Annotated in this window: 47 protein-coding genes and 3 pseudogenes (1 of these 50 running past the window's edge); 19 read left to right on the top strand and 31 right to left on the bottom strand. The window is 69.4% G+C overall.

Annotated elements, in window-relative coordinates; genetic code table 11:
• The 3 genes from AB0L60_RS37325 to AB0L60_RS37315 form a co-directional block, all read right to left on the bottom strand.
• Positions 1-1539, bottom strand: the 5' portion of a protein-coding gene (locus AB0L60_RS37325) for a molybdopterin-dependent oxidoreductase (protein WP_364624255.1). It extends 714 nt beyond the left edge of the window; the window shows 1539 of its 2253 coding nt (coding positions 1-1539); the start codon lies at positions 1537-1539; its stop codon lies off the left edge, out of view.
• A gap of 64 nt (positions 1540-1603) precedes the next feature.
• On the bottom strand, positions 1604-2248 hold the full coding sequence (locus AB0L60_RS37320) for a pentapeptide repeat-containing protein (protein ID WP_364624253.1): 645 nt from the start codon (positions 2246-2248) through the stop codon (positions 1604-1606).
• A gap of 115 nt (positions 2249-2363) precedes the next feature.
• A complete protein-coding gene (locus AB0L60_RS37315; RefSeq protein WP_364624251.1) occupies positions 2364-2888 on the bottom strand; it encodes a MarR family transcriptional regulator in 525 nt (174 codons plus the stop codon).
• An 85-nt stretch (positions 2889-2973) separates the two neighbouring features.
• Between AB0L60_RS37315 and AB0L60_RS37310 the strand changes: the two genes are divergently transcribed.
• From AB0L60_RS37310 to AB0L60_RS37300, 3 genes are all read left to right on the top strand, one after another.
• A complete protein-coding gene (locus AB0L60_RS37310) occupies positions 2974-4761 on the top strand; it encodes an ABC transporter ATP-binding protein (protein WP_364624249.1) in 1788 nt (595 codons plus the stop codon).
• A gap of 164 nt (positions 4762-4925) precedes the next feature.
• Complete coding sequence (locus AB0L60_RS37305; protein WP_364624247.1) at positions 4926-5717, top strand: SDR family oxidoreductase; 792 nt, start codon at positions 4926-4928, stop codon at positions 5715-5717.
• A 167-nt stretch (positions 5718-5884) separates the two neighbouring features.
• Entirely contained in the window at positions 5885-6667 is a 783-nt protein-coding gene (locus AB0L60_RS37300) for a VOC family protein (protein ID WP_364624245.1), read from the top strand.
• A gap of 52 nt (positions 6668-6719) precedes the next feature.
• Here the strand turns inward: AB0L60_RS37300 and AB0L60_RS37295 are convergent, their stop codons facing one another.
• The gene (locus AB0L60_RS37295) at positions 6720-7859 is read right to left on the bottom strand and encodes a lipase family protein (RefSeq protein WP_364624243.1); all 1140 of its coding nucleotides are present in this window, start codon (positions 7857-7859) and stop codon (positions 6720-6722) included.
• 119 nt (positions 7860-7978) lie between these two features.
• Between AB0L60_RS37295 and AB0L60_RS37290 the strand changes: the two genes are divergently transcribed.
• On the top strand, positions 7979-8617 hold the full coding sequence (locus tag AB0L60_RS37290; protein ID WP_364624241.1) for a TetR family transcriptional regulator: 639 nt from the start codon (positions 7979-7981) through the stop codon (positions 8615-8617).
• A 3-nt stretch (positions 8618-8620) separates the two neighbouring features.
• Here AB0L60_RS37290 and car read toward each other — a convergent pair whose 3' ends face one another.
• From car to AB0L60_RS37275, 3 genes and pseudogenes are all read right to left on the bottom strand, one after another.
• The gene (gene car / locus AB0L60_RS37285) at positions 8621-12151 is read right to left on the bottom strand and encodes a carboxylic acid reductase (RefSeq protein ID WP_364624239.1); all 3531 of its coding nucleotides are present in this window, start codon (positions 12149-12151) and stop codon (positions 8621-8623) included.
• A gap of 172 nt (positions 12152-12323) precedes the next feature.
• Positions 12324-12497, bottom strand: a pseudogene (locus AB0L60_RS37280) (alpha/beta hydrolase); the annotation flags it as partial.
• 25 nt (positions 12498-12522) lie between these two features.
• Positions 12523-13233, bottom strand: a complete 711-nt coding sequence (locus AB0L60_RS37275) for an MFS transporter (RefSeq protein ID WP_364624237.1) — start codon at positions 13231-13233, stop codon at positions 12523-12525.
• Between the two features lie 183 nt (positions 13234-13416).
• On the opposite strand from AB0L60_RS37275, the gene AB0L60_RS37270 reads away from it, so the two are divergent.
• The gene (locus tag AB0L60_RS37270; protein WP_364624235.1) at positions 13417-14721 is read left to right on the top strand and encodes an MFS transporter; all 1305 of its coding nucleotides are present in this window, start codon (positions 13417-13419) and stop codon (positions 14719-14721) included.
• Positions 14722-14895: 174 nt separating this feature from the next.
• Positions 14896-15948 (top strand): tryptophan--tRNA ligase, encoded by a 1053-nt coding sequence (trpS, locus tag AB0L60_RS37265; protein ID WP_364624233.1) that lies wholly within the window; start codon positions 14896-14898, stop codon positions 15946-15948.
• On the opposite strand, the gene AB0L60_RS37260 is transcribed toward trpS, so the two are convergent.
• The 4 genes from AB0L60_RS37260 to AB0L60_RS37245 all read right to left on the bottom strand — a co-directional run bounded on the left by AB0L60_RS37260 (position 15945) and on the right by AB0L60_RS37245 (position 20532).
• A complete protein-coding gene (locus tag AB0L60_RS37260; protein WP_364624231.1) occupies positions 15945-17156 on the bottom strand; it encodes a serine hydrolase domain-containing protein in 1212 nt (403 codons plus the stop codon). The two genes, trpS and AB0L60_RS37260, sit on opposite strands and share 4 nt — an antisense overlap.
• Positions 17157-17233: 77 nt before the next feature.
• Positions 17234-19615 carry an excinuclease ABC subunit UvrA gene (locus AB0L60_RS37255; RefSeq protein WP_364624229.1) on the bottom strand — a complete coding sequence of 794 codons (2382 nt, stop codon included), beginning with the start codon at positions 19613-19615 and terminating at the stop codon, positions 17234-17236.
• A gap of 48 nt (positions 19616-19663) precedes the next feature.
• Positions 19664-20077, bottom strand: a complete 414-nt coding sequence (locus tag AB0L60_RS37250) for a VOC family protein (RefSeq protein WP_364624227.1) — start codon at positions 20075-20077, stop codon at positions 19664-19666.
• A 5-nt stretch (positions 20078-20082) separates the two neighbouring features.
• Positions 20083-20532: a helix-turn-helix transcriptional regulator gene (locus AB0L60_RS37245; protein WP_357000421.1), complete on the bottom strand. Its 450-nt coding sequence runs from the start codon at positions 20530-20532 to the stop codon at positions 20083-20085.
• Between the two features lie 199 nt (positions 20533-20731).
• Between AB0L60_RS37245 and AB0L60_RS37240 the strand changes: the two genes are divergently transcribed.
• Positions 20732-21751, top strand: a complete 1020-nt coding sequence (locus tag AB0L60_RS37240; RefSeq protein ID WP_364624224.1) for an alpha/beta hydrolase family protein — start codon at positions 20732-20734, stop codon at positions 21749-21751.
• 63 nt (positions 21752-21814) lie between these two features.
• Here the strand turns inward: AB0L60_RS37240 and AB0L60_RS37235 are convergent, their stop codons facing one another.
• From AB0L60_RS37235 to AB0L60_RS37215, 5 genes are all read right to left on the bottom strand, one after another.
• Positions 21815-22714, bottom strand: coding sequence for a GNAT family N-acetyltransferase (locus tag AB0L60_RS37235; protein ID WP_364624222.1), 900 nt, complete (start codon positions 22712-22714; stop codon positions 21815-21817).
• A 59-nt stretch (positions 22715-22773) separates the two neighbouring features.
• Complete coding sequence (locus AB0L60_RS37230; RefSeq protein WP_364624220.1) at positions 22774-23883, bottom strand: PrsW family intramembrane metalloprotease; 1110 nt, start codon at positions 23881-23883, stop codon at positions 22774-22776.
• Positions 23884-23971: 88 nt separating this feature from the next.
• Complete coding sequence (locus tag AB0L60_RS37225; RefSeq protein ID WP_364624218.1) at positions 23972-24541, bottom strand: hypothetical protein; 570 nt, start codon at positions 24539-24541, stop codon at positions 23972-23974.
• A gap of 175 nt (positions 24542-24716) precedes the next feature.
• On the bottom strand, positions 24717-25361 hold the full coding sequence (locus AB0L60_RS37220) for a polyprenyl synthetase family protein (protein WP_364624216.1): 645 nt from the start codon (positions 25359-25361) through the stop codon (positions 24717-24719).
• Positions 25362-25478: 117 nt separating this feature from the next.
• Positions 25479-26327: a lysophospholipid acyltransferase family protein gene (locus AB0L60_RS37215; protein ID WP_364624214.1), complete on the bottom strand. Its 849-nt coding sequence runs from the start codon at positions 26325-26327 to the stop codon at positions 25479-25481.
• A 396-nt stretch (positions 26328-26723) separates the two neighbouring features.
• Between AB0L60_RS37215 and AB0L60_RS37210 the strand changes: the two genes are divergently transcribed.
• On the top strand, positions 26724-26891 hold the full coding sequence (locus AB0L60_RS37210; RefSeq protein WP_364624212.1) for a hypothetical protein: 168 nt from the start codon (positions 26724-26726) through the stop codon (positions 26889-26891).
• Positions 26892-27033: 142 nt separating this feature from the next.
• Here AB0L60_RS37210 and AB0L60_RS37205 read toward each other — a convergent pair whose 3' ends face one another.
• Both AB0L60_RS37205 and AB0L60_RS37200 read right to left on the bottom strand, forming a co-directional pair.
• A complete protein-coding gene (locus tag AB0L60_RS37205) occupies positions 27034-27798 on the bottom strand; it encodes an ABC transporter permease (RefSeq protein WP_364624210.1) in 765 nt (254 codons plus the stop codon).
• Entirely contained in the window at positions 27798-28748 is a 951-nt protein-coding gene (locus AB0L60_RS37200; RefSeq protein ID WP_364624208.1) for an ATP-binding cassette domain-containing protein, read from the bottom strand. Before AB0L60_RS37200 ends, AB0L60_RS37205 begins: the two co-directional genes overlap by 1 nt.
• A 104-nt stretch (positions 28749-28852) precedes the next feature.
• Between AB0L60_RS37200 and AB0L60_RS37195 the strand changes: the two genes are divergently transcribed.
• On the top strand, positions 28853-29584 hold the full coding sequence (locus AB0L60_RS37195) for a TetR/AcrR family transcriptional regulator (RefSeq protein WP_364624206.1): 732 nt from the start codon (positions 28853-28855) through the stop codon (positions 29582-29584).
• Positions 29585-29799: 215 nt separating this feature from the next.
• On the top strand, positions 29800-30087 hold the full coding sequence (locus AB0L60_RS37190) for a hypothetical protein (RefSeq protein ID WP_364624204.1): 288 nt from the start codon (positions 29800-29802) through the stop codon (positions 30085-30087).
• Here the strand turns inward: AB0L60_RS37190 and AB0L60_RS37185 are convergent.
• Positions 30053-31375, bottom strand: coding sequence for an MFS transporter (locus AB0L60_RS37185; RefSeq protein WP_364624202.1), 1323 nt, complete (start codon positions 31373-31375; stop codon positions 30053-30055). The genes AB0L60_RS37190 and AB0L60_RS37185 overlap by 35 nt on opposite strands.
• A gap of 111 nt (positions 31376-31486) precedes the next feature.
• Here AB0L60_RS37185 and AB0L60_RS37180 point away from each other — a divergent pair, with 111 nt between their 5' ends.
• Both AB0L60_RS37180 and AB0L60_RS37175 read left to right on the top strand, forming a co-directional pair.
• On the top strand, positions 31487-32392 hold the full coding sequence (locus AB0L60_RS37180; protein WP_364624200.1) for a LysR family transcriptional regulator: 906 nt from the start codon (positions 31487-31489) through the stop codon (positions 32390-32392).
• Positions 32393-32457: 65 nt separating this feature from the next.
• On the top strand, positions 32458-33735 hold the full coding sequence (locus AB0L60_RS37175; protein WP_364624198.1) for a hypothetical protein: 1278 nt from the start codon (positions 32458-32460) through the stop codon (positions 33733-33735).
• Here the strand turns inward: AB0L60_RS37175 and AB0L60_RS37170 are convergent.
• The gene (locus AB0L60_RS37170) at positions 33729-36002 is read right to left on the bottom strand and encodes a bifunctional serine/threonine-protein kinase/ABC transporter substrate-binding protein (RefSeq protein ID WP_364624196.1); all 2274 of its coding nucleotides are present in this window, start codon (positions 36000-36002) and stop codon (positions 33729-33731) included. The genes AB0L60_RS37175 and AB0L60_RS37170 overlap by 7 nt on opposite strands.
• Positions 36003-36709: 707 nt before the next feature.
• Between AB0L60_RS37170 and AB0L60_RS37165 the strand changes: the two genes are divergently transcribed.
• The 6 genes and pseudogenes from AB0L60_RS37165 (at position 36710) to der (ending at position 43382) form a co-directional block, all read left to right on the top strand.
• Complete coding sequence (locus AB0L60_RS37165) at positions 36710-37585, top strand: ParA family protein (protein ID WP_364624308.1); 876 nt, start codon at positions 36710-36712, stop codon at positions 37583-37585.
• Positions 37586-37674: 89 nt separating this feature from the next.
• On the top strand, positions 37675-38544 hold the full coding sequence (locus AB0L60_RS37160) for a segregation/condensation protein A (protein WP_364624306.1): 870 nt from the start codon (positions 37675-37677) through the stop codon (positions 38542-38544).
• Between the two features lie 245 nt (positions 38545-38789).
• Positions 38790-39608 (top strand): SMC-Scp complex subunit ScpB, encoded by an 819-nt coding sequence (gene scpB / locus AB0L60_RS37155; RefSeq protein WP_364624304.1) that lies wholly within the window; start codon positions 38790-38792, stop codon positions 39606-39608.
• A 770-nt stretch (positions 39609-40378) separates the two neighbouring features.
• Positions 40379-41236 (top strand): annotated as a pseudogene (locus AB0L60_RS37150) (pseudouridine synthase); the annotation flags it as partial.
• Positions 41237-41301: 65 nt separating this feature from the next.
• Positions 41302-41970, top strand: a complete 669-nt coding sequence (gene cmk / locus AB0L60_RS37145) for a (d)CMP kinase (RefSeq protein ID WP_364624302.1) — start codon at positions 41302-41304, stop codon at positions 41968-41970.
• On the top strand, positions 41967-43382 hold the full coding sequence (gene der, locus AB0L60_RS37140; protein ID WP_364624194.1) for a ribosome biogenesis GTPase Der: 1416 nt from the start codon (positions 41967-41969) through the stop codon (positions 43380-43382). The genes cmk and der overlap by 4 nt, the downstream gene beginning before the upstream one ends.
• 66 nt (positions 43383-43448) lie before the next feature.
• On the opposite strand, the gene xerD is transcribed toward der, so the two are convergent.
• The 5 genes from xerD to steA all read right to left on the bottom strand — a co-directional run bounded on the left by xerD (position 43449) and on the right by steA (position 49237).
• A complete protein-coding gene (gene xerD, locus AB0L60_RS37135) occupies positions 43449-44369 on the bottom strand; it encodes a site-specific tyrosine recombinase XerD (RefSeq protein ID WP_364624192.1) in 921 nt (306 codons plus the stop codon).
• Between the two features lie 100 nt (positions 44370-44469).
• Entirely contained in the window at positions 44470-45123 is a 654-nt protein-coding gene (locus tag AB0L60_RS37130) for an NUDIX hydrolase (RefSeq protein ID WP_364624190.1), read from the bottom strand.
• A gap of 94 nt (positions 45124-45217) precedes the next feature.
• Positions 45218-46945, bottom strand: a complete 1728-nt coding sequence (locus AB0L60_RS37125; protein ID WP_364624188.1) for a CTP synthase — start codon at positions 46943-46945, stop codon at positions 45218-45220.
• A 152-nt stretch (positions 46946-47097) separates the two neighbouring features.
• Positions 47098-48018, bottom strand: a complete 921-nt coding sequence (locus AB0L60_RS37120) for a copper transporter (protein WP_364624186.1) — start codon at positions 48016-48018, stop codon at positions 47098-47100.
• Between the two features lie 7 nt (positions 48019-48025).
• The gene (gene steA, locus AB0L60_RS37115) at positions 48026-49237 is read right to left on the bottom strand and encodes a putative cytokinetic ring protein SteA (protein WP_364624184.1); all 1212 of its coding nucleotides are present in this window, start codon (positions 49235-49237) and stop codon (positions 48026-48028) included.
• A gap of 271 nt (positions 49238-49508) precedes the next feature.
• On the opposite strand from steA, the gene AB0L60_RS37110 reads away from it, so the two are divergent.
• Positions 49509-49928, top strand: a complete 420-nt coding sequence (locus tag AB0L60_RS37110) for an SRPBCC family protein (RefSeq protein WP_354844850.1) — start codon at positions 49509-49511, stop codon at positions 49926-49928.
• 97 nt (positions 49929-50025) lie between these two features.
• Here the strand turns inward: AB0L60_RS37110 and recN are convergent, their stop codons facing one another.
• From recN to AB0L60_RS37080, 6 genes and pseudogenes are all read right to left on the bottom strand, one after another.
• A complete protein-coding gene (gene recN, locus AB0L60_RS37105) occupies positions 50026-51807 on the bottom strand; it encodes a DNA repair protein RecN (protein WP_364624181.1) in 1782 nt (593 codons plus the stop codon).
• The gene (locus AB0L60_RS37100; RefSeq protein WP_364624179.1) at positions 51785-52750 is read right to left on the bottom strand and encodes an NAD kinase; all 966 of its coding nucleotides are present in this window, start codon (positions 52748-52750) and stop codon (positions 51785-51787) included. The genes recN and AB0L60_RS37100 overlap by 23 nt, the downstream gene beginning before the upstream one ends.
• The gene (locus AB0L60_RS37095; RefSeq protein ID WP_364624177.1) at positions 52747-53637 is read right to left on the bottom strand and encodes a TlyA family RNA methyltransferase; all 891 of its coding nucleotides are present in this window, start codon (positions 53635-53637) and stop codon (positions 52747-52749) included. The genes AB0L60_RS37100 and AB0L60_RS37095 overlap by 4 nt, the downstream gene beginning before the upstream one ends.
• Position 53638: 1 nt before the next feature.
• The gene (locus AB0L60_RS37090; protein WP_364624175.1) at positions 53639-53869 is read right to left on the bottom strand and encodes a hypothetical protein; all 231 of its coding nucleotides are present in this window, start codon (positions 53867-53869) and stop codon (positions 53639-53641) included.
• A 528-nt stretch (positions 53870-54397) separates the two neighbouring features.
• On the bottom strand, positions 54398-55300 hold the full coding sequence (locus AB0L60_RS37085; protein ID WP_364624173.1) for an HAD-IIA family hydrolase: 903 nt from the start codon (positions 55298-55300) through the stop codon (positions 54398-54400).
• Positions 55301-55573: 273 nt separating this feature from the next.
• Positions 55574-56302, bottom strand: a pseudogene (locus AB0L60_RS37080) (hypothetical protein); the annotation flags it as partial.
• Between the last annotated feature and the right edge of the window lie 1369 nt (positions 56303-57671).

Here is a 57671-nt window from a genome sequence, read left to right as displayed (position 1 = left end):
TTTCGACCGCGCCGGATCGCCGAGGATTCCCAGGAAGGCCATGGCGAACGCCTCCCGCCCCTGCGCGAGCGCGGCACGCAGGGGCACGTAGTCCGCCTCGCTCAGCACGCCCGCGGCCTCGACCAGACGGGCGTGGATCTCGGGCTCGGGCAGCACGCCCGCCGGTGCGGGCAGCACCGGGTGGCGCAGGTGGAAGATATTGCGCGGGAAATCGAAGTTGAAGAACGTGGCCTCGTACTTCTCGAACTGGGTGGGCGCGGGCAGCACATAGTCGGCCAGGCGCGCGGTCTCGGTCATGGCGACGTCGATGACCACCACCAGTTCCAGCGCCGCCAGGGCCTCGCGCATGCGGGCCGAATCCGCCAGGGAGTGCGCCGGATTCGCGCTCTCGATGAACATGGCGCGGTACCGCGCCGGGTGGTCGGTGAGGATCTCCTCGCTGATCACATTGCACGGCACCAGACCGCTCACGATCTGCGCGCCGGCCACCGGGCTCTTGGGGCCCTCGCCCGCCGGATGCCCGCGGTCGTGGCCGAGATTGCTCAGGCCGGTGAAAGCGTATTGGGTGCCCGGCTTTCCGACATTGCCGGTGAGCAGCCAGACCAGCTTCTCGACATAGCTGACCACCGTCGAATACCGGTTCATCTGCACACCGAGGTCCTCGAGCGCGGCGACCGAGTTCGCGCGGGCCAGCCGGTGTGTCGCGGCGGTCACCAGGTCCAGGTCGACATCGGCGATGGCGCAGTACCTTTCGATCGGCACCGCTCGCAGCACCGGCAGCACCGCGTCCAGGCCGCTGGTGTGCTCGGCCAGCCATTCCTCGTCGATCAGGTTGTCGCGCACCAGGATCGCGGCCATGGCCGTCAGCAGGTACACGTCGGTGCCCGGCCGCAGCTGCAGGTGGAAGTCCGCCAGCTCGGCGGTCTCGGTGCGCACCGGGTCGAGCACGATCATCGACCGCGCCGGATCCTTGGCGATCTCCTTCAGCACCGTGCGCGCCCGCGGAAACCCGTGCGACTGATACGGATTCTTGCCGATGAAGAACGCCACCTCGGCATGCTCGACGTCGGCGCGCATCGGGTAGCCGGTCATCCGCGCGCCCACCCAGAAGTCACCGGTCTTCTCCTGCGCCAGCGCGCTGGACCGATACTTCATGCCGAACGCGGCCATGGTCGCCGGGGCGTACGCGCCGCCCAGGTGATTGCCCTGCCCGCCACCGCCGTAATAGAAGATCGATTCACCGCCGAAGTGGCGCCCGACCTCCAGCAGCTTGGCCGACACCTCGGAAATCGCGGTCTCCCAATCGATTTCCTCGAAGCTGCCGTCCGCACGCCGCCGCAGCGGCGAGGTCAGCCGGCCGGTGTGCCCGTTCTGGTAGCGGTCCAGCTGCAGGGCCTTGTTGCAGGTGTAGCCCTCCGACGCCGGATGCAGCTTGTCGCCGCGAATCTTCTCGAAGGACCGGCCGTCCGGCCCGAGCAGCACCTGGATGCCGCAGTTGCACTCACACAGGATGCACGCCGTAGGCCGCCACTCCGTCATGGGAGGAGCGTAACCCGAGTCAGTTCACTAGCGCTACTAACTGGAGATCCTTGGCCGCTTTCGTCTACAGGTCCTTGACCAGGATTCCGAAGGAGTGGGCGAAGACCGGAGCCAGCTCGAGCAGCTGCGTATTGGTGACCAGCGCACCCGACAGCGACTCGACCCCGCTGGAGATGCCGATCGTCCGGGCCTCACGCAGGTCGACCTTCTTCAACTTGGCATTGCGCAGCGACAGCCCGGAGATCTCCGAGCCGGGGAAGGTCACCGAGGTCAGCTTCGCCTCGCTGATATCCACGTCCCGCAGCACGCAATCCACGAACGAGACATCGGTGAGCACCGCACCACGCAGATTCACCGAATCGAACTTGCAGTTGTGGAAACTCACCCGCCGCAGCGCCGACCCGAACGCCTCCACCCCCGACATGGCCGCGAGCACGAATTCCGCATCCATCCAATTGGTTTCGGACAGATCGGTCCGAATCCAGCGGGTACTGCCCAGCCATACATCGTTGAATCGCGAATACCGGAAGAAACCTCCGGTCACCGTGGTGGCCGAGATGGCGCACTCGGTGAACGTCACCCCGCGCAGTTGCGGATCGTCGAGTGAGAGGCCGTCGAAATGGGCACAGTCGTATGCGCCCTCATCGAGCAGCGTCTCCTGCCGTTCCAGGAAACGCGCGAAAGGCAGGTCGGCCAGCTCCCGTGGCATATCGGTTCCTTACCGGGTCGAGGTGAAGATCGGATCGGCACAACGCTCCCGACCGTACTCGAGGCGCACGACACCCCAGCCACCCATCCGCGCGACCGACCGGATCTTCGACCTGCTACTCCGGGCCGGTTCGCGGGGTCGGCGCGGCATTCGGCGGTGCGCAGTCGTCGGCCGCCAAGGTGGCGAGGAGCTCGCGCAGGGTGTGGCGCTGGCCTGGCGAGAGGGCGGCGAAGATCTCTTCGGCGGCGTCACGGCGAGCGTCGGACATCCGAGCCAGTACCCGGCGACCCCCGGCGGTCGGGGTCACCAGGGTGGCGCGACGGTTGGCCGGATCCGGTTCGCGGGCAACCAGCCCGGCGGCGACCAGCGCATCGACGACGGTCGTGGCCGAGCGCGGCACGATGCCGAGGTGCTCCGCGAGGGCGGACATGCGCAGCGGTTGGTCGCCGTGCTCGTCGGCGCGGCCGATGATGCGCAGCGCGCGGGCCTGGGCCGGGGTGAGGCCCAGCGGGGACAGCCGCGCCGACTGCGTGCGGCGCAGCCGTTTGGTGGTGCGCAGGAAGAGTTCGGCGAGGTCATCGTCGGGAACGACACGCCTCTCGCCCGTCGCGCGCGGCTCGTCTGCAGGACTGCTCGACATGATCCAGAGCATAGCTCATTGTCCTCGGAACAATTATGAGCCAAACTCAGTTATAGCGCGTGACTCCCTGCGAAAGGAGGCGCTGATGGCTTCACAACCTGAACTTCGCCGGATCGTCCGGCTCTTTCATCCATATCGCGGGCGCTTGGCCCTGGTCGCGGCCCTGGTGGGTTTGGCCTCGCTGGCCGGTCTGGCTTCCCCGTTCCTGCTGCGCGGCATCATCGACGACGCCCTGCCGCACGGTCGCACCGGACTGCTGACCCTGCTGGCCGTGGGCATGATCGCGGTCGCGGCGCTGAACAGTGTGTTCGGCGTCTTCCAGACCTATATCTCGACCGCGGTCGGCCAGGACGTGATGCACGATCTGCGGTCGGCGGTCTACGCGCGGCTGCAGTCCATGCCGCTGTCCTTCTTCACCACCACCCGCACCGGCGAGGTGCAGTCGCGAATCGCCAATGACATCGGCGGCATGCAGTCCACGGTCACCTCGACCATCACCTCGCTGGTCTCCAACTTCACCTCCGTCGTCGCGGCGGTCATCGCCATGTTCGCGCTGGACTGGCGACTCACACTGGTATCGCTGGTCATGCTGCCGCTGTTCGTGTGGATCAGCCGCCGGGTCGGCTCCGAGCGCCGGCGCATCACCGCGGAGAAGCAGCGCAAGCTGGCCGGCATGTCGGCGATCGTGGAGGAATCGCTGTCGGTGAGCGGAATCCTGTTGTCGCGCACCATGGGTCGCTCACCCGCGCTGGTCGAGGATTTCACCCGGGAATCACGGGGGCTGGTGGATCTCGAGATCCGCTCCAGCATGGCCGGGCGGTGGCGGCAGTCGACCATCTCGATCGTGATGGCGGCCATGCCGGCGGTCATCTACTGGGCGGCGGGCATGACCGTGGCCCAGGGGCATCCGCTGGTGTCGATCGGCACGCTGGTCGCGTTCACCACGCTGCAGAGCGGCCTGCTGCGGCCGACCGTCATGCTGCTGTCGACCGGCGTCGATATTCAGAGCTCGCTGGCGCTGTTCGGGCGGATCTTCGAATACCTGGATCTGCGACCGGACATCGAGGAGCCCGAGCGGCCCATGCCCCTGCCGGAGCAGGTGACGGGCGCGGTGCGGTTCGAGCGCGTCGGGTTCGCCTACGACGCGGATCGGAACGTGCTGAGCGACATCGATCTCGAGGTGCCCGCCGGGTCGAGTCTGGCGATCGTCGGCGAAACCGGCTCGGGGAAGACGACTCTCGGGTATCTAGTGGCGCGGCTGTACGACGTGACGTCCGGCCGGGTGACGGTCGACGGCGTGGACGTGCGAGAACTGTCCTTCACCGACCTGTCCGCGGCGGTGGGTGTGGTGTCGCAGGAGACCTACCTGTTCCACTCCTCGGTCGCCGACAACCTGCGCTTCGCGAAACCCGATGCGACAGAGTCGGAATTGCATGCCGCGGCCCGGGCCGCGCAGATCCACGACCACATCATGAGGCTGCCCGACGGGTACGACACCCTGGTCGGCGAGCGCGGCTACCGCTTCTCCGGCGGGGAGAAGCAGCGGCTGGCGGTGGCGCGGGCCATTCTGCGCAATCCGCCCATCATGGTGCTCGATGAGGCGACCAGCGCGCTGGACACCAGGACCGAGCGCGACGTGCAGGCGGCGATCGACGCGCTGTCCGCGAATCGCACCACCATCACGATCGCGCACCGGCTGTCCACGATCCGGGACGCCGATCAGATCGTGGTGCTCGACCAGGGTCGCGTGGTGGAACGCGGTACGCACCGGGAACTGGTGGAGCGCAACGGTTTCTACGCCGACCTGCTGGCTCGCGACACCTTCGACGATGTCATGGCCGAGGCCGACGTGGTCGGCGTGCTCGAAGCCTGAACCCGGACAGCGGAAAGCCCTGCCGTCCACGCTGACGACAGGGCCCCTTTTCTCCCTACCTCGGTGAATTGCATCCCGACCCCGTGGTTGAGGAACCTCTGCGTACCCAACGGTCTGGCCGACACTCTCGACCGCAATCGTGGTGGGTGTCATATGTTGATCGGGTGAGTACAGCAGCAGGCGAATTGTCGGGACGCGTCGCACTCGTGACCGGCGGCGGGCGCGGTATCGGGCGCGCCATCAGCCGTGCGCTGGCCGCCCGCGGCGCGGTGGTCGCGGTCAACTGGGTGCGCCATGAGCAATCGGCGAAAGACACTGTGGCCGAACTGCATTCCCTGGGAGCCACCGCCCTCGCCGTGCACGCCCCGGTCGACGATCCGGTGGCCGTGACCGCCATGGTCGACCGCGTGACGAACGAGCTCGGCCCGATCAGCATCCTCGTCCACAACGGCGGCGTCGCCAGCCGTGGCCGCCTGGTCTCCGACACCGATCCGGCGGAGGTCGAGCGACTGCTGCGCATTCAGGCCATCGGCCCGCACCACCTCACCAAGCTCGTCCTCCCCGGCATGCGCACCTGCGAACGCGGCGACATCATCATGATCAGCAGCGTCGCCGCCCACGCCCTCGGCGCGGCCGGCGCACCCTACAACATGGCCAAGGCCGCCCTCGAAGCCCTCGCCCACACCCTCGCAAAAGAGGAATCCCCCAACGGAATCCACGTCAATATCGTCGCCCCCGGCCTGGTCGCCTCCGACATGGGCGACCGCCTGACCGCGGCCCTGTCCGGCGGCATCCACCGCCACGCCGCCGACCTCGACGCCACCTCCCCCTTCGGCCACGTCTGCCGCCCCGAAGAAGTAGCCGACGTCGTCGCCTTCCTCGTCTCCCCCGCCGCCGGCTACCTCACCGGCCAGCGCATCGTCATCGACGGCGGCGCCTACCCATACCGGCCCTGAACCCGGAATTGCCACTGGCCAGGTCGACGCCCGGGTGCTCCCGGAATGTTCAACACAAGTTCGTGACCAGTCGGTATTCCGTGACCGGAATGCCGGGAAGCATGGTTAGCTGACCATGTGCCTGCCCTCCGACAGGCCGCAACCGACCGATGCTCGGGAGGATCCGTATGCCCACGACTGACAAGGTTTGGCCGCAGGGAACTCCGTGTTGGGTCGACTGTTCCGTCGACGATCCCGCCGCTGCGCGGGACTTCTACGCCCAGCTGCTCGGCTGGGACGTGCTCGACAGTCCGCCCGAGGCGGGCGGGTATCTGATGGCGATGCTCAACGGCAAGCCCGCCGCGGGCATCGGGCCCAAGATGGGTGAGGCCGCCATGCCCTCGGTGTGGACCACCTACTTCGCCGCCGAGAATGCCGATGCGGTCGCGGGCGCGGTCACGGGGGCCGGCGGCTCGGTGTTCATGCCGCCCTTCGACGTGATGGACGTCGGGCGCATGTTCGTCGGCGCGGACCCGGGCGGCGCGGTGTTCGGCGTATGGGAAGCCAAGGCGCACACCGGCGCCGGGGTCTTCAACGAGCCCGGCGCGTACTGCTGGAACGACCTGCACACCTCCGCGTACACGCCGTCACAGGAGTTCTACAAGCAGGTCTTCGGCTGGTCCTTCGACGAGATCGGCAGCGAGCAGATGCCGTACTCCACCTTCGCCGGCGCGGACGGCCGCCCGATGGGCGGCGTGGCCGACAGCACCGGCCAGCCCGGCGACGGCCCCAACTACTGGCTGACCTGGTTCCAGGTCGCGGGCGCGGACGCCGCGCTGGACAAGGCCAAGGAGCTCGGCGCGACCGTACTGATGGGCCCGTCGGACAGCCCCTTCGGACGCATGGGCATCGTGTCGGGCCCGCAGGGCGAGGTCTTCGGTCTGATCGACACCACCGTCACCATCGGCTGATCCATCGGTCGACGCCAAGGCCGAGTGGCTCTGTGCCACTCGGCCTTTCGCGTCAGGAGAACAGTCGCGCCACGAACGGCACGCTGTCGGCCAGGGAGGCGAGCATGGCGCCGCTGTGGTCCTTCCCCGCGTAGACGTGCACCTCGGGATGCGTTCCAGCCGCGGCCATGTCGGCGACCAGCTTGGCGGTCAGCGGTGCGGGGACATCGGTGTCATTGGTGCCCTGCCCGATGAACAGCGGCCGGTCGTAGCCGGTCAGCGGCACATCCATGACCGACCGAGCGGTGGGCACGAAATCGCCGTCCGCCAGCGGCCGCGACACCAGCTGGTTCAGCAACACACCGGTGGCGCGCTCGGCCAGCGGGCTGAAGCACAGGGTCTGAGCGTCGGTCACCAGCTGCTTGCCCAGCGGGGTCAGGTAGCTGTCCAGGTCGAAGTCCGGTCGGGCTGCCTTCAGGCCGTTGAACACGTAGGTGGCGTAGGCGGTGATGTGCGAGGACCCGATGGGCGGGGTGTTCGGCCCGATCAGGGTCGCGGCGTCGACGATATTGGAGGCCGGACCGGTTGCCACCGCGCCACGGTAATCCAGTTCGGGCGCATAGCGTGTCGCGAGCGAGGCGGTGAAAACCGCCGCGCCGCCGCCCTGCGACTGCCCGATCGCCACCCACTTCGGGGCCAGCGAGTCGTCCACGGCGCGGGCGGCGCGCACCATGTCGATGGCGGCGTGCGCCTCGGCGCGGCCGTCGAGGTAGGCGTGCACGCCGGGGGTGCCCAGGCCGATGTAGTCGGTGGCGACGATGGCGTAGCCCTGCTTCATCCAGGTGGCGAGGAACCCCATGTCGCGGTCGGAGCGACCGGCCACCGAGGGCGCGCAGTCGTCGCCGATGCCCACGGTGCCGTGCTCCCAGGACAGCACCGGCCAGCCGCCGGGCGGCGGGGTGCCCGCCGGGGTGAAGACCACGCCGGTGGACAGCGCGGGCTGGTCGGAGGAATCCCGGGTCCAGTAGGTGAGCTTGCGGGCCGAGCCGGTGCCGTCGATCCAGAGGTCCTGTGCCAGCGCCTCATTGCCGACGACGGCGCCCGGGGCCGCGCCCTCGGCCCGGGCGGGCGGGTCGGCCTGGGCGGTGGCGGCGAGCGGCCCGGTGGCCAGCACGGCCGCCGAGACCAGGGTGATCACGGTGCGTCGCGTCATCGGAGGAGTCCTCTCGTATCGTCTCGCTTTGGTGTCACAGTGAGACACTTCGGTCAGACTATCCTGAGAAGTGTCACTTTGAGACACCAGGGTGGATATCGGCGACACGAGAGGGCGGGATGACGGCACCGACCGGGTTGCGGGAACGCGAGAAGGCCAGGGTGCGGCGCGAATTGATCGACGCCGCGCTGCTGTTGTTCGAGCGCCGCGGCTTCGAGCAGACCACCGTGCAGGAGATCGCCGACGCCGCCCAGGTCTCGCGACGCACCTTCCACCGCCACTTCCCCGCCAAGGCGGCCGTGGTCTTCAGCCACGAGGAGGACGTCATGTCCTACCTGCTGGCCGCCCTGGACCGCCGCCCGCCGCACGAGGCGGTCTTCGTCGCGCTGCGGGCCGCGCTGCGCGAGTTCCTGCTCGACGGTGCCGAGGCCGAGCTGCGGCGCCGCCAGGCCGACACCGCCCGGCGGGCGCGGCTGGTGCTGATTACCAATCCGCAACTGCGCCAGGAGAATTTCACCGGCACGTTCGGCCGCCGGGACGCGCTGGCGCGGAGTTTCGCCCGCCGCGGCGGACTGGCCGAGGATGATCTGCGGGCGAAATTGGCCGCCGCGACCTGCTTCGCGGCGTTCGGAGTGGGGCTCGACGACTGGGTGGCGAGCCCCACTCCGTCCCTCGACCGCCTCTACGAGATCCTCGACAGCACCGTCGCCGCGCTGCAGCACGGTCTCGAGATCCCCGCGGCGGCGGGCGACGACTGAGGGCTACAGCAGACCGCGCAGCCTCAGGTCCGTGACGTACTTGTCGATGAGTTCCCTTGTCAGGTGCGGGATGTCGCCGTTCGGGCCGAGTTTCGCCTGCTGCACGGCCGTCTGGAAGCGCTTGGCCGGGAGCGCCGCGCCCGCGATGGGCAGGCCGGGGCGGCGGTAGGCGTGCAGCAGCGGCAATACCGAGTGGGTGCGCTGCTGCTCCGGCAGGGCGCGCAGGGCGGTCTCGAAACGGCCGACCCAGTCCGGGTAGGAGTCGATGCGGTCGATGGGATGGCCGGATTCGATGAGCCAGTCCACGAATTCGTCGAGGGAGATGCCGTCGTCGTGGGGGTTGAGGACGTCGTAGGTCTCGAAACCGGCGGTGACGCGGGCGCCGAGAGCGGTGATGGCGGCGGCGGTGAAGTCCGCGGGCAGGCCGTCATAGTGGGCCCGTCGCCGCCCGCCGCCGGAATCCAAGGCGTAGAACGACTTCGGGGCCAGACCGGTGGCGAGCACACTGAGCAGCAGGCGGGTGAACATGTCGGGCAGGTTGAACTGCCCGGCGTACACGCTGTGCGCCAGGATCATGTCGGAGCGGAAGACCGCCACCGGCAGCCCGCACAGGTCGTGCGCCTCGCGCAGCAGCACCTCACCGGCCCACTTGCTGTTGCCGTAGCCGTTGGCGTACCCGTCGCCCACCGTGCGCACGGCGCTGATCTCGCGGATGTCGCCGTCCTCGGTGAACACGGCGGGGTCGATCTGATCGGCGACACCGACCGTGGACAGGTAGGTGACCGGCTTGCGGGTCGCGGTGAGCGCCAGGCGGATCACCTCGGCGGTGCCGACCACATTGGGACCGAACAGCTGGTCGTAGGGCAGCACGTGATTGACCAGCGCGGCCGGGTGCACGATGAAGTCGACGGTCTCGGCGAGCTCCTGCCAAACCGCTTGGTCCAGACCGAGATTCGGTGCGCCGATGTCGCCCGCCAGCACGCGCAGGCGACGCCCGGCCAGCTCCCGGTAGAGCCGCAACAGCTCGGGATCACCGCTGTCGAACACCTCGTCCAGCCGCCGGCGCGCCGATTCGGCGTCGCGGCCGCGAATGATGCAGACGAGGGTGCCGTCGGTGTCGTCCAGGCGCTGCAGCCATTCCAGGCACAGGAACCGGCCGAGGTAACCGTTGGCGCCGGTGAGCAGCACGGTGCGCGGCGGCTGCGGCGCGAGCGGCAGACCGGGCGCGGCCGCCAGGGTGGCCGCGTCGACGAACTTGTCGAGGGTGAGGTCGGCGGCGCGAATCTCGCTGCCGCCGTGCACGGTCGACACGGTCGGACGACCGCCGGCGCCGGACCGTTCGGCCTCGATGCGGGCGGCCAGCCCGGCCAGGTCGCTGGCGGGGCTGACGATCACGCCGACCGGCACCTCGACATCGAAGATCTCGCGCAGCAGCGTCGAGAACGACAGCGCCGACAGCGAATCCCCGCCCAGATCGGTGAAGTGCGCATCCGCCTGCGGCTCGCCGCCGCCGAGGACGGCGCGGGCGGCCCGGCACACCGTCTCGAGCACCGGCCGGTCGGCGGCCTCGCGGCGCAGCGCGAGCAGCTCGTCCTCCTGCTGCCGCGCCTGCGCGCGGTACAGCTCCTCGAGCCGGTCGCCGTAGCGCTGCCTGAGCTTGGGCCGCAACAGTTTTCCGATGCCGGACAGCAGGCCGTTGTCCTGGGTGAAGGGCTCGGTCTCGATCAGGAACTCGCGCGGGATCTCGTAGGACTCCAGTTCGGCGTCCTTGGCGATCTGCAGCATGGATTCGGTGATGGCCGCGGTCATCTCGGCCGGCTCGAGCGCGAGGGCGGCCGCCGAGGGCACGATGACGGCCAGCAGGTGCGAGCGCTCGCTGGACCCGTGCACGAAGATCTGGGCGATCAGCGGGCTGGTGGCGAAGACGGCCTCCAGCTTGGCCACGGCCACGAACTCGCCCTGCGACAGCTTGAGCACATTGTTGCGGCGGTCGACGTACACCAGATGGTCGGGCCGGATTTCGGCGACGATATCGCCGGTGCGGTAGTAGCCGTCCTCGTCGAAGATCTCGGCGGTCACCTCGGGACGCTTGAAATAGCCCGGGATCTGCTGCGTCGACTTCACCAGGAACTCGCCGCGGGGGTACGGCTTGTCGGTGGAGAAGTAGCCGAGCTCGGGCACATCGGCCAGTTTGTAGTCGATGACCGGCGGCCGGCGAATCTCGTTGTCCATGAGCAGGCCGCCGCCCGCCTCGGTGGAGCCGTAGCCGTCGACGAGCGGCTGGCCCAGCACCGAGTTCATGAACTCCTTCATGTCCGCGGAGATGGGCGCGCTGCCGACCATGACCCGGAGCAGGCGACCACCCAGGAAGTCCTGTCGCAGTGCGGCTTTCGCGGCCTCGTCGGCCTCGTCGGGGACCGCGCCCGCGGCGATGCGGCGCTGCACGTCGCTCTGATAGCGCTGGAACACCATGTCGCACACGCGCGGGACGAAGAACGCCTCGGTGGGGCGGGCCAGGCCGAAATCCTCGAACAGGGTCGACATGTCGCTGGCCGCCGCGAAATACGCGGTTCCGCCGCGCGCGAAGGTGCCGCTCAGCACCATCCGGCCGGCGACGTGACTCGAGGGCATATAGCAGAAATTGATGACCGGGGCCGGAATGACCGTGGGCCCCAACCACATACCGGTCGCTAGCCGCTGCGGGTAGATCGCGCCCTTGGGGGCCCCGGTGCTACCGGAAGTGTAGATGAGCAGGGCGAGCTCGTCCTCGTCGGCGGGCACGTGCAGCGGTACCGCGGGCAGGTCCCGGCCCCGGTCCGCCACAGCCGCAAGCGATTCCAGGCTGATCGCGGCTCCCGACTCCGCGATGCGGCGCTGTGCGGCGGCGTAGGTCTCGGCGTGGTGGTCGTCGCCGGGTTCGAAGTCGAAGACCACGATCGATTCCACCGGCGTGCCGCCGAGCACGCAGTCGAGGGCGGGCGGGAGCAGCTCGAGGCTGACCGCCAGCGCCCGGGCGCCGGTCTCGTTGATGATCGAATGCCATTGCGCGGCAGGTGAACCCGACTGCAGTGGCACGCTCACCAGACCCAGCCGGATGCCGGCCAGCTCGACGGCGGTGAAGTCGCCGCTGGCGAAGCCCAGGATGCACAGGAAGTCCCCTGCGCGCAGGGGGTGTCGCGGGTCCGCGTGCCAGGCAGCCGCGATATCCCCGGAACGCACCCACAGCTCGCCATAGCTCGTGGTGCGGTATCTGGGCAGCAACCGCCGGGTGCGCCGCCCGTCGGCGCCGACCACGATCTCGGTGGCCCGCTCGGCGATGGCGGGCCGGTCGGCGTATCCGCCGAAGAGCACCGCCGCCACGCCGGCCAGCCCCTGCCCGGACTGCTGAGCCGCGGCCGCGACCTCGGGTAGCGGGACCAGCGCCCGCACCTGATCGTCGGCCATCAGTTCCTCGAACCGCTTCGCGATCTCGGCATGCGCGAGCCGATCCGCGAATCGCTGGGTAAGCTCCGCCCGAACGGCGTCCTCGACCATCAATAGCCTCCCTGGTCTCCGGCGATTACGACGCCACGAATTCGTTCGGACGTCGGGTCTTCTCCCCATCAGTTAGCTTTGCTAACGTTTCCACCATGGGCGCCCGGGAGGGGAAAGTCAAGAACTCCGCGGCGCACCCCCAATCCAGGATGCGCCGCAAACCCGCAGCGTGCTACCGGTAGCCCAGATCGGTCACCGCGGCATCGATCGGATCGGCGATGGCGACCGGCTGCGAAGCCAGCGAGGCGTGGCTCGAGGGCAGCTCGACGGTCCGGCGCGGGCCCATCCGCTCGGCCATGCGGCGCTCGTTGTCCAGGTTGATCATGCGGTCCTCGATGGAGACCTGGCACCGGGTCTGCATCGAAGGCCGATCAGACCAGGGCGTCGTCGGCGGGACTGGGCTCGGCGGCGGGCCGGTCGGTTCGGAGCAGCAGCCCACAACCGAGGGCGGCCACCACCATGACGATCGCGCCGAGGATCGCCATGGTGTTCATACCCGAGGTGAAGGCGGCGCGGGCCGCCGAGAGGACGGCGTCCCCGCCGGGCAGGCCGGCACTGACACCGACTGCGCCGGTGCTCGGTATGAGCCCGTTCATGTCGGCGCTGTGGAGCCTGCCCGCCGCCAGCGACAGCCCCGCGCTGATCCAGTCGAACCGTTCCGCCCGCGCCCCACGGAATTCCGGCAGCAGCGCCGGGGCCAGCACCAGCAGCAGCGCCATGGCCGGGATATTGATCAGGAACACCGAGCCCCGCCAGAAGTACTGCAGCAGTGCGCCACTGAGCACCGGGCCGATGGCCACGCCGCTGCTCATCACGCCCGCCCACACCGCCATCGCCTTGGTCCGGTCGGCGTCGTGGACGAAGATGTTGCGGATCAGCGCCAGCGTGGACGGCATGAGGGTGGCGCCCGCGATGCCGAGCACGGCACGGGCGGCGATGAGCGCCTCGGCATTCGGCGCGTAGGCCGCCGCGACGGAGGCGACGCTGAAGCCGGCCGCGCCGATCAGCAGCAGCAGCAGGACGAGTACGGCGAGCGCGCTCCATTCCCGCCGGCCCGCGCGCCGGTGTTCTTCGCTGTTCATTGACTCGACGACTTTCGTTCCGGGAGAGGCGAGCACGGCCAGCATCGCCGAACCCGCCGGCAGGGCCCTGGTATCGGATTGCCAGCGGACTGACAGCGCGGCCGGTCAGCATGACGGGTCGAACTCCCATCCCCGATGGGTCACACTCGAACGGCACTCAAACGACGATTCGCCCGAGGAACGATGCAGAACCTTCCCGACGACGCCGTGCGCGTCGAAACCCCCGCGCGCTACCGGATCTCGAACTCGGCGGCGTTCTGGCTGCTGTCGATCGCGCTGGGGCTGCTGCTGTTCGCGTCGGCGGCCCCGTCGCCGATGTATCCCGTGTATCAGCAGATGTGGCACTACTCGTCGCTGGTGTCGACGGGTGTCTATGCCGCGAATGCCATTGCGCTGCTGGTGACTCTGCTGTTCGCGGGCTCGCTGTCCGACCACGTCGGCCGGCGGCCGGTGCTCATCGCGGCGGTGCTGGTGGAGCTGGCCGGGACGCTGGCCTTCGCCGAAGCGCAGTCGGTGACCTGGCTTTTCACCGCCCGCATCGTGCAGGGCATCGCGACCGGACTGGCCACGGGTGCGATCACGGCCACGCTCATCGATCTGCAGCCCGCGGAATCGCGACTGGGCGCGCTCATGACGAATGTGGCGGCCGGCGGCGGGCTCGCGGTGGGTGCGATCAGTTCCGGGCTGCTGGTGGCCTACGCGCCCGCGCCGACCCGGCTGGTGTACTGGCTGCTCGCGGTGGCGTTCACCGTCATCGTGATCGGCGTGCTGCTGATTCCGGAGACGGTCGCGCCCGACGGGCGCGGCCTGGCGTCACTGAAGCCCAAAGTGTCCGTGCCACAAGAGGTCCGGGTGGCCTTCCTCACCCTGGTGCCGTCGATCGCCGCCACGTGGGCGCTGGGCGGGCTCTATCTGGCACTGGGCGGCGCGCTCATGAAGGTGCACTTCCACGTCGGCACACCCCTGGCCGGGGGTCTGGTGGTGGTCGCGTTGCAGGGCACCTCGGCGGTGACCGCACTGCTGGCACGCGACTGGACCATCGATCAGGCGCTGCTGCGCGGGCCGATCCTGCTCATGTCCGGGGTCTCGCTGGCGCTGCTGGGCGCGGCGACCGAGTCGGTGTGGCTGTTCTTCGCGGCCAGTGTGGTGGCCGGGGTCGGCTTCGGGCCGTCGTTCTCGGGTGCGCTGCGCATGCTGACCGGTCTGTCACCGGCCGAGACCCGGGCGGAGGTGGTGACCGCGATCTATGTGGTCTCCTACCTGTCGCTCAGTGTGCCCGCGGTCATCGCGGGGCTGTGCGTACAGCGGTTCGGCCTGGCCGCCACGACCTACGGCTACGGCCTGATCGTGATCGCGATGGAGGCGGTCGCCCTGGCCGGGTCGCTGCGCCACCGCAGTCCGCACACCGCGCTGGCCGGTCATCTGTGCCCCGCGCCGTGCCCGGGCTCGGTCGCGCCGATGCCGCGGGTGGTGTCGGCGCACTCCTGACCGGCGATCGCGGCCGCGGCTTGTTAAGGTGGACAGGTGATTCCCACTCGGCAGGCATGGCGCTGGCTGCACTAGCAGCCCGATGAACCATGACCACGGGCTGTACGCGGCCCGTGATTCCCGACCGGAACACCTCAGCTCGTGCAGCCCTCCATGAACTTTCAGGAGTTGTACGTGACCACCCCTTCGGATTCCTTCGCCGCGTCCCGCGAGCGCAGCGACGAGCTGGCCGCCGAGGTGGCCGCGCATCCCGGCCGCTTCCGCGTCCTCACCGGTGAACGGCCCACGGGCAGACTGCATCTGGGCCACTACTTCGGCACCGTCCGGGAGCGGGTGCGGTTGCAGGAACTGGGCGTGGACCTGTGGGTGATCGTGGCCGACTATCAGGTCATCACCGACCGCGACAGCCTCGGTCAGGTCCGCGAGAACGTCTACAGCGCGGTACTGGACTACGCCGCCGCCGGGATCGACATGAGCCGGGCGACCGTGTTCACCCATTCCTCGGTGCCGGCCCTCAATCAGCTCATGCTGCCGTTCCTGAGTCTGGTCACCGAGTCGGAGCTGCACCGCAATCCGACGGTGAAGGCGGAACTGGCCGCCTCGGAGCGGGCGCTGAGCGGGCTACTGCTCACCTATCCGGTGCATCAGGCCGCCGACATCCTGTTCTGCAAGGGCAATCTGGTGCCGGTGGGCAAGGACCAGCTGCCACACCTGGAGGTCACCCGGGTCATCGCGCGGCGCTTCAACGAGCGCTACGGCCGGGTGTTCCCGGAACCGCGGGCGCTGCTCACCTCAACCCCGGAGATCCCGGGCCTGGACGGCCGCAAGATGTCCAAGAGCTACGGCAATGCCATCTCGCTGTCCATGACCGCGGATGAGACCGCGGCGCTCATCCGCCGCACCGCAACCGATTCCGACCGGCGCATCACCTTCGATCCCGATGCCCGGCCCGGCGTCTCGGCGCTGCTCACCACGGCCGCACTGTGCCTGGGCACCGATGAGCAGACGCTGGCGGACAAGCTCGGCGACGGCGGCGGCGCGGCGTTGAAGAAGCTGGCCACCGACGCGGTGAACGACTGCTTCGCGGGTCACCGGGCCCGGCGCGCGGCGCTGGCCGCGGACCCGGATTTCGCGAGCGGCATTGTGCGCGAGGGCAATCGGCGCGCCAACGAGATCGCCGAACGCACCCTGGACGAGGTGCGCTCGGCGATGGGGACGGTGTACTAGTCCGTCAGGGCTCCGTAGACCGCGGTCAGGAAGTCGTCGCCGAGCGGGCTGCGCCACTCGGCGGCGATGATGATGTTGGCGGACTGCACGAAAAGCAGTGTCACCAGATCCTTTTCGGGGTCCGCGTACCAGGCGGTGCCCAGGCCGCCCGGCCAGGACAGGGTGCCGACGCTCGGGATGCCGCCGCCGGATTCGGTCTGCGTCCTCACGCCGTAGCCGAACCCCTGCTCGGCCCAGATGGCCTGGCCCAGCGGCGGATTGAAGGGAGCCGCCGCGTGCTGTTCGGGGGTGAGGTGGTCCCGGCTCAGCGCGGCAACCGTATCGGCCGACAGGATCCGGACCCCGTCCAGCTCACCGCCATTGAGCAGCATCCGGGCGAAGCGCGCGTAATCGTCCACGGTGGACACCAGGCCCGCACCGCCGGAGGGGAACAGCGGCTCCTCGCCCCACGCGGTGGTGGCGGGCCGGTCGAGTTCGGTGCGGTCGGGGCCGTACAGCACGGAGAGGCGGTCCCGCTCCGATTCGGGCACCGTGAATCCGGTGTCCACCATGCCCAGCGGCGTCAGAACCCGTTCGCGCAGTACGGTTTCCAGCGGCTGCCCGGTCACCCGGCTGATCAGGATGCCGAGGATGTCGGAGGCGGTGTGATAGCGCCACACCGTGCCGGGCTGCGCGATGAGCGGCAGCTCACCGACCCGGCGCAACCACTCGTCCGGCGCCAGCCGTTCGGCGTTCGCGACGCCGATGGCGCTCGCGATGGGATCGGCGGTGAGCGCGAACAATTGCGGTGCGAGGCTGGAGCGGCCCCAGCCCAGGCCCAGCCGGTAGGTGAGCAGATCCTCCACCGTGATCGGGCGCTCGGCGGGCACCACGTCCGCGGGCGAGCCGTCCGGGTCGCGCATGACGGTGCGGCCGGCCAGTTCCGGCAGCCAGGCGTCCACCGGATCCGACAGCGCGATGCGGCCCTCGTCCACCAGGGTCAGCGCCGCCACCGCGGTGATCGGCTTGGTCATGGAGGCGATGCGGAAGAGGGTGTCGCGCCGCATCGGCTGCCCGGCCGCCCGATCCCGCCAGCCCACCGTGTCCACCTGCACCAGTTCGCCGTGCCGGTAGATCGCGGCCACCGCGCCGGCCACCTCGTCCCGCTCGACGTACCCGCCGAGTACCTCGCCGACCTTCTTCAGCCCCGCGGCCGAAAACCCGTTCACCGCAATCGCTCCCTTCCGTCGGCAACCAACAACCGCCGACGGCCGCCGATATTCCCGGCGGGGTTCGGGTGGTTCTCTCAGGCACCCACGTATGCGGCGAGGTGCTGACCGGTCAGTGTCGAGCGGGCGGCCACCAGATCGGCGGGGGTGCCCTCGAAGACGATTCGGCCGCCGTCGTGACCCGCACCCGGTCCCAGATCGACGATCCAGTCGGCGTGCGCCATGACGGCCTGGTGATGTTCGATGACGATGACCGATTTGCCGGAATCCACCAGGCGGTCCAGCAATCCGAGCAGATGCTCGACATCGGCCAGGTGCAGACCGGTGGTGGGCTCGTCGAGCACGTACACGCCGCCCTTGTCCCCCATGTGGGTGGCCAGCTTCAGCCGCTGCCGCTCACCGCCGGACAGCGTGGTCAGCGGCTGCCCCAGGCTCAGGTAGCCGAGGCCGACATCGTCGAGATGCTGCAGGATCTTGTGCGCGGCAGGGATTTTCGCCTCCCCGTCCGCGAAGAACCCGAGCGCCTCGCCGATCGGCATGGCCAGCACCTCGCTGATATCGCGCCCGCCGAGCTGGTATTCGAGCACCGCCGCCTGAAAACGCTTGCCCTCGCACTCCTCACAGACGGTGGCCACCCCGGCCATCATGGCCAGGTCGGTGTAGATCACGCCCGCGCCGTTGCAGGTCGGGCACGCACCTTCCGAATTCGCGCTGAACAGAGCGGGTTTCACGCCATTGGCCCTGGCGAACGCCTTGCGGATCGGCTCGAGCAGGCCGGTGTAGGTGGCCGGATTGCTGCGCCGCGAACCCTTGATCGCGCCCTGGTCGATGGACACCACGCCCTCACCGGCCGGAATCGACCCGTGCACCAGCGAGCTCTTGCCCGAGCCCGCGACACCGGTGACGACCACCAGCACGCCCAGCGGGATGTCGACATCCACCTTCTGCAGATTGTTGGCCGTGGCGCCGCGGATCTCCAACGCCGCCTTGGACTTCCGGACCACATCCTTGAGCGCGGCCCGGTCGTCGAAGTGGCGTCCGGTGATGGTGCCGCTGCTGCGCAGCCCGTCGACGGTGCCCTCGAAGCAGATCTCGCCGCCGCCGGAACCCGCGCCGGGGCCGATGTCCACGATGTGGTCGGCGATGGTGATGGTCTCGGGCTTGTGCTCGACCACCAGCACGGTATTGCCCTTGTCCCGCAACCGCAGCAGCAGATCGTTCATGCGCTGGATGTCGTGCGGGTGCAGGCCGACGGTCGGCTCGTCGAAGACGTAGGTGACATCGGTGAGCGCCGAACCCAGATGCCGAATCATCTTGACGCGCTGCGCCTCACCGCCCGACAGCGTGCCCGAGGCGCGGTTCAGGCTCAGATAGCCCAGCCCGATCTCGACGAACGAGTCCAGCACCTGCTGCAGCGATTCCAGCAGCGGCGCGACCGACGGCTCGTTCAGCTCGCGCACCCAGTCGGCCAGATCGCTGATCTGCATGGCGCAGGCGTCGGCGATGCTGATCTCGCGGATCTTCGAGGACCGGGCCGTCTCGCTGAGCCGGGTGCCGTCGCAGTCGGGGCAGATCTGGAAGGTGACCGCGCGCTCGACGAACGCGCGCACGTGCGGCTGCAGCGAGTCGATGTCCTTGGACAGCATGGACTTTCGGATCTTGGGGATCAGTCCCTCGTAGGTCAGGTTGATGCCCTCGACCTTGATCTTGGTCGGTTCCCGGTAGAGCAGGTCGGCGAGCTCGCGCTTGTTGTACTTCTTGATCGGCTTGTCCGGGTCGAAGTAGCCGCTGCCGATGAAGATCCGCCCGTACCAGCCGTCCATGCTGTAGCCGGGAATGGTGAACGGGCCCTCGTTGAGCGACTTGCTGTCGTCGTAGAGCTGGGTCAGATCGATGTCGTTGACCGCGCCGCGCCCCTCACAGCGTGGGCACATGCCGCCGGTCACCGAGAAGCTGCGCCGCTCCTTGACCTGCTTGCCGCCCTTCTCCACCGTCACCGCGCCCGCACCGCTGATGGAGGCGACATTGAACGAGAACGCCTGCGGCGAGCCGATATGCGGCCGCCCGAGGCGGCTGAACAGGATGCGCAGCATGGCATTGGCGTCGGTGGCGGTACCGACGGTGGAGCGCGGATCCCCGCCCATGCGTTGCTGATCCACGCTGATGGCGGTGGTCAGGCCCTCGAGCACGTCCACCTCGGGACGGGCCAGCGTCGGCATGAACCCCTGCACGAAGGCACTGTAGGTCTCGTTGATCAGCCGCTGGGATTCGGCGGCGATGGTGTCGAAGACCAGCGAGCTCTTGCCCGAACCGGATACGCCCGTGAACACCGTGAGCCGGCGCTTGGGCAGATCGACGGAGACGTCCTTGAGGTTGTTCACCCGCGCGCCGACCACCCGGATCAGGTCGTGGGCGTCGGCGGCGGGCAGGGCGGGCTGCGGGGACTTGCTCGGGGCCATGCGTGTCTCCATCTGTGCGGGCGTACCGGTGGGGGGCGGAAGAGCGGGTCAGGAAGCCTGCTGGATACGAACCAGATTGCCCGCGGGGTCGCGCACGGCGAAGTCGCGCACGCCGTAGGGCTGATCGGTCGGCTCCTGGACGATCTCGACCGCATCGCCGGCCTGCAGCTTCTCGAAGGCGGCGTCGACGTCCGCGGAGGCCAGCAGGATGGCGCCGTAGGTGCCCTTGGCCATCATCTCCACGATGAGCTTGCGCTCGTCCTCGGTGATGCCCGGATCCACGGCCGGCGGGTGCAGCACGATGGAGGTCCCGGGCTGATCGGCCGGGCCGACCGTGAGCCAGCGCAGCCCGTTGTAGCCGACGTCCTTGCGGAGTTCGAAGCCGAGCGCGTCGCGGTAGAAGGCCAGCGCGGCATCGGCGTCATTGTGCGGGAGGAAGCTCGCTGCAATGGTGATATCCATGGCGATCAGGCTAGTTGCGGGGCGCTTGCCTGGGCTTCTCGATTCCTGATCGGTCGGGTCACCTGCTTCTCGACGCAGGAGGGCATGCCCTCGGGGGCATCGGCCATCTGCTGCTTGTACACGCTGGGCGGCACCCCGACCAGCTCGGTGAAGCGGGTGCTGAAGGTGCCCAGCGAGGAGCAGCCGACCGCGAAGCAGATCTCGGTGACGCTCAGGTCCCCGCGCCGCAGCAACGCCATGGCTCGTTCGATGCGCCGCGTCATCAGGTAGGCGTACACCGATTCGCCGTAGGCGGCCCGGAACTGCCGGCTCAGATGCCCGGCGGAGATGTGCGCGTCGCGGGCGAGGGCCTCGACATCCAGCGGCTGCGCGTACTCGCGGTCGATGCGGTCCCGCACGCGGCGCAGCCGCGCCAGATCGCGCAGACGCTGTTCCTCGTCGGGTTTGCCGGTCACCTCTCGATGGTCGCACGCTGGGCGAATACTGTCGCGACGGCGTACCCGGCGAATTGGGGCTACCCTGCAAACGTTTTGTCAGGTAACAGTTTTGCCTTGACACAAGACATAGCGTGTCGGGGGAACCGGATCGGCCGGGGCCCCGGCACGGATCGACGATGAGGCCGAGCGTGGCCCGAGGACTGGAATCAGCTGTTCGATGAAGCTCTCTGCACTACGTAATAGGACCGCCCTGCGGACCGCCGCCGTCGCGCTGACCGCCGCGTTGTCCGTGGCCCTGGCCACCGGCACCGGCTCGGCCGACCCGGACAAGCCTTCGGCCATCAGCTCCATCCAGAAGGATGGACGGACCTGGCATCTGAAGGTCTACTCCGCGGCCATGGGCCAGGACATCCCCGTGGACGTGCAGCGTCCGGCCGACGAGTCGCAGTCCGCGCCGAACCTGTACATGCTCAACGGCCTCGACGGCGGCCTGGGCACCGCCAGCTGGAACGCCCAGACCAATGCCCTCGGCTTCCTGGCCGACAAGCAGGTCAATGTGATCCAGCCGATCGGTGGCCGCGGCAGCTACTACACCGACTGGATCAAGGACGACCCGCAGCTCGGGCGCAACAAGTGGACGACGTTCTTCACCCAGGAACTGCCGCCGCTGCTCGATGCCGCGCTCGGCTCCACCGGCCTCAATGCCCTGGCCGGCCTGTCCACCTCCGGCACCTCGGTGCTGCAGCTGGCCGAGGCCCAGCCCGGTCTGTGGAAGTCGGTGGCCGCCTACAGCGGGTGCGCGCAGATCGCCGACCCGATGGGCAAGCAGTTCCTCAAGTTCGCCGTGGAGACCTGGGCTGGCGGCAAGACCGAGAACATGTACGGTCCCGACAACAGCCCGCTGTGGACCGCCAACGACCCGGTCATCAATGCCGAGAAGCTGCGCGGCACCCAGCTCTACATCTCCAGTGGCAGCGGCATTCCGCTGATGAAGGACGTCGAGTACTACACCAAGTCCGCACCCGGCCCGCAGGGTGACATCAACCTGGCGCTGGGCATGATCATCGAGGGCGGCGTCAACGCCTGCACCCACAACCTCAAGGACAAGCTGGACTCGATCAATATCCCGGCGACCTACCAGTTCGACCCGGTGGGCACCCACTACTGGCCGTACTGGGAGACCGCCCTGCACGACTCGTGGCCGCTGCTGGCCTCGGGTATGGGCATTCCCGCCTGAGTCACGATTCGCGAGCGCCGCATGCCGTCGATCGGCATGCGGCGCTGCTGTTTTCCGGGGTCGCTACCGCTTGTCCTGGTTCGTCATCGGGGTGGCGGGGTCGGGGACGCTCATCGGTGAGCGCGCGATGCGGCCGCCCAGCCGTTCGTTGACCGTGAAGCCGTGGTGGCGGCACCAGGCGGCGAGGATGGGGACCGCGGAATCGTCGTCGCGGAAGGTCGGCACCAGCTGGCCGACGATGTAGAGGTGGTGGGCGTCGGCGGCGCGGCACAGGTGCTGCAGGACCGCGGTGCCCAGGCCGGTGCCGCGCAGTTCCGGATTCACCGTGATGTTGTCGAGCTTGATGGTGTCGGCGTAGATATCGAACACCACCTCGACCAGCGGGTCGGCGCGGCGCAGGGATCCGATGTCGAAGGGCACCGGTCTCAGCACGCCGGGCAGGTGGTCGGACAGCCGTTGCCGCGCGGCCTCGTCGGGAGCGGTGCGCGCGAGGGCCAGCACCTCCTCGGTGAGCTCGGCGACGACCGCCCGGTCGCCGACCGCGGCCATGGGCCGGGCCTGCTCGGTGGCGTGGGTCAGGGCGGGCAGGCGGCGGGCCCAGTGCGGGGCATTGTCGCCGTAGCGCAGGGTCAGGTCGGCGAGGGTGTCCTCGAGGCAGAAGGACGCGCCGAGGCTGCGCACGAAGGCGCCCGACAGCACGCCCCAGCGATGGTCGTCGGCGCCGACGCCGTGCACGGCCAGCTCGCGGAACAGGGCGTCGCGGCGGGCGGTGGCACGGGCGACCGGGGAGCCGGGCAGCTGCTGCAGCCAGCGTTGCCAGCCGGTCAGATTGGCGCGAATGCGGGTGGTGGCGATATCAGCGCTCGCGTCGAGATAGTTGCACAGCGCTTGCTGTCTGCGCTCCAACAGCTCCCTCGCCCGCTCTCGCCCGGGCTCGATGGGCGGCGTCCGACCCTCACTCATACTGACTCACGCTAGCGTCCAGTCGACTATGCACTGGTCACCGGCACGCAGAAACTGCGCTACCAGCCGGGACGCGCGCCCGCGCTACCGGGTATGCCGCCCGGCCCCGGCCCGTACCACTGGGGCAGCGGAGTTTGCTGTGGCGCAACCGAATCCAGATCCGTGACCCGGTCCAGCAGCCCGCGCTCGTAGACCAGGGCCTGCCTGCGCGACCATCCGGTCGAATGACGCAGCGCGGCACGGGCTTTGCGGCGGCGGTGATAGGTGAGCAGGGGCGCCAGCCCGGCTTCGGTGCCGACGGTGCGGGCGGCCGGGCTGGCGATGAGCGCCCGGAACCAGCGCCGCTCGGTGGTCAGCACCCAGGCGTAGGCGACGGCGAAGATGACCAGGTCGATGAGGATGGGCAGATAGGTCGACAACAGCGCCGGACCGGGCGGGCGCGGGGCGTCGAAGAGGACGTGCATGGTGACGGCCAGCCCGTAGAACAGCGCGAAAACGCCAAGCCGCCAGAACCACGACCGGTCGGTGCGGCTGATCAGCAGCACGATGCCGACACCGGCCAGCGCCGACATGGCCCAGTGCGAGGTCAGTGCGGTGAAAAGTCGCAGCACCGCCACCAGGATCACGTCCACCACCGGATCCTGCGGGGAGGACAGTGCGGTCTGGGTGCTGTAGAGACAGTCCTCGGCGATCTGCGCGCCCAGCCCGACCGCCGCGCCGAGCAGCAGGCCGTGCATGGGCCGGGTCATCCGGCCCCGGAACAGCAGCGCGACCACGGCGATGCCGATGGCCTTGATGTACTCCTCGTCGATGGGCGCGGTGATGGCGGCGCTCCAATTGACCGCGAAGCGGTCGCCGAACAGGTTGGCGATGGCGCGACTCACGTGGTCGTTGGCCCACATGGCCAGCCCGGTCCACACCGTGGCACCCCAGATCGCGCCCATCACCATGGGGGCGACCAGGTGGCGGCGGGCCCGGAAGAGGTCCAGCGCGAACAGGATTCGGCCGATGACCAGCAGGGTGAGGGCGGTGATCGGCAGGGCGGCGAGAGCGGCCGCGCCCGCGAACCACACCTGCCCGGCGGCCTGCAGCACGAACAGCAGCGGCCCGGCCATCACGGCCAGGCAGTACACCCAGAACAGCAGCGAGCGCGGCTGGAACCAGCTCATGCCGCATCCTTTCCGGCCTGAGCGGAGCCCTCCTTGGTTATGCTGCGCAAGCGTAGGGAGGTGGAGCGGCGCCTCCGGGCTTGACCGCTCATGCCTCGACCGCCTTGCTCGAGTTCAGCACGTCCGCGATCATCCGGAGTCCGGCTTCGCGGGTGGTTCCGGTGGCCGTGACGGTCACGCCCACGTCCCCGCTGCTGGCCACCGCGCACACTCCGCCGGTGGTGTCGGGCAGCACGCAGGTGAGCCCGTGGAAGTCGCCGACATCGACCGCTCCACCGTCGAAGCGCACGGTGACCCCGGCCGCGCGCAGCGGCAGCAGCATGCGCGGGGCGGCGGTGGCGAAGTCGGTGATGCCGTCGACCACCGACACCGACACCCGCTGGTCGCCGCTGTCGGAGGTCAGGACGGCGATGGATTCGTCGCCGGTGGCCCGCCGCCGCATCTGCTCGGGCGCCAGGAAGACCATGGCGTTGGCGGGATTCGCGGCGCCGTGCACGGCGCCGATCCCGGTCGCGATGATCTTGATACTGGTCCCCGCCGCCACCTCGGTCTCGCGAACCGGTACCGCCGACGACAGCAGGGGCGGCACTACGAGGGCGACCGCCAGCGCCCCCGCCGCCCCGATCGCGGGGACTACCGAATGCACAAGGCGCACCATGCTTTCCACCCTCTCGGCTCCCTGAGGCAACGCCGGGGAGGGCGGATGCGTTCCGGACGCCCGGGTCGGGGTCCGGGCCGTCGCCCGCCCGGCGCTTGCCGCGAGTTAACCACACCGGCGGGCGCGATCGGGGTCGCAGCGCCGGGCGGGACCCGGGGCCTGATCGGGAGCGCGGCTAGGAGGTGCGCGCGATGACGGCGTCGGCGATGCTACGCAGCCCGGACACCGCGGCGGCCGGAAACGGGGCGTGGGCGAGGGTCCGCTGCACGAGCAACCAGCGCTCACGGATCATCCGTTCCACCGTGGGACGCGCTGTGGCGCTGAGGATCTCGCGACAGAGTTCGGCCCCGTGCAGGTCCAGTCCGGCATTGCCGACCAGGGCGTCGAGCTGGGCGCGCTGCTCGGGGCACGCGTGTCGCAGGGCGAGTGCGAGCAGCGCGGTGTGCTTGCCCTCGCGAAGATCGTCGATGTTGGATTTGCCGGTCTCCGCCGGGTCACCGTAGACCCCGAGCAGGTCGTCCTGAAGCTGGAACGCCTCGCCCAAAGGGCGCCCGTAGGACGAGAGTGCCCACGCCACCTCGGGTCCGGCCCCAGCCAGCGCGGCGCCCAGTTGGAGCGGCCGTTCCACGGTGTAGGCCGCCGTCTTATACGGGATGATCTCGAGCGCCCGGTCCAGGTCGCGGGTGGGGCGGCCGGTGGTGAGCAGGTCGAGATACTGGCCGTAGTTCACCTCGGTGCGCATGGCGTCGAGAATCGGTGCGGCAGAGGCATTCTGGACCGCCGAGAGGCCCGCGGTGTGCAGCAGTTCCTGCGACCACACGCCGACACACCCGGCCGCGGGACGCGAATGCCGGGTGCGACGTGGAGGTTCGCACCCGGCATCGGCCGCTGGCTCATACGACGAAATCCGCTGTCCCCCTATGACAGAGCGGTCCGGCTATAGCAGATCGGCCAGGCCCTTCAGCGGCCCGGGAAGTCCGGCCACATGCTTCTTGATCCCGGCGGCCACCGGGTTCGGCGTCTCGGCACGCAGCCGGTCCAGCTCGGTCTGCATGGTGCGGACGGACCTGGTGTAGTACTCGTCGACCAGGTCGGCGTCCTCCGGATCGCCCGGCTCGACCGACCAGTCCAGTGCGGGCAGGAAGCTGACGGTCACCGAGGCGGGCAGCGGCAACTGCGGCAGAATCGGCGCGACGCCGAACGGCAGGCCGAGGGTGTACGGAAACACCTTGGCGCGCACCAGCTTGTCGAGCTGCAGGAGCCGTGCGGTGCGCTCACCGCGGCTGAGCACGAAGATGGAGTCGTGGCCGCCATTGGCGACCGCGGGGATCACCGGGACACCCATTTCGAGGGCGAGCCGCACGAAGCCCTTGCGCTCTGCGAAGTCGATCTTGCCGCGATCGGTCCACGGGCGGCACGCCTCCCAGTCGCCGCCGGGGTACACCATGACCGCGCCACCGTCCTTGAGCCCCTTGGCCGCCGACTCGCGCGAGGCCGCGATGACGCCGAACTGGCGCAGGCTGTCGCCGAGAATCGGTGCGCGCAAAAGGATGTCGTGCGCGACGCCGTAGCTGGGCTCGTCCGGACGGCGCTCCAGCATGGCCATGAAGGTGATCCACACCTCGGGGGCCCAGTAGATGGACGAGTGGTTGCCGATGACCAGGGCCGGGCCGGACGCGGGCAGATTCTCCAGCCCGGTGACCGTCGGGGTGAAGTAGTCGGTGTAGGCCCGCGCCAGGGGCAGCAGCGGGTGGTTCGGGTCGGGAATTACCTTGGTTTCGGTCATGAGCCATTCCTGTCGGTTGCCATGCCGGGGACGGGCGGCACGCAACGACGCCCCACGTCGTCGAACAACGTCGAGCCGAATTGAATTGCCCCCGGGTCACATCCCCATTGATAGCTCCGACGGCCGCGCATGCGCGGTCCGGTTCAGCGTACGGACGTCGCTGCGTTGCGACAGATGCCCGTCACCGTCCTCCTGCCCCACCGACGTTATCAAACCCAAGCGTTTGCTTGGTATAGAGTGTGCGAATCCCAACACTCATCCGATTCAGGACGAAATCCTTACGCGGCGGTGCTTGCCCGGCGGCGCGATCGGATCGACCATGGCGGGAGTGCCCCGGACGCGACGTTCACAGCGAGGGCGATCCGGGTCACGGCGATTCGGAAGGATGTGCCGATCATGGTGACGATAGCTGGCCCGGCCGGCCACCTGGGGGCGATCCTGCTGGCCACGGGCTCGGTACCGGACCAGGTTCCGGACTACAGCCGCACCGAGATCTGGATCGGCTCGGCCATCTTGCTGCTCACCTTGGTGGCAGTGCTGGTCGCGGTGCTGCGCCGGCGGTGAGCGGCGTGCGCGATCCCGGGTGCCCGGCAGACTGCGCAGGGCACCGAGATCCTCGGTGCCCTGCTTTTTCGTCGTTCCGTCAGGCCGGAAGCGGACATACGGAACTTTCATGCCAAGATGCGCATATCAGCGTATACATATCTCAGTGTGCCTTGCGACGGAACAACGCGCCCGCGCCCAGATAGCCGATCAGGGCGATGCCCGCACACCAGGCCAGTGCGGCCGGGGCGGAGTCCCCTACCGGGGTATCCATCAGCAGCCCGCGCACCGTCTCGGCGATCGAGGTGACCGGCTGATGCTGGGCGAAGCCGCGCAGCCAGCTCGGCAGCGTGTGGGTCGGCACGAACGCGCTGCTGACGTACGGCAGGAACATGAAGATGAACATGAAGCCGTTGGCCGCTTCGGGATTGGAGGCCAGCAGGCCCAGGGCGGCGGCCGCCCAGGACAGCGCCAGCACGAAGCATGCCAGCATGCCGGCCACCGCGAGCCAGCGCAGCGGATCCGCGGTCGGGCGGAAGCCGAGCGCCACCGCCACCAGCACCACCACCCCGGTGGTGAGCAGATTGCGCAGCACGCTCTCCAGCACGTGCCCGGTCAGGACCGCGCTGCGGGAGACCGCCATGGCCCGGAACCGGTCCACGATGCCGCTGTGCAGGTCGGTGGCCACCGCCACGGCCGTGGCGCCCGAGCCGAAACCCGCGCACAGCAGCAGGATTCCAGGCACCACATAGTCCATGTAGGAGCCGCCGACATTCATCGCGCCGCCGAAAACGTAGACGAACATCAGCAGGATGGTCACCGGCACCGCGATGGTCATGATCATGGTGTCCGGACTGCGCAGGGTGTGGCGCAGATTGCGCCCGACCATGGCGGCCGAGTCCTGGACCGAGTACACGAGAGTGCCCATCACGCAGCGCCTTTCACGGTGGCACCGGTCAGCGCGAAGAAGACATCGTCGAGATCCGGTGTGTGGATGGCCAATTCGCCGATGGCCACGGCATGGTCGTCGAGATGGTCGAGCAGCTTGCGGATATCGCCGACGCTGCCGTCCGAGGGCACTCGTAGCGCCAGCTGCTCGGTATCCGGTTCGGCCCCGGGCAGGGCCCGCGCGGCCGCGGCCAGGCCGTGCTCGTCGGCGAAGCCGAGTCGCAGGTGGCCGCCCGGCGCCAGCCGTTTCAGCTCCGCCGCACTACCCTCGGCGACAATGCGCCCGGCGTCGAGAACTGCTATACGGTCGGCCAATTGGTCGGCCTCCTCCAGGTACTGGGTGGTGAGAAAGATGGTCACGCCGTCGGCGACCAGACCCCGGATCACCCGCCACAACTCGCGGCGGCTGCGCGGATCCAGGCCGGTGGTGGGCTCGTCGAGGAATACGATGCGCGGCCTTCCCATCAGGCTCATGGCGATGTCGAGGCGGCGGCGCATACCGCCGGAATAGGACCCCGCGCGCTTGCCCGCGGCATCGGTGAGATCGAACTGTTCCAGCAATCGCGCTGTGCGCCTGCCGGTTTCGCTGGAGCCCAGATGCAGCAAGCGCCCCATGAGGCGCAGATTCTCGGCGCCGGTGAGGATCTCGTCCACCGCCGCGAACTGCCCGGTGACGCCGATGGCCGCGCGCACCGCGTCCGGCTCGCGCACCGGATCGTGGCCGCCCACCCGCACCTGTCCCCCATCGGGCTGGTTCAGCGTGGTGAGGATGCGTACCACGGTGGTCTTGCCCGCGCCGTTCGGGCCGAGCAGGGCGAACACCGTACCGGCGGGCACGGTCACGTCGATGCCTCGCAGCACGGGCTGATCACCGAAGGATTTGGTGAGCCCGGTGACCGCGATGGCGGCTTCGGGTCTGGATGTGGTCATGGAGCGGCTCCGATCTAGAACTGTTTATGTCGTACACTCTGTTTATAGGCTACACAGTTTCCGAGATGGCGCAAGATGGAGGCGGAACAACGACAGGAGGTCAGATGAAGGGGCCCGACGAACGAGTCCTGCCCAAGGCGGTGAAGCTGCTGTGGGATCTGGACGACACGGGCAGCCGTGGACCCAAGCGCGGGCTGAGCCTCGATCAGATCCTGGACACCGCCGTGCGGGTCGCCGACGCCGAGGGCTATGCCGCGCTGTCCATGGCCCGGGTCGCCAAGGAGCTCGGGTTCACCACGATGTCGCTCTACCGGTACGTCGACAGCAAGGACACCCTCGTCGAGCTGCTGCACGACCGCATCTTCGACGTGACCCCGGACCTGCCGGCCGACGGCTGGCGCGCCGGATTGGAAGCCTGGGCCTGGGCCGAGTTCCACGCCATCCGCGCCCACGACTGGTGGCTGGACATCCCCATGACCTCGCCCCCGCTGGGCCCGAACAATATGGCCTGGCTCGAGGCGGGCATGCGCGTGCTATCCGGTCTCGACCTCGCCGAACCGCTCAAACTGCAACTGCTGGTGAACCTTTCGATCTATGTCATCGGCCGCACCCGCTTCCTGCGCGACACCATCCAGCAGGACAATCAGGACCAGGACTTCACCGCCATCCTGACCGCGGTGCTCGACCCCGGGCGCTTCCCCATCATCAGTGCCGCCCTCGGCAACCGCGCCTTCGACACCGACGACATGCACTGGGAGGAAGCCGATTTCAGCTTCGCCCTGGATCGGCTGCTGGACGGTTACCAGGTCTTCATCGACAGCCACACCGGAGCCTGATTCCGGTCACCGCCGGATTGCGCTGGGCGGGAACGGCACAGGCTCGTGTCGACCGTACGTAAACATCGTGCAAATGGACCCCGCTACCGCTTGACCGGCCCTTAGCCGAACCTGACCATGGCCTCATGAGGCCCGCACGGCCGGTGCGGGCAGCTCGCGTTACGACGCGATGAGAGATAGACGCATCGTCGTCCTGCTGCGAGGAGGTGAGGGGTATGGCTGTTGTCGCGTGGGCACGTTCCACCACCGCCCTCCCCACGCTGGCGGCCGGGGCCATGGTTCTCGTCCTCGCCGGGCTGACCACTGCCTTCGTCTACCTCGCGGTGCCCGCCGTGGCCGGTCCGGCCGAGCACGCGCCCGCGCCCGCGCCGATCGAGGTCCACACCGATCCCCCGGCGGTACCGCCGGTGTGCGCCGAGGTCACCGAGGACAGCCCGGATCCGGCGTGCGCGGACACCGATACCGAAATCAGCGCCGATCCCGCGCCGGCCGACCAGCCGTGACCAGCGAGACCAGCAGCAGCGCCGCGAGCAGGAAAAGCGCTGCCACACAGGCCACCAGGCCGGCCCAGCCGCCGGTCGCGTACGCGATCCCGGCCGCGCTGCCGACCACCGCGCTGCCCAGGTAGTACGCGAACATATAGAGAGACGATGCCGCGCCGCGATTTTCGGCCAGCGTGCCCACCCACGCGCTGGCCGTGGTGTGCGCGGCGAAGAACCCGGTGGTGAACAGCAGGATGCCGATCAGCACCGTGGTCAGGTGATCGGGGATGGTGATCAGCGCACCGAGGGCCATCAATGCCACCGCGGCGGTGAGGACCCGCGCATGTCCGCGACGATCGGCGAGCCTGCCGGTGTACGCCGAGGCGACCGTCCCGGCGAGGTACAGCACGAACACCGATCCGGCCAGGGCCGCCGGCAATTCGAAGGGACGATGGGTCAGGCGGTAGCCCAGGAAGTTGTAGACCGACACGAAGCTGCCCATCAGCAGGAAGGCCAGACCGAAGAGCGCGATCAGGCCGCGATGCCGCAGCTGCGCCGTGAGATCGCCGACCATGGTGCCGAAACCGGCCGGGCGCGCGGCGAATCCGCGCGAGGGCGGCAGGGTGCACGCGAACCAGACCGTGCACACCGCGGCGGCCAGCGAGACCGCCAGCTCCGCCCAGCGCCACGAGGTCAGCCCAAGGGCGAGCGAGGGAATCAACCGGCCCGCCAGCCCGCCGATGGTGGTCCCGGCGATATAGACGCCCATGGCCGCGCCGAGTCCGGCCGCCCCGATCTCCTCGGCCAGATACGCCATGGCCACCGCGGGCACGCCCGCCAGCGAAACGCCCTGCACGGCCCGCACCGCCAGCAGGGTGTCGAGGGTCGGGCACAGCGGCAGCAGCAGACCCAGCGCCGAGGCCACCACCGCCGAACCGATCATCACCTGGGTGCGGCCGATCCGCGCCGACAGCGCACCCGCCGGAATGATGGCCAGCGCAAGAAAACCCGTGGTCAGCGAGACGGCGAGGGCCGCGTGCGCGGGCGGGACCGCGAAGGCGGCCGACAGGCTCGGCAGCAGCGACTGGGTGGAGTACATGGCCGCGAACGTGGTCAGCCCGGCTGCGAAAAGGGCTGCGGTGACCCGCTTCTCGTGTGCGTGCCCAGGCCGGGCGGGCCCGGCGGTACCGGTCGGCCCCTGCGTGGCCACGCTGGTCAGCTCCTGCGCTGCCGTACCGATCGGTGGCGGTGTCGCCGTACCGGTCGGCCCTGACGCGGCGGTGCTGGTGGTCCCTTGCACGGTAGTCATCGGATCCTCTCGGTACGGGGTCGGGATCCAGGGTGCGACGCTGGCACTTAGAACGGAAATGCATGATTATTGGAGTACTCATGCAATGCCGACATATAGTGAGGAGGCGACGTGCTCGGCTCGGACCTGGAGTGGTTCACGACACTCGCCGAAACGGAGAACGTCAGCGCGGCCGCGGATCGCCTGCACCTGGCGCAGCCCACGCTGTCGCGCATGCTCGCCCGGCTCGAGCAGCGGCTCGGCACCCCGCTGTTCGACCGGCACGGCAAGCGGATCCGGCTCAACGAGTACGGCCGCCTCTACTACGAGCACGCCCGCCGCGCCCGCGCCGAACTGCACGCCGGGGAGCAGGCCGTCGCCGACCGCATCAATCCGGCCAAGGGGGTGGTCCGGCTGTCGTTCCTGCATTCCTTCGGCGGCCGGCTGGCCCCGCAGCTGATCGGCGAATTCCGGCGCGGCTCGGGGCGGGTCGGCTTCACGCTGTATCAGGGCGCGGCCGAGGTCATCACCCGGCAGGTGCTCGACGGCGAGGCCGATCTGGCGCTGGTGTCGCCGCGGCCCGGCGAGCCCGGCATCGGGTGGCGCACCCTGCTGAATCAGCCGCTGGTCCTGGCGGTTCCGTCCGACCACCGGCTGGCCGCGCCGTCCGGCAAGAGCGGGCAGCGGCCGATCCGGCTGGCCGAGCTGGCCGACGCCGAATTCATCACCATGCATCCGGGATTCGGCATGCGGCGGATCTTCGACGAACTGTGCGCGGCGGCCGGGATCCGGCCGCGCATCGTCTTCGAGTCCAGCGATCTGGTGACGGTCTCCGGGCTGGTGGCGGCCGGGCTCGGCGTCGCGCTGGTGCCCGCCGAGGAACCGATGCCGCCGGGGCTGGCCGTCGTCCCGCTCGCCGACGCGGGCGCGTCCCGCGATGTCGGATTGATCTGGTCGGCGACCGCCACGCCGTCGGAGGCGGTGCGGCGGTTCCGCGATTTCGCCGCCGACTGGGCGGCCCGCCACCACCCCCGGTGAAGGCGCGCGCTGTTACGGTGGCTGAACGGTAACTGACCTGTTGCTTCAGACCTTGGGAGCCGCCCGTGCAGCGGTATCGCGCGGCCCTCGACACGGTGGGCGCGTGCGCCGCCGCCGCGATCGCGGGCCTGGCCCTCATCGTGCCCGTCGACACCGGGTGCGCCGCCGACTCGTCGGCGCTGCAGATGACGCTGCTGAGCGTGACAGTGCCCCGGGCCACGGCCGCGGGCGTGATCGTCGCGGTGCTGGCCGCGGTGTGCGTGCGCATGTTCGGCTCTCGCACCGCCTGGGGCGCAGCCACGGTCGCGACACTGATTCTGGTCACCGACCACCTGGTGCCCACCCCCTCCGTGACCATGGCCACCGCCAACTTCGTCGATTCGATCGCGGCGGGGGTGCTGCTCGGCGCGGCGGGCGCGGCGGCGCTCGAATACCGGCCGCCCGCAATCGGATACCTGCTCGGGGGACTCATCGGCGTCACGGTGGGCGACCACATCGAGACCATCGCGGCCGAGCAGGGAACCCTGTCGCTGCTCGAACGCGCCTTCGTGGATCTGCCGCCGGTCTGGGTCACCGTACCGACAATGGGATTGCTGGCCGTGTGCTGGGTCCTGTGCCCGCGCGCGGGGGCGGCGTCATACCCCACCGCGTTGAACCTGCCGTTCGCGCCGGTGCTCGCCGCGGCCGTGGTGGTCACCACCATCGACATAGTGTCGGAGCGGCTCACCACGGGGACGAGCGACGCCGCGGTCATCGTGGCCGGAACGCTCGCGGTGCTCGCGGCGGCGGTGATCTCCGCACTGCTGCTACCGGAACGCGACGGCACCCTCACCCTGCTCGCGGTGGCGCTCGCCGCGACGGGCAGTGCGATCGCCATCGCGGCCCAGGCACATTGGAAGCTCGCGCCGATTCTCTCGGTCCTGACGCTCGGCCTGGCGACGGGCCTGCGGCGCGCGGCGCCGGTCGTCGCCGCGGTCGCGATCGTCGGCCTCGGGGTGTTCGCGCTGCTGGTTCCCGGCGCGCGGCACGATGATTCGTGGAGCGCGCTGATCGGCAGCTGCGCCATCGCCGCGCTGGCCGGGTACAGCTTCGGCGCGGTCACCACCCGCGGCACGGCCGGGACCGTGCTGGCGATCGGCCTGCTGTTCATTCCGACCGCCGTGCTCACGCTGGAATTCCGTGGCTGCGAGGCGTTCCCGCTGCATCCCAACCGAGCCGTCGAATCGGGTGACCGCGCCGCCTGGATGGCCATCGCCCTCGGGGCCGGATGCCTGGCCGCCATCATCGCGCTGCGACGCCTGCGGCCCGAGCGGGTCGAGCAGGATGTCGAGCAGGATCAGTAGATCCGGTACAACCAGATCCGGGGATCGCCGAGTTCACCGGTCGCGCCCCAGCTGTACGCGTGGGCGATGCCGTCGCCGTTGTAGCCGTGCAGGTAGGCCCGCAGTTCCGTGCGACCCGCGTGCCCGGACACGATGCCCCGCAACACGATCGCGGTCAGGTCGTAGGCCTCGGCGGCATACGCGGTCGGGGCGGAACCGGTGGCGGACCGGTACTCGCCGACGAAGCGTTCGGTGGCCGCCCCACACTGACAGGCCACCAGGGTGCCGGTGGCCGCCGGACCCGCGAGGGTCCGGAAGTCCGGGTCGTAGCTGCCGTCGCCCAGCACGAAAGTCGCCGTGACACCGGTACTCCTGAGCTTGGTGAGCAGCTGGGCGGCGGCCGATTTGTACCCGGCGTAGAACACCGCGTCCGGGTGTGCCCCGGCGATGGTGTTCACGGCGTCACCCGGATCGCCGTCCGGGTCGATGCTGACCTGGCACCCGGCGAGCGCGGCCGGGCCCAGCCCCGTGGTCAGCGATTCCGCGAGCGAGCCGCCGAATCCGCCGTCACTGTCGCGCACCACACAGACCCGGGAGAAGCGCGCGGTGTTCGCCAGATACCGGCCCAGCGCCGGACCCTCCGCATTGTCGTTGGCCAGGCCGCGGAAGAAGCCGGACCAACCCGACTGCGCCAGTAGCGGATTCGTCGCTGCCGGGGTGAGAAACGACAGCCCGGCGGCGTCGAACGTCTTGCCCGCCGCCACCACCTCGCGGGACAGGGTGGGACCGATCACCGCGACGATCGAGGTTTCCGCGGCGATCTGCTCGGCGATCTGCGCCGCCGTCGTCTGGCTGCCCGCGGTGTCGAACCGCCGGACGGCGACCGGGCAGGCCCTGCTCCCACCCTGGACGAACTGGTCGACGGCCAGCTGCACGGCGTCGATCACCGTGCGGCCCAGGGCGACATCGGTATCAGCGCCCGTCAGGGGCACCGCGGCGGCGATGGAGACCGGCTTGCACGGCAGCCGGCCGTCGTTCGCGGGGTCCTCCACCGAGACGGGGTAGGCGACCTTGTCACCCAGGGCGTCGATCTGGGTGAGCGGCACGAAACCCGGGTACACGGCGGCGTACGGGCCGCCGGTGTTCGCCGGGGGCGTGCTCCTCGACGGCCCGGAATCGTGTGTCGCCCAGACGATTCCGGCCGCAGTCGCGACCACGACGACCAGCGCCGCCGCACCGGCGGCGATCCAGCGTCCGCGCCCGCCGTTCCGGTTGGGCGGCGGAGGCGGTGGGGACGACGGCTCGTCCAGTACGGTGGCCTCGCCCGCCCGGGGCAGGGTGATGGTGGCCGACACGCTGTCGCTCGGTCCGGTCGACGTGGCCCGGGCGCCGGCGAAGAGAGTGGTCACGGGTGACGCGGCGGCCACCCGCAGCGGCGGCATGGTGGAATCGGAATCATCCGACAGTGCCCGCAGCGCAGCGTCGGCGAACGCACGGCAGGAGTCGAAGCGGTCCTGCGGTCGTTTGGCCAGCCCGCGCGCCAGCACCGCGTCGAGGGCGGCGGGCAGCTCCGGTCGCCGGTCGGTGACCCGCGGCGCCGGATGCTGCAGGTGCCCCGCGATGACCGCCGCCGCGGTCTCCGCCTGGTACGGCGTCGATCCAGTGAGCAGCCGGAACAGTGTGCACGCCAGCGAATACTGATCCGAGCGCTCGTCGAGCGCGGCCCCCGACAGCTGCTCCGGCGACGCGTAGGTGATCGTCGCCGCCAGCATCCCGGTCCGGGTGATCTGCGCCGAGTCGTCGCGCAGTCGCCCGATCCCGAAGTCCGTCAGCAGAATCCGCCGATCCTGTCCCGGCACCGAGCGGGTCAGCAGAATATTGGCCGGCTTCACATCCCGGTGGATCACCCCCATCGAATGGGCGTAGTCCAGCGCCTTGGCGGTCTCGCCGATGATGTGGACCGCGTCGTGCGCGGGCAGGGTGAACGGGTCCAGCGCCGCCGCGTCCCCGCCGTCCACGTACTGCATGGCGATCCACAGCCGCCCGCCCTCGACCCCCCGATCATGCACCGCAACGATATTCGGATGATCCAGCCGGGCCACCAGCTCGGCCTCCCGCTCGAACCGGAACCGGGTCTCGCGCTGCGACACCAACTCCCGCGCCAGCAGCTTGATCGCCACCAGCCGAGGCAATCGCGGATGCCGGGCCAGAAAGACGTCCCCCATCCCGCCTCCACCGAGCCGCCGCTCGATCAAATAACCGGCGAATTCCGTACCCGCAAACAACATTCGGCCCTTCGCACCCCGCAACCTCCTCCGAACCATACCTGCTACACCCCGCAAGAGATCGGATCGACAGCCCCACCCACCCAGACCTTCGTGACCGGGCTGGTGCCGGAGTTCTCGGCGCTGAGGCCGGGTGATCTGGCGCGAAATACCGATGTCGACGCGGTGGCGATTCCGGCGCCGAGCATCCGGGTCCGGAGTTCGTCACGCGGCCGGCGGGGTTGTGTGATGCGGAGTGGGTCACGCTCGGGAGCTCGGGGGCTATTGTGGGCAGTTGCCGTCAGAGTTGATGGCGGGTCGGTGTGGGGGCGGCGACGGCGAGGCGGTTCCGCTGGGAGGAATCGACCGAGCCGGAGGGGAATCGGGTGGACCGGATCGGACAGGATTCGGGGAAACCCCCGCTGATCTCCCGCAGTCCTGGTGCATAGGCCGTAACCTGCTGTCCCACAGGCGAAGAATGCTCCTGACCGGACACCAGTCCGACCGAGGACACCCTTACCCGCCCTGAAGTGCAGGTTTAGGGTGCGTGTCCGAGCGTTGGTCTTGTGTGAACAGGCGGTAGCGTCTAGGAGGGACCCGGTCGCACACGCGGCCGGGCGCTTCGTCCACGGCAGGTCGGTGCACGGAGCAAGGGCAGGAACGTCGAAGGAGCAGCGGACGTGACGACTACCGGTGGTGCGGGCCAGCGGATCGAAACCGCCGCGCAAACACTGTGGGAGGCACCCGATGTGGTGTCCGACGGCAAGGAGTTCGGCCCCACCGGACGCCCGGTTCGCGAGATTCCGGAACCCCACGAAGCCGATCACAGCGGACCCGCCCTGATCGTCGCCATGTGCAATCAGAAGGGCGGCGTCGGCAAGACCACCTCGACCATCAATCTCGGTGCGGCACTGGCGGAATACGGACGAAAGGTGTTGCTGGTCGACCTGGATCCGCAGGGCGCGCTGTCGGCGGGACTCGGTGTGGCGCACCACGATCTGGACGTCACCGTGCACAACCTGCTCGTCGGCCCCGGCAAGGTCAATGTCGACGACGTGCTGATGAACACCAAGGTCGAGGGCATGGATCTGCTGCCCAGCAATATCGACCTGTCGGCGGCGGAGATTCAGCTCGTCAACGAGGTCGGCCGGGAGCAGACCCTGGGCCGCGCCATCGCGCCGCTGCGCGACCGCTACGACTACATCCTGATCGACTGCCAGCCCTCGCTGGGCCTGCTCACCGTGAACGCCCTGGCCTGCGCCGACGGCGTCATCATTCCCATGGAGTGCGAATACTTCTCGCTGCGCGGCCTGGCCCTGCTCAACGACACCGTGGAGAAGGTGCGGGACCGGCTGAATCCGGAACTGACCCTGTACGGCATCGTGGTCACCATGTTCGATGCTCGCCTATTGCATTCACGTCAGGTGATGACGCGCGTGGTCGAGGTGTTCGGCGACCTCGTGTACGACACCGTGATCTCGCGGACCGTCCGCTTCCCCGACGCCAGTGTCGCCGGCGAGCCCATCACCACCTGGGCGCCGAAATCCGGTGGCGCGGAAGCCTATCGGGCCATGGCCCGGGAAGTAATCCAGCGGTCGGGCCGTTGAGCGATCCTCTCGATTCGTCCGAGCACGACCCGGCGGACGCGGATACAACCCTGCCCGCCGGAGATCCGGACCCGCCGGTCCTGGCCGGCATCGCCGCAGGCGGCGGTACTGCCGCGGCACCGGACGATCAGAACGCAACGGGCAAATTTCACCTGAAGCTCGCCAACTTCGAGGGCCCGTTCGACCTGTTGCTGCAGCTCATCAGCTCGCGGCGGCTCGACGTCACCGAGATCGCGCTGCACAAGGTCACCGACGAATTCATCGCCCACACCAAGGCGCTCACCGCCCGGCTCTCGGAGGAAAAGGGGCTGCGCGCGGACAAGGTCCTCGACCAGACCACCGAATTCCTGCTCATCGCGGCCACCCTGCTGGATCTGAAGGCGGCCCGGCTGCTGCCCTCCGGCGAGGTCTCCGACGAGGAGGACCTCGAGCTCCTCGAAGCCCGCGACCTGCTGTTCGCGCGGCTGTTGCAGTATCGCGCCTTCAAACAGGTCGCGGCGCTGCTGGGCGAACTGGAGGCCGCGGCGCTGCAACGCTATCCGCGCGCGGTGTCGCTGGAGGAGCGGTATCTGGCGCTGTTGCCGGAGGTTACGCTGGGGGTGGACGCCGCGGGGTTCGCCGAGGTCGCAGCCACCGTGTTCCGGCCGCGTCCGAAACCGAGGGTGGGGCTGGATCACATCCACGCCCATGCGATTTCGATCGCCGAACAGGCCGCGCTGGTGCTGGAGATGCTGAAAAGCCGTGGCGCGGGCGGCTGGACGACCTTCCACGAACTCTGCGCCGACTGCGAACTGCCGATCCAGGTCGTGGCCCGCTTCCTCGCGCTGCTCGAACTCTACCGGGGCAAGACCATCGAGTTCGATCAGCCCGACCCCCTGGGCCCGCTCTCCATCAGCTGGATCGGCGAGCTCGAAGACCAACCGGCCCAACCGGTGACGATTGAAGAGGATTACGGGTGACCGAGGTGCAGAACTTGGGTGACGACGCGCACGACCCGGCCGCCGCCAACCAGGCTGCGTCCCAACTGACCCTGGCCGAAAGGATCGTGGCCGAAGCGGCCGCGGCAGCGAAGGCCCGCGCAGCCGGGGCGAATGCCGCCAAGTCCGAGGCCGAGGTCACCGAGCCCAGCGGTGGAAGCGTCGAAACGACGGCCGAGGGCGTCGAGGCCCCGGCGGAGGGTGCGGTGCTCACCGACGAAGCGACCATGCTCGAGTCCGCCGCCACGGAGCCCGCGGCTGACGCGCCCGAGTCCGTGAACGACGGCCCGGCGTCCGTGGCTGATACCTCCCAGTCCATCACTGGCGCTGCCGAGCCTGTGGCTGAAGTCTCTCAACCTGGGGCGGAGGTCGTGGCGCCGGACGGGCCGGGCGTCGATGCCGAGGAGTTCGAGGACGAGGAGGTGCTCGAGGAGGACGAGTTTCGGGCGGCGCTCGAGGCGATGCTGTTGGTGGTGGATGCGCCTGCGCCGGTGGAGTTGCTGGCGTCGGCTTTGCGGGATCATCCGATCCGGGTGGAGACCGCGCTGCGGGAGATGTCGGCGGAGCTGACCGCGCGGCGCAGTGGCATGGATCTCAGGTACGTCGGCGACGGGTGGCGCTACTACACGCGGACGGAATTCGCCCCCTATGTGGAACGTATGCTGTTGGACGGCGCACGGTCGAAGCTCACACGCGCCGCTTTGGAAACCCTGGCGGTGATCGCGTACCGTCAACCGGTTACCCGAGCACGCGTGAGTGCGGTGCGCGGTGTGAACGTGGATGGCGTGATCCGGACCCTGCTGGCGCGGGGCCTGATCGCGGAGGCCGGAGCGGACCCGGAGACCAACGGCACTCTGTACATCACCACCGAGCTGTTCCTGGAACGGATCGGACTTGCGTCACTGGCGGATCTACCGCCGCTGGCTCCACTGCTCCCGGGCGTCGATCTGATCGACGAGATCAACGAGAGCCTGGACACCGACCCCCGGTACACCAGGCTGAAGAAACCGGCCGAGGCCGATATCGACCTCGGTACCGATGATTGAAATAGGACAACGTGAATACACCCGCTCGCCGAGATGGCACACCGGATCGTAGAAAACGTGGCAGCGAACCGCCCAGCGGTTCCCGCGCGGCCCGCGGCCGGACCGGAGACGACCGGTCCGCGCGAGGCGGCGGCTCGTACGGCGGAGGCTCCGCCAACCCCCGTGGCGGCTCCGCGAATCGCGGCGGCTCGCGCGGTGACTCGCCCTCGTGGGGCGGAAATTCCCGTGGCGACTCGCGGGGCGGCAGTGATTCGCGCGGCGGCAGTGGCTCGTACGGCGGCGGACGCGGCGGCAGCGGGTCCTACGACTCGCGCTCCGGCGGATCCCGCGGCGGCTCGTACGGCGATTCCCGCGGCGGCTCCGGCTACGGCGACTCCCGCGGCGGCGCTTCCCGTGGCGGCGGCTCCTACGGCGACTCCCGAACCGGTGCGTCGCGTGGCGGTTCCGGCTCGTACGGTTCGCGCGGCGCTTCGGGCTCGCGCGAAGGCTACGGCTCGCGTGGCGAAAGCCAGTGGGGCGGTGGCGGTTCGCGCGGTGGAGCGCCCTCGCGCGGTGGCTCGTCGTACGGAAACTCCGCGCGCGGCAACCAGTCTCGCGGTGATTGGGGTTCCGACTCGCGTGGCGGGCGTGGCGGCGACAGCCGTGGCGGCCAGTCGCGCACCGGATTCGGCTCCGACCGTTCCGGTTTCGGCCAGGACCGCAATGCCTCGCGCGGCCGGATCGGCGGCGGTAGCCCGCTGGCTCCGCACACCTCCCCGAATACTCCCGCCAAGAAGAAGGCCGCCAAGCCGGAGCGCAAGATCGTCGCGCCCGTGCTGATCAGCAATGCGAAGCCCGCGCGTCACCAGCACGTGGACCTCGAGGAGCGCGGTCCGAAGAAGCTGCCCTGGGGCGAGGGCGAGCGCCTGCAGAAGGTCCTCGCGAAGGCCGGTGTGGCCTCGCGCCGCGCGGCCGAGGAGATGATCGACGCCGGTCGCATCGAGGTCGACGGCAAGATCGTGCGCGAACAGGGCCTGCGCATCGACCCGCAGACCGCGGTGGTCCGGGTCGACGGCGTACGCGTGGTGATCCGCGACGAGCAGGTGTACCTGGCGCTGAACAAGCCCAAGGGCTGGCAGTCGACCATGTCCGACGAGATGGGCCGCCCGTGCGTGGGCGACATCGTCGCCGAGCGGATCGCGGCAGGGCAGCGGCTGTTCCACGTCGGCCGCCTGGACGCCGACACCGAGGGCCTGCTGCTGCTCACCAATGACGGCGATCTCGCGCACCGGCTCATGCACCCGTCCTTCGAGGTGTCCAAGACCTACCTGGCCACGGTCAACGGCGAGGTCAAGAACCGCGAGGTCGGCAAGCTGCTCAAGGACGGCGTCGAGCTGGAGGACGGTCCCGCCAGGGTGGACCGGTTCCAGGTGCTCGAGGTCGGCCAGGGCAAGTCGCTGGTGAAGGTGGTGCTGCACGAGGGCCGCAAGCACATCGTGCGCCGCCTGCTGGCCGAGGTCGGCCACCCGGTGACCGCGCTGGTGCGCACCCACATTGGACCGGTCGCACTGGGCGATCAGCGGCCGGGCACGCTGCGCGTGCTGGGCCGGGACGAAATCGGGAAGCTCTACGAGGCGGTGTCGTTGTGAACGGTGTGGGAAGTCTGATCGACGCGACCGGCGCGCTGACCGGGTGGGCGCGGCTGGTCGTCGCCATGGACGGCCCGTCGGGCACCGGCAAGTCGAGCGTGTCGCGCTTGCTGGCGACCCGGCTGGGGGCCAGCTACCTCGACACCGGTGCCATGTACCGGGTGGCGACACTGCGCGTGCTGCGCGCCGGCGTGGACCTGGACGACGCCGCGGCCATCGCGGTCGCGGTCAAGGAGCTGCCGCTGACCATCGGCACCGATCCGAGCCGGGAGGTCATCCTGCTCGACGATGAGGATGTGTCGAGCGAGATCCGCGGCAATGCGGTGACCAGGGCGGTGTCGGCGGTGTCCGCCGTGCCCGAGGTGCGCGAGCAGCTGGTGGCCCTGCAGCGGGACCTCACCGCGGCGGCGGGGCGAATCGTGGTCGAGGGCCGCGATATCGGCACCGTCGTGCTGCCCGAGGCCGATGTGAAGATCTACCTGACCGCCTCGGCCGAGGCCCGCGCCGCGCGACGCAACGCACAGAACATCGCCGAGGGCCGGGGTGACGATTTCGAGGCCGTGCTGGCCGATGTGCAGCGTCGCGACACCCTGGATTCGACCCGCAAGGTGTCGCCGCTGCGTCCCGCCGAGGACGCCGTGCTGGTCGACACCAGCGATCTGAACAAGGACGAGGTCATCGACGAGCTGTATCGCGTGGTGGCCGAACGGATTTCAGCGGGAGGCGCGCAGTGACGCAGGACACCTTCGCCGGTGATGGCATCTGGTCGGACGAATCCGACTGGGACATCGCCGAATTCGAGGGCGAGCAGGACGCCGAGCACATCCCGCTGCCGACGGTGGCCATCGTCGGCCGGCCGAATGTCGGCAAATCGACCCTGGTGAACCGCATTCTGGGGCGCCGCGAGGCCGTCGTGGAGGACATTCCGGGCGTCACCCGGGACCGGATCTCCTACGAGGCCACCTGGGCCGGACGCCGGTTCCTGGTGCAGGACACCGGCGGCTGGGAGCCCGACGCCAAGGGCCTGCAGCAGTCGGTGGCCCGGCAGGCCGAGGTCGCCATGCAGACCGCCGACGCCATCGTCGTGGTGGTGGACGTCACCGTGGGCGCGACCTCCGCCGACGAGGCGGTGGCGAGGACGCTGCGCCGCAGCAAGACCCCGGTCATCCTGGTGGCCAACAAGGTCGACAATCAGAAGCTGGAGGCCGATGCGGCCGAGCTGTGGTCGATGGGCCTGGGTGAGCCGCGCCTGGTCTCGGCCACGCACGGTCGCGGCACCGGTGACCTGCTGGACCTCATTCTGGAGGTGATGCCCGAAACCCCGCGCGAGGGAACGGGTCTCACCGGCGGCCCGCGCCGCGTGGCGCTGGTCGGCAAGCCGAACGTGGGCAAGTCCTCGCTGCTGAACCGGCTGGCGGGCGAGGAGCGCTCGGTCGTCCACAATGTCGCGGGCACCACCGTCGACCCGGTCGACTCGCTCGTCGAATTGGGCGGCAAGCCCTGGCGTTTCGTGGACACCGCGGGCCTGCGCCGCAAGGTGAGCACGGCCAGCGGCCACGAGTTCTACGCGTCGCTGCGCACCAAGTCGGCCATCGAGGCCGCCGAGGTGGCGGTCATGCTGATCGACGCCTCGGAGCCGATCACCGAGCAGGACCTGCGCGTCATCTCCATGGTGGCCGAGGCCGGCCGCGCCCTGGTGATCGCCTACAACAAGTGGGATCTGGTCGACGAGGACCGCCGCGAGATGCTCGAGCGCGAGATCGACCGCGAAATGGTCCAGGTCCGCTGGGCCCAGCGCGTCAATATCTCCGCTCAGACGGGCCGCGCCGTCCAGAAGCTCGTCCCCGCCATGGAAACCGCCCTGGATTCCTGGGACAAGCGCATCTCCACCGGCCGCCTGAACAACTGGCTCAAGGAGGTCATCGCCGCCACCCCGCCCCCGATGCGCGGCGGCCGCCTCCCCCGAGTCCTGTTCGCCACCCAGGCCTCCACCCGCCCCCCGACGTTCGTCCTCTTCACCACGGGCTTCCTCGAGGCCGGCTACCGCCGCTTCCTCGAACGAAAGCTCCGCGAGGAGTTCAACTTCGACGGCTCCCCGGTCCGCGTGAACGTCCGCGTCCGCGAAAAGCGCGAACGCAAGAAGTAAGGCCCACGCGCCGAACGAAACCCAACGCCCGGGCGACGGATCCCACCGTCTCCCGGGCGTTCTCGTTCAGCGAGCGCGCGGATGCGCGGTGGCCCAGACTTCGTGGAGGGTGCCGACGGTGACCAAGGTGTAGATCTGGGTGGTGGTGACCGAGGCGTGGCCAAGCAGTTCCTGGACGACCCGGACGTCGGCGCCGCCGTCGAGGAGATGCGTGGCGAAGGAATGCCGGAGAGTGTGGGGCGACACCTGGGCGGCGATGCCGGCCCGCTCCGCCGCGGATTGCAGGACCTGCCAAGCGGATTGGCGGGAGAGGCGGCCGCCGCGGTGGTTGAGGAAGAGGGCGGGGTTGCCCTTGCCTCGGGTGGAGAGGGCCGGGCGGCCGCGGACCAGGTAGTTGTCGAGGGCGGCCAGGGCGGGGCGGCCGATCGGGACCATGCGCTGTTTACCGCCCTTGCCGCGCAGGACCACCGCGCGTCCGGCGGTGTCGATGTCGTCCACGTCGAGCCCGACCATCTCGGAGATGCGGGCGCCCGTGGAGTACAGCAACTCCAGTAGTGCCCGGTCGCGCAGCCCGCGCGGGCCGTCGGCGATGTCGCCCCCGGCGGCGTCGAGCAGGCGGGAAACCTGGTCGTACGGGAGGGCTTTCGGCAGTCTGCGGGCGGGTGTCGGCGGTTTCACCGGGTGCGCCACATCCGCGTCGGTGATGCCCTCCGCGGTGGCGAACCGGTGCAGCCCGCGGACGGCGACCAGAGCCCGCGACGCCGACGAGACCGCCAGGGCGGGATGCTCGGAGTCCCCCGACCGCAGCGACACCATGTAGTCGGCAATGTCCGACTCGGCCACGCGTGCAAGCGTTTCCACTCCGCGCTCGGTCAGAAAGTACTGGTAGCGGCCCAGATCCCGCCGATAGGCGCTGAGCGTATTGCGCGCGGCGCCGCGCTCGACCGCCAAATGGTCGAGGTACGCGTCGATCTGCCGCTTCAGCACGGCTCACATCTTCGCAGCCGCCACCGACGAACTCCCCGACCCGAACCCGGCGAAGCGAACAAGTTTCCCAATCGGAACCTATTGCCTTCCCCTTCGGGATCTACTGCGATGCCTCCCGCGCCTTGCGATCCAGGAACGCGGTGGGCATCCCCGGCCAGGGCGCATCGGCGGGCCGCAGCCGAGCCCCGCTGAACCGGGCCGTCATCAGCGCGGTCACCCCGGCCACCGCGGTGGCATTGGTGATCTCGCCCGCCAGCGCGGCCTGTACGGCCTCCGTCAACGGCATCCGCAGGATCTGGAGGTCGGCCTCCTCCATTTCCGGATCCGGCCGGTCGATCTCGTAGAGCCCGGTCGCCAGATACACCCGCAGCGCCTCATCGGTGAACCCGGGCGAGAGCGCCACATCGACCAGCACCGACCACTCCCGTGCCGCCAGCCCGGTCTCCTCGGCCAGCTCCCGCTGCGCGGCTTCGAGGGGATCCTCGCCCGCCTCGTCCAGCAGTCCGGCCGGCAGCTCCAGCAGCCGCCGCCCGATCGGATGCCGATACTGATTCACCAGCACCAGATTGTCGTCGTCGTCCAGCGCCACCACGGCGACCGCCGCGTGATGCTCGATCACCTCGCGCTCGGCGACCTTGCCGCCGGGCATGACCACCTGGTCCAACCGCAGCGCCAGGATCGCGCCCGAATACACCGTGCGACTGGACAGGACATCGAAATCGTGTGTGCCGGGGACCGGTTCCGAGGAGGTCATTCCAGAACCGTAGCGCGGATATCCGGGCGGATACGAACCGCCCGAGCACTCGTCGAATGCTCGGGCGGGCCGTGGAATCCCGGTCAGGCGGGGATCACTTGGAGACCTTCTCGGCCTCCGCTGCGGGCACCTCGTCGGGAATCTCCACCGGAAGCCGTTCGGCGGCCTTGTATTCCAGCGCGGCCGAGATCAGCGCCGCGAACAGCGGGTGCGGGCGCGTCGGACGGGACTTGAGCTCCGGGTGCGCCTGGGTGGCGACCAGGAACGGGTGCTTGTCCTGCGGGTACTCCACGAACTCGACCAGGTGGCCGTTCGGGGAGGTGCCGCTGAACTTCAGGCCGCTCTTGGCGATCTTGTCGCGGAAGGTGTTGTTGACCTCGTACCGGTGCCGGTGCCGCTCGGAGACCTCGGTCTCGCCGTACGCCCGCGCCACCAGCGAATCCTGCTGCAGCACAGCCGGGTACGCGCCGAGCCGCATGGTGCCGCCCAGATCGGCCTCGCCGGCCACGATCTGCTCCTGGTCGGCCATGGTCGAGATGACCGGGTACTTGGTGTCGGGCTCGAATTCCGCCGAGTTGGCGTCCTTCATGCCCACCGAGCGCGCCGCCTCGATGACCACGCACTGCAGACCCAGGCACAGGCCCAGCAGCGGAATCTTGTGCTCGCGGGCGTAGTGGATGGCGCCCACCTTGCCCTCGATGCCGCGAATGCCGAAACCGCCCGGGATCAGGATGGCGTCCACGTCGGCCAGGTGCGAGCGCGCACCCGCCTCGGTCTCGCACTCGTCGGACTGCACCCAGCGGATGTTCACCTTGGCCCGCGAGGCGAAACCGCCCGCACGCAGCGCCTCGGTGACCGACAGGTAGGCGTCGGGCAGGTCCACGTACTTGCCGACCAGCGCGACGGTGACCTCTTCGCGCGGGTTGTGCACGCGGTCCAGCAGATCGCCCCAGACCGTCCAGTCGACGTCGCGGAAGGGCAGCCCCAGCTTGCGAACGACGTAGGCGTCCAAGCCTTCCCGGTGCAGCACCTTCGGAATGTCGTAGATCGAGGGCGCGTCCGGCGTGGAGATGCAGGCGTCCACATCCACGTCGCACATGAGCGCGATCTTGTTCTTCAGCGGCTGCGGCACCTCGCGGTCGCAGCGCAGGATGAGCGCGTCGGGCTGGATACCGATATTGCGCAGCGCCGCCACCGAGTGCTGGGTCGGCTTGGTCTTGAGCTCGCCCGAGGGGCCCAGGTAGGGCACCAGCGTGACGTGCAGGAAGAAGCAGTTGTCGCGACCCACCTCGTGGCGAATCTGCCGCGCCGCCTCGAGGAACGGCTGCGACTCGATATCGCCCACGGTGCCACCGATTTCGGTGATCACCACGTCCGGCGCCTGCCCGTGCAGGTCCGGTCCCGTCATGGCGAGAATGCGACTCTTGATCTCATCGGTGATGTGCGGGATCACCTGCACGGTGTCACCGAGGTACTCACCCCGGCGCTCCTTGGCGATCACCTTCGAGTACACCTGGCCGGTGGTGACATTGGCGTCCCCGGACAGATCGCGATCCAGGAACCGTTCGTAGTGGCCGACATCGAGGTCCGTCTCCGCGCCGTCCTCGGTCACGAACACCTCACCGTGCTGGAAGGGGTTCATGGTGCCGGGATCGACATTCAGGTACGGATCCAGCTTCTGCATCGTGACGCGGAGTCCGCGTGAAGTGAGCAGCTGACCGAGGCTGGAGGCGGTCAGACCCTTACCGAGTGAAGAGGCGACGCCACCGCTGACGAAGATGTGTTTCGTGGCCGCGCGCGCCGGAATCCGTGATTGACCCACGGGACTTCACGGTAACACGGATCGGCGACGTCGATCGTATGCCGCGCATGTTGGTTGCCCGCAATTGGCTCGATTCTGCGTCTCGCGGGAAGCCTTCCCCATGTCGCCATCGGCGTGGCCGGGGCTTTCCGACGTGCGGCCCGGGGATCGTCTCAGTGCGGCATGGCCGCGACTGTGAGCGAGGTCGCCTTCTCACCCGTGCCGTAACGGCCGGTACCGCCGTTCAACTGCTCGGTGAGCCCGAGCACGGTGGTGATCCGCCCGATCTCACGATCGACATTGTCGACGGTCGTCACGGTCGACAGCCCACCCTCGGACCGTGTCACGGCGATCGGCCCGGGCCCATCGGCGGCCCCGTAGCGACCCGCCAGCACCACCCCGGCACTGTGCGACCGCAGACCCCCGGCGAACCTGGCGATGATGGTGCCGCGATTGTTCTCGTCGGCCCGCGCCCCGTCGCCGGTCACCACCACGGCCAGCTGGGCGGGCTGCACGTCGGCGAAGGTCAGGAAGCCGCCGCCGCGCAGTGTCTCGAGGGCCAGGCCGCGCTCCTGCGGGGTGCCGCGCGCCTGCCCGCTGACCGGATCGTCGAGCAGCGCCTGGCCGAGCAGATCGCCCGCGAGGCTGCCCTGATCCACGGCGTCCACCTTCAGCTGCGCGCCCGCGGGGACCACGTTCAGCAGCGCGGTGCGCAGTCGGTCGCCCTCAGAGGAGTCGGCGAACGCGCCGGTCAGGCCGATCCGGCCGGTGACCGCGGCCCCCGCGGTGGTGAGGGCGGCGGTGACGGCATCGGCGTCGCCGCTGTCGGCGTCGGGGGTGGTGAAGACGAGGACCGACCGGTTGGCCAGCGCGCCCGCCAGCAGCTTGCCCGCCGAACCAGACAGGAAGGCGTCGGCCGCCTTCACCTGTTCGTTCAAACGCCCGTTCTCGGCACGCAGATCGTCGATCTGCTGCCGGTCGCCCGTGCCGGGAAACAACCCATTGCCTTGTGCGCGGGTGCCCAGCACCACGCCGACCGCCAGGGCCAGGAATACCGCGGCGATCGAAATCGCGTGGTGGCGAAAGGAAATCATCGGTCCCCTACCCGTGCCGGTCGTATAGGCCCTGTACCCAGTGCGATCCGCGATGCCAGGTGTCGGCGGTCCAGGTCAGCGCCTCAACGCCCACGTGGGTGGCCAGCAGCGCGACCACCAGGGCCACCAGCGCCGCGAGCACCACCAGCGCGACCGCCCAGCCGGAGCCGCGGTGGCGGTACAGCGAGGCAACGGCTTTCGCGTCCATGAGCTTGGTGCCCATTTTGAGGCGGGTCAGGAAGGTGGCCGGATTCGAATCGCGCCGGCCGCGGTCGAAGAAGTCATCCAGCGAGGCCGCCGCGCCGACGGTGACGATCAGCGACGCGCCGTGGTGATCCGCCAGCAGCAGCGCCAGATCCGCGGGCGCGCCCGAGGACGGGAAGGTGGTCGCGCCGATGCCCAGATCCTGGATGCGCTCCAAACCCTTGGCGTGGCCGTCGGTGTCCGCGGGCAGGATCACCTCCGCGCCGGACTTCAGCGTGTTCGCGGTGATCTCCTCCGGGTCACCGACGATGAGGTCGGGCCGGTAGCCGTGGCGGGTCAGAGTGTCCGCACCCCGGCCGACGCCGATCAGGATCGGCGCGTACTCCTTGATGAACGGCTTGATGCGCTTGAGGTCGTCGCTGTGCTCGGGACCGTCGGCCACCACCACGACATGCCGCTTCTTCATCTCGACTTCGACATCCGGCACGCCGATTCCATCGATGAGCAAGGAGGATTCGGTGCGGATGAACTCGATGGTGTTGCCGGAGAAGGCTTCCAGATGGTCGGCCAGCCCGTTGCGCGCCTCGATCATGCGGTCGGCGATGGTGAGCTCGGTGAGCTCGATGCCCTCGACGAGTGCCTCGGGTTCCTTCTTCGCCAGTTTGTCCGCGTAGACGACGCCACCCTCGATACGAACCTTGGCGCCGTCCTTGATCTTCTTGAAGACATCCGAGCTGACCGCGTCCAGCAACTGGATGCCATTGGCCACCAGCACTTCCGGACCGAGGTTCGGATATCGCCCGGAGATCGACGGCGAGGCGTTCACCACCACCGCCACCTGGGCTTCGACGAGCCGGTCGGCGGTGAGCCGATCCAGGTCCATCTCATCGAGCACTACCACGTCGCCAGGCCCCACGCGCTGGAGCAAACGCCTGGTGTTGCGGTCCACCCGGGCGATCCCGGTCAGACCCGGCAGCGTTTTGGTATTACGCGACAACAGGGCCAGCATCTTCATAACGATCGATGATTACGGCAAAGCCTCAACCTTTGATGGAGGCGCGCCGGTCAGCAAACTATTCGCTTCGCCTCCTCGCGACCTTTGCGGCCGACCAAGAGCCGTCGCCGGCCATGCATCCGCGCCTGCGGTTGGTGCCGAACCGACTCCGGGCGCACCCGACGAGTTACCCAACCGGTACGAAATCAGTGGTCGCCATACACACGCCCGACCCGAGTGCCGCGCCCGTCGCACCTTCCTTCTTACCGGGCGGTAAGGATATGCTCCGGACATGGCCAGCACCACCGTTGATACCGTCCTACCCGCTCCGCGTGAGGTCGTCTACAAGCTCTTCACCGAGCGCGACAGCCTCAATGCCTTTCTGCCCATTCAGATTTCACTGAAGAAGCCGGGCATCGGGAGCCCGTCCGGCGTCGGCGCGCAGTACCACCTGGGCCTGGCCGGCATCGGCCCGACCGAGGAGACCACCGAGCTCGTCCCCAATGAGCGCATGGTCTACCGCGTCATCGCGGGCGCCCCGGTCAAGCGGCACGTCGGCACCATCAGCTTCTCCGACGCGCCGGGCGGCACCCGGGTCGTCTACACCATGGAGTCCGAGCCCAGCCTCCCCGTCCCCGCGCAGATCCTCGAGCCCGGCCTCCGCGCCCTCACCAACGCCCTCATCGGCGGAGTGCGCAAGGCGATCAAGTAACGCTCGGCCACCGCGCATTCGGAGTCGGCGCGTCGGCACGGACAGAACCGGCCGGACCCTGTGCGGGCCCGGCCGGTTTTGCTGTCCCGGTCTCCGGTTACTCGCCCGAGACGGCGGCGCCGACCTTCTCGGCGTCGGCGGTGGTGAGGAGTTCCCAGGCGTGGGCGCGGCCGGTTTCGGTGTCGCCCATGCCCGCCAGCATGCGGGCGAGTTCGATGACGCGTTCGTCCTGGGTGAGGGCTTTGACGCCGGATTTGACGGCCTTGCCGTCGTCGAGCTTGTCGACCACCAGGTGGGTGTCGGCGAAGGCGGCCACCTGCGGCAGGTGGGTGACGACGATGACCTGGTGGGTGCGGGCCAGACGGGCCAGGCGGCGGCCGATCTCGACGGCGGCGCGGCCGCCGACACCGGCGTCGACCTCGTCGAAGACCATGGTGGTGCCATGTTCGGAGCTGGCGAGGACCACCTCCAGGGCGAGCATGATGCGGGAGAGCTCACCGCCGGAGGCGCTCTTGCTCAGCGGCAGCGGGTGCGCGCCGGAGTGAGCGGCCAGGCGGAATTCCACCTCGTCCACGCCGGTCGAGCCGGCGTGCAGTTCCGTGCCGTCGATGACCAGCGGGGCCGAATCCTGCACGCCCGCAAGGACGGAACCGACGCCGACCTCGAGCCGGGCACGACCCATGGCCAGACCGCCCAGTTCGGTGCTCACGGCCGACGCCAGCTTCCCCGCGGCCTTGCTGCGGGCCGCGGTCAGCTTCTTGGCCGTTTCGCGCACCTTCTCGGCCGCGGTCTCGACATCCGCGGCCAGCGCCGCCAGCGCCTCCTCCGACACGTCCAGCGAGGCCAGGCGCGTGCGCGCCTCCTCGGCCCACTTGATGACCCCGTCGATATCCGGCGCGTACTTGCGGGTCAGCGTCTTCAGCTCGGCCTGGCGGGTCAGCATGGACTCCAGCGCGCCCGGATCGGACGGCAGGTCCGACAGGTAGGAGCTGAGCTCGGTGGTCAGATCCACCACCACCGAAATCGCCTCGCCCAGACGGGGAGCCAGCGCGGTCAGGATCGGATCGTCGGAGGCTTCGATGCGGGCGCGCGCGGTGCCCAGCAGATCCAGGGCGCCCGCGTCCTCACCGGGCGAATCGGCCGGACCGGCCAGCGCGTCGTGCGCGGTGGAGGCGGCCTCGCGCAGCGAATCCAGATCCGACAGCCGGCGCACCTCGGCCACCAGATGGTCGTCCTCGCCGGGTTCCGGTGCGACGGCGTCGATCTCGGCCAGCGACTGCGTCAGATGGTCGGCTTCCAGAGCCAGCTCCCGGCTGCGCGCGGTCCGCTCGAGCAGCTGATTGCGCTTGTCCAGCCAGGCCTTTCGGGCCTTCTGGTACTTGGCCAGCAGCGGCGCCACCGCGTCGGAGGCGAACTGGTCCAGCGCGTGCAACTGCTGGTCGGGCCGCTGCAGCCGCAACTGATCGTTCTGCCCGTGCACCGTGAGCAGCGGGGTGGTGAAGTCCGCGAGCACCGCGGCCGGCACGCTGCGGCCACCCAGGTGGGCGCGGGAGCGGCCGTCGGATCCGACCGTGCGAACGGCGATGATGCTGCCGTCGTCATCACGTTCGGCGCCGGTGGATTCCAGTACCTGCTCGACCTCGCCGAGGGCGCCGTCGTGCACCTCGTCCACGGTGAAACGGCCCTCCACCACGGCCCGCGACGCCCCGAGGCGCACCCGTCCCGCATCGGCGCGGGCGCCGCTGAGCAAGTGCAGGCTCGTCACCACCATGGTCTTGCCCGCACCGGTCTCACCGGTCAAAACGGTCAAACCCTCGTGGAATTGTGCGGTGGCGGTGGAAATTACGCCCAGCCCGTCAATCCTGATCTCTGTCAGCACTCGTGCTCTCCGTTCGCCGTCGGCCACGCCAGCCTGTCACGGGCAACTGGAATTTGCGCACCATCCGATCGGCGAACGGCGCGGAGTCGAGCCGAACCCACCGCACCGGGTCGGTCCCGCGGACCGTCTCGACCCGGCCGCCCCGCGGCAGTGCGAGGGTGCGTCGGCCGTCGAGGAAAACAATCGCATCATGGCCCGTCGCAACGGTTTCCACCGCGATCAGCGAATTCGGGCTGGTCACCAGGGGCCGCGCGAACAGGGCGTGCGCATTGGACGGGATCACCAGCAGCGCTTCGAGTTCCGGCCACACCACCGGCCCGCCCGCCGAGAAGGCGTAGGCGGTGGACCCGGTCGGCGTGGCGATCAGCACACCGTCGCAGCCGAAGGCCGACACCGGCCGGCCGTCCACCTCGAGCACCACCTCCAGCACGCCCATGCGCGCCGCGTTCTCGATGCTGGCCTCGTTCAACGCCCAGCCGCGCTCCACCACCACATCGTCGACGCGCACGGTGACATCGATGGTCATCCGCTCCTCGACGGTGTAGTCGCGCCGCACCACCTGGGACAACGCCTCGTCCAGGTGCTCCGCCTCGGCCTCGGTGAGAAAACCGATGCGCCCCAGATTGATTCCGAGCACCGGCACCGAGGCACTGCGGGCGAGTTCGGCCGCCCGCAGGAACGTCCCGTCACCGCCGAGCGCCAGCACCATCTCGGTGCCGACCGCCGCGTCGAGATCGTGGGCCATCACCCGCACCGGGTATCCGTCGGCCGCGCCCTCGTCGTCGATGTCGAACCGGGTGCTGTACGCCTCGTCCTCGAGCACGCGCAGCCCCATCCCGGCCCCGCACAGGATCTTCGCGACCCGGTGCGCGGTATCGGTGATCTCCGGCCGTCCCGGATGCGCGACCAGCAGAACCTCCCTGGCCGGGCTAGCCGCGTTCACTGTGGACCCTCCTGCACCGCACGCTCGATCAGCGCCGCCACACGCGCCGCCTCGTCTGCATCGTATGCGCCCCCACCGACGTCCGCGCCGTCACCGGTCGCAGCGGGCTCGGTCTCCGGACGCGCCGGCGCGCCGGTCTCCTTGCGCAACCAGAGGAAATACTCGACATTCCCGGACGGACCGGGCAGCGGACTGGCCGTAACGCCGCGCGTACGCAGCCCGAGTTTCGCTGCCGCGGCGGCGACTTCGCGCACCGCCTCGGCGCGCAGGGCCGGATCCCGCACCACACCACCGGATCCCACACGATCCTTACCCACCTCGAACTGCGGCTTCACCATGGGCAGCAGATCCGCGCCCGGCGCACAGCAGGCGGCCAGCGCGGGCAGCACCAGGCCGAGGGAGATGAACGACAGGTCGGCGACCACCAATTCGACTGTGCCGCCGATGAGTTCGGGCGTCAGCTGCCGCACATTGGTGCGGTCGTGCACGCGGACGCGGTCATCGTTCTGCAGCCGCCAGATCAGCTGGCCGTACCCGACATCGGCGGCCACCACCTCCTTGGCTCCGCGCGACAGCAACACATCGGTGAATCCGCCCGTGGACGCGCCCGCGTCCAAGCACCGCTTGCCCTCGACCGATACGCCCTGCGGCTCGAACGCCTCGAGCGCGCCCAGCAGTTTGTGCGCGCCGCGCGAGGCCCACTGCACCTCGTCGGGTTCCTCCCGCACCAGCAGCGGCGTGCCCGCCTCGACTCCCGTCGCAGCCTTGGTGGCGACCGACCCATTGATCAGGACGCGGCCCGCGTTGATCAGCTCGACCGCGTGTTCCCGCGACCGCGCCAATCCGCGGCGAACCAGTTCCGCGTCCACCCGCGCGCGCCTGGCCACCTCAGATCTTGTCCACCGTGGCCAGTGCCTGCACCAGCACCTCGTGCGCCTGCTCCAGAATCTTGGCCCGTCGCACGATATCGGTGCCCTCCGAGTGCACACTCGGCGCGCCCGGGAAGCCCGGATTCGGTGCGCCCGCCGACAATTCGGCCAGCAGCGCGGCCACCTCCGCCTTGACCCGCTCCGGGTCGGCGAACTCCTGATTCGCGCCCGGCAGATGCTGCCCGGGCAACGGCGCCCCCGGACGGGGCCCCGGCGTCCCGATAGGGGATCCCGGCGCGGGAAACTGCGGGCGAGGCGTGGGCATAGTCATCGTGGCGACAACGCTACCGGAACTCGCATTCGAACACACGTACCCCACCGCTTACCGATCCCCCCGCCGACCGGCCCCGCCCGCGTCGCCCCACGTCGCCCTCCCGCGTGTCCCGGGAAAACCGCTCATGCGCAGCCGACAGAACGAGGCAAATGGACAGCGACGTCGAGAAGCTGATCGGGCCCCGACATACGTGGCCGAACCGGCTCCGGCCGAATCGATCAAGACCGTGGCCGGTTGGGGCATGTTACGGAACCTCGGGGCGACAACCGATTCCGGCCGGCCCGTCCTGCGGGGCACGCTGAAAGAGGGCAGCGCCGAGAGCTACGACACCGTCGTGAAGTTCGAGGAGTCCGTGCCGATCGAGTTCACCTCGGACCTGTCGGCAGCCGAGGTCACCACTTCTCCGACGACGCGACCTGATCCAGGCCCGCGGCAAGTCCTGGATTACACGCGGGGCGTCGAGGAGATCCGGATGGCGCGGCCCGGGGCGGCGTCCAGACGGGCCGCGATCTCCTTCGCGATGTCTCCGACGCCCGGCACGACCGGATCGAGTTCGGCGACAGGGTGATTCAGCGCGTCGAGGGATTCGGCGATATAGGTCGGCATGCGATCCGAGGGGTGGGTACCCAGATCCTCGAGCGTGCTCACGCCGGTCAGCACCATCAGCGACTCCAGACCGGTGGCGTGCGCTCCGTCGATATCGGTGTCGAGGCGGTCGCCGACCACCAGGGCGTCGCGGGTACCGGCCCGCTCGAGCGCATCTTTCATCAGCGGCGCATACGGCTTGCCCGCCACGATCGGCTCCAGGCCCGACGCCTGCCGCAGCGCCGCGACCATCGAGCCGTTGCCGGGAGCCAGGCCGCGCTCGGTGGGGAGCGTGGCGTCGGTATTGGCGGCCACCCACAGCGCGCCCGCCCGCAGCGCGTAGGCGGCCTCGGCAAGATCCGCCCAGGCGGTCTGCATCGAATGGCCCTGCACCACAGCGCTCGGCACCAGGCCGTCGAAGCGGCGGACCGCCTGCAGGCCGACATTCTCCACCTCGGCCATCAGGTCGTCGGTGCCGACCACCAGCACCGTGGACCCCGGCGGGATCCGCTGCGCCAGCACACGCGCGGCCGCCTGCGCGCTGGTCACCACCTCGTCCTCGTGGGCGTCGAAACCGAGCTCCCGCAGATGGAAGGCCACCGCGTCGGCCGAGCGGCTCGCATTGTTGGTGACATACATCAGGCGCTGTTCCGGATCGCCCGCCGAAAGTGCTTCCGACGCACCCGGAATCGGCTCGTGGCCGCGGAACAGCGTTCCGTCCAGATCCAACAGCAATGCCTCGAACCGATCCCGCAGTCGCATTACGCCGTCCCTCTCGTCACTCTTCACAGAAACAAAAACGACCGTGCGGCTGCGCTGTTGCGCGGCCGCACGGTCGAAATCACTTGCCGGTCCTCAGTTCTCGGAGTCGTCCGCGGGCTTGCCGGAACCCTCCGCGGCTTTCCCGGCCGGCTCCGACTCGGCAGCGGTGTCCTCGGCGTCGGAATCCTCCTCCGCGGCAGCGGAATCCGCGTCGTCCTCGGCCTCGTCGTCATCGTCGTCGAACGCCGCGGTCCAGTCCGCGCCCCCGTCACCGTCGCCGGAGAGTTCGGCGGCGCGGTCCTCGGCGTCGGTCTCGCCGTCCAGGTCGGCGGAGGCGGCGTTCATGAACCAGGTCAGTGCTTCGTCTTCGCGACCGGCGGCCAGCAGGGCCTCGGCATAGGCGTAGAACAGGCGCGCGGCCGCGGAACCGGTGCGCGCCGGGTCCAGCTCAGCTGTCTGCAGGGTGACGACGGCCTGGTCGAACTGCCCCAGATCCATCCGGGCGCCGGCCACCACGATGCGCAGCTCGGTGGCCTCGTCGCCCTGCAGGGCCCGGGCCTCATCGCTGCGGCCCAGCTCGATGGCACGCTCGGGACGGCCCAGACCACGCTCGCAGTCGGCCATGACGGCCAGCAGACCCGAACCGCCGGACATGCGGCGCGCGGTCCGCAGCTCCGACAGCGCCTCGGCCCATTCACCCGCGTGATAGGCCGCGACACCGGCGGTCTCGCGCACCACCGCGATGCGGCCGGCCCGCTGCCGGGCAGCGCGCGCGTGCTCCAGTGCCAGCTCCGGATCCTCGTCCAGCAACTGCGCCACCATGACCAGGTGCCGGGCTACCGACTCGGCATTGCCCTTGTCCAGGCTCAGCAGATCGCGCCGCACCGCCGGCTCGAGATCGGAGGCCTGCACATCGTCCGGCAGGTTCGGCTCATCGGGACGGCCCGAACGCCGCTCCCCCGGCCGGCCGCCGCTGACCCGCGCGCCCTCGCCACCGCGGCGCCGCTCGCCCTCGAACGACCTCTCGCTCGCACCGTTCCCGGCCCGCTCGACATCCTGTCCCGCCCCCGAGTACTCCGGACGCTCATCCGCGAACCCGCTGCGCGCGAAGCCCTTCCGCTCCCCGCGGTCCCGGTCGAATCCCCGCCCTCCACCACGGGTCTCGCCACGGTTGAACCCGCCCTCACGACGATCACCGCGATCGAAGCCGCCCTCACGACGCTCACCGCTGCGCTGGAAACCGCCCTCACGACGCTCACCGCGGTTGAACCCGCCCTCACGACGGTCACCACGGTTGAACCCGCCCTCACGACGATCACCGCCACGGTCGAAGCCACCCTCGCGACGCTCACCGCGGTTGAACCCGCCCTCACGACGATCACCGCTGCGCTGGAAACCGCCCTCACGACGGTCACCACGGTCGAAGCCACCTTCGCGACGGTCACCACGGTTGAACCCACCTTCGCGACGGTCACCACGGTTGAAGCCACCGTCACGGTCGCCACGGTTGAAGCCACCTTCGCGGCGCTCGCCGCGATTGAAGCCACCGTCACGGTCGCCGCCTCGGTTGAGTCCGCCCTCACGACGCTCACCGCGGTTGAACCCGCCCTCGCGACGGTCACCACGGTTGAACCCGCCTTCACGACGATCACCGCCGCGATCGAAGCCACCCTCGCGACGCTCACCGCGGTTGAACCCGCCTTCACGACGGTCACCACGGTCGAAGCCGCCCTCACGACGATCACCGCTGCGCTGGAAACCGCCCTCGCGACGCTCGCCGCGGTTGAATCCGCCCTCACGGCTGTAGCCCCCGCGGCCACCTTCGCGCTCGGACCCGCCGCGGCCGCCGCCCGCGCCCCGATAGCCGCCGCGATCGCGATCGCCCTCGGAGCGGTAGCCGCCACGCTCATTGTCACGACCGCGGTTGAATCCGCCACCGCTGCGGTTGAATCCGCCCTCACGGCCGCCATCGCGCTCGCGGCGCGGTCCGCCCGCCGACCGTCCCTGGTCGCGGCGTTCGCCTTCGTCGCGCCGGCCGTAGCCGCCCTGTCCGGTCCCACCACTATTACGGCGGAAGGGTTTGCGGCCGTCGTTCTGCTCCGCCACGGTGATCCCTCTCTGTTCTTGTAGCCTGCGGTACCCGGCCACGGCGCTGGAGCGCGTGAGGAGGGCCGGTGGGCGATCCCACCTACCCATGAATTCAATCACGCCGCTCTCGAGCGTCAACGCAGCACCGGGTGGTCAAACGCCGAAAGGGGACCCGGTGAGGGTCCCCTTTCGCGAAGGATGTTCCGGCGGTGTCCTACTCTCCCACACCCTGTCGAGTGCAGTACCATCGGCGCAGGTGGCCTTAGCTTCCGGGTTCGGAATG

It is taken from the genome of Nocardia sp. NPDC051981 (genome assembly GCF_040680715.1).
Classification (GTDB): domain Bacteria; phylum Actinomycetota; class Actinomycetes; order Mycobacteriales; family Mycobacteriaceae; genus Nocardia.
This window is presented reverse-complemented; position numbering and strand designations above follow the sequence as displayed.

What these genes read in the sequence shown, in the direction of transcription:
- AB0L60_RS37320 (WP_364624253.1), bottom strand. Translation starts at nt 2,248, where the DNA reads ATGCCACGGGAGCTGGCCGACCTGCCTTTCGCGCGTTTCCTGGAACGG.
- AB0L60_RS37315 (WP_364624251.1), bottom strand. Translation starts at nt 2,888, where the DNA reads ATGTCGAGCAGTCCTGCAGACGAGCCGCGCGCGACGGGCGAGAGGCGT.
- AB0L60_RS37310 (WP_364624249.1), top strand. Translation starts at nt 2,974, where the DNA reads ATGGCTTCACAACCTGAACTTCGCCGGATCGTCCGGCTCTTTCATCCA.
- AB0L60_RS37300 (WP_364624245.1), top strand. Translation starts at nt 5,885, where the DNA reads ATGCCCACGACTGACAAGGTTTGGCCGCAGGGAACTCCGTGTTGGGTC.
- AB0L60_RS37295 (WP_364624243.1), bottom strand. Translation starts at nt 7,859, where the DNA reads ATGACGCGACGCACCGTGATCACCCTGGTCTCGGCGGCCGTGCTGGCC.
- AB0L60_RS37290 (WP_364624241.1), top strand. Translation starts at nt 7,979, where the DNA reads ATGACGGCACCGACCGGGTTGCGGGAACGCGAGAAGGCCAGGGTGCGG.
- car (WP_364624239.1), bottom strand. Translation starts at nt 12,151, where the DNA reads ATGGTCGAGGACGCCGTTCGGGCGGAGCTTACCCAGCGATTCGCGGAT.
- AB0L60_RS37275 (WP_364624237.1), bottom strand. Translation starts at nt 13,233, where the DNA reads ATGAACAGCGAAGAACACCGGCGCGCGGGCCGGCGGGAATGGAGCGCG.
- AB0L60_RS37270 (WP_364624235.1), top strand. Translation starts at nt 13,417, where the DNA reads ATGCAGAACCTTCCCGACGACGCCGTGCGCGTCGAAACCCCCGCGCGC.
- AB0L60_RS37255 (WP_364624229.1), bottom strand. Translation starts at nt 19,615, where the DNA reads ATGGCCCCGAGCAAGTCCCCGCAGCCCGCCCTGCCCGCCGCCGACGCC.
- AB0L60_RS37250 (WP_364624227.1), bottom strand. Translation starts at nt 20,077, where the DNA reads ATGGATATCACCATTGCAGCGAGCTTCCTCCCGCACAATGACGCCGAT.
- AB0L60_RS37240 (WP_364624224.1), top strand. Translation starts at nt 20,732, where the DNA reads ATGAAGCTCTCTGCACTACGTAATAGGACCGCCCTGCGGACCGCCGCC.
- AB0L60_RS37235 (WP_364624222.1), bottom strand. Translation starts at nt 22,714, where the DNA reads ATGAGTGAGGGTCGGACGCCGCCCATCGAGCCCGGGCGAGAGCGGGCG.
- AB0L60_RS37230 (WP_364624220.1), bottom strand. Translation starts at nt 23,883, where the DNA reads ATGAGCTGGTTCCAGCCGCGCTCGCTGCTGTTCTGGGTGTACTGCCTG.
- AB0L60_RS37225 (WP_364624218.1), bottom strand. Translation starts at nt 24,541, where the DNA reads ATGGTGCGCCTTGTGCATTCGGTAGTCCCCGCGATCGGGGCGGCGGGG.
- AB0L60_RS37215 (WP_364624214.1), bottom strand. Translation starts at nt 26,327, where the DNA reads ATGACCGAAACCAAGGTAATTCCCGACCCGAACCACCCGCTGCTGCCC.
- AB0L60_RS37210 (WP_364624212.1), top strand. Translation starts at nt 26,724, where the DNA reads ATGGTGACGATAGCTGGCCCGGCCGGCCACCTGGGGGCGATCCTGCTG.
- AB0L60_RS37205 (WP_364624210.1), bottom strand. Translation starts at nt 27,798, where the DNA reads ATGGGCACTCTCGTGTACTCGGTCCAGGACTCGGCCGCCATGGTCGGG.
- AB0L60_RS37200 (WP_364624208.1), bottom strand. Translation starts at nt 28,748, where the DNA reads ATGACCACATCCAGACCCGAAGCCGCCATCGCGGTCACCGGGCTCACC.
- AB0L60_RS37195 (WP_364624206.1), top strand. Translation starts at nt 28,853, where the DNA reads ATGAAGGGGCCCGACGAACGAGTCCTGCCCAAGGCGGTGAAGCTGCTG.
- AB0L60_RS37190 (WP_364624204.1), top strand. Translation starts at nt 29,800, where the DNA reads ATGGCTGTTGTCGCGTGGGCACGTTCCACCACCGCCCTCCCCACGCTG.
- AB0L60_RS37185 (WP_364624202.1), bottom strand. Translation starts at nt 31,375, where the DNA reads ATGACTACCGTGCAAGGGACCACCAGCACCGCCGCGTCAGGGCCGACC.
- AB0L60_RS37170 (WP_364624196.1), bottom strand. Translation starts at nt 36,002, where the DNA reads ATGTTGTTTGCGGGTACGGAATTCGCCGGTTATTTGATCGAGCGGCGG.
- scpB (WP_364624304.1), top strand. Translation starts at nt 38,790, where the DNA reads ATGCTCGAGTCCGCCGCCACGGAGCCCGCGGCTGACGCGCCCGAGTCC.
- cmk (WP_364624302.1), top strand. Translation starts at nt 41,302, where the DNA reads ATGGACGGCCCGTCGGGCACCGGCAAGTCGAGCGTGTCGCGCTTGCTG.
- AB0L60_RS37130 (WP_364624190.1), bottom strand. Translation starts at nt 45,123, where the DNA reads ATGACCTCCTCGGAACCGGTCCCCGGCACACACGATTTCGATGTCCTG.
- AB0L60_RS37120 (WP_364624186.1), bottom strand. Translation starts at nt 48,018, where the DNA reads ATGATTTCCTTTCGCCACCACGCGATTTCGATCGCCGCGGTATTCCTG.
- steA (WP_364624184.1), bottom strand. Translation starts at nt 49,237, where the DNA reads ATGAAGATGCTGGCCCTGTTGTCGCGTAATACCAAAACGCTGCCGGGT.
- AB0L60_RS37110 (WP_354844850.1), top strand. Translation starts at nt 49,509, where the DNA reads ATGGCCAGCACCACCGTTGATACCGTCCTACCCGCTCCGCGTGAGGTC.
- AB0L60_RS37085 (WP_364624173.1), bottom strand. Translation starts at nt 55,300, where the DNA reads ATGCGACTGCGGGATCGGTTCGAGGCATTGCTGTTGGATCTGGACGGA.